This is a genomic window from Actinosynnema sp. NPDC023794 (assembly GCF_040639675.1).
Taxonomy (GTDB): Bacteria; Actinomycetota; Actinomycetes; order Mycobacteriales; family Pseudonocardiaceae; genus Actinosynnema; species Actinosynnema luteola.
This window is the reverse complement of record NZ_JBFAFR010000041.1, coordinates 1-57,671: the sequence shown is the minus strand read 5'-3', so window position 1 is coordinate 57,671 and position 57,671 is coordinate 1. Positions and strand designations below refer to the sequence as shown.

Below are 57,671 nucleotides of genomic sequence, written 5' to 3'. Positions count from 1 at the left end.
CGTACAGCGCGGTGGTGACGAGCCGCTGCCGGGAGCGCGCGACCTCGAGGGCCTGCCGTGACGCCACAGCCTCCAACCGCAACGCCTCGACGGCGATGCCCACCGAGTTGAGTGCCGCCGTCACCACCGGATCGGACTCCCGCCACACGTCGTGCAGACGGATGAGCGCCACCCGCCGTCCCTGCCAGCGCACGGGCCGGTCGACCCGGCCCGGCTCCGGCGACGGCGCCACGACCGCACGTCCGTGGACATCCCGGCACACGTCGCCCTCGGTGAGGTAGAGCATCAGCTCGGGGTCGTCCAGCACCTGCCGCAACGTCGTCTGGAGCCCGGACAGGCTCGCCGTGCGCGGATCGCCGTCCGCGTCGACGTGGCCGGGTTCGGCTCGCGGGTCCCGGTCGGCGAGCAGACGCCGGATCACCCGCCACCCCTGCTGCCTCCTGAGCACGGGGATCACCAGCAACGCGATCAGCACCAGGTCGAGCGCGACCGCGGTGAACGCCAGCCGCCCGCTGGTCGGCAGCGGGCTGAACGACGAGACCGTGACGGTGAAGCCCAGCACGGCCGCGACGACGACGTAGGCCCAGATCGGCTGGGCGCCACGCCGGTGCGCCGGGCGGGTGCGCAACCACCGGAACAGCACGATCGCGAACATCCCGGCGATGAGCACGGCCAACGCCGTCGTACCGATCGCCTCGGCGGTGGTGCCCGGCCGACCGCCGGGTTCGTCCCACCAGGGCTGGCGCGGCGTCAGCCCGGGGTCCGCCCAGAGCCGCAGGCTCTGCGTGCCGACCGCGCCGAGGTAGCCCAGCACCACGAGCGCCCTTGATGTGCGTCGGCCGACGAACGGCTGCGCCCACGACATGGCGAGGTGGCCGAGCACGGCGACCCAGACGAACGACGTGCTGAACGCCGCCGCGTAGACCACCGGTGAGTCGACCGTGGTCAACACGCTGATGTAGTAGGCGATGCCCGCGACGACGACGAGTCGCCCGTGGCGGTGCAACCGCGGCCGACGGATCACCGCGAGGCCCAACGCGGTGGTCAAGACGCCCCACACCGACAGGGGCGCGGTCAGCCACCACGGCTTGGTGGACACGGCCCAGGACCACCCCGCCCCGGCGCCGGCCACCGCCAGCACGAGAGCCGAGCCGGCCAGGACGCCCGCCGTGCGGGCGTCGGGGATCACGTCGCGGAAAGTCACCCAGGAAGTGTCACCCGCCGCGCCGCGGGTCCACGCCACTACTGCGCAGGTACGTCAGCACCGCGAGCACCCGGACGTTGACCTCTGGCCGCTCGGGTTCGGACAACGACGGCAGCCCCAGCTTCTGGGTGATGGACGTGAGGTGCCGTTCGATCGCGCTGACGGTGATGCCCAGCGCCTGCGCGATGCCGAGGTTCGACCGGCCGTGCGCCACCAGTTCCAGCACTCGCCGTTCGTGCGCGGTGAGGTTCTCCAGCGGGTCGCGCGTGCGCTGCCGCGTCAGCAACCGGTCGATCAGCCACGGGTCGACGACGACCTCCCCGGCGGCCACCCGGCCCGCCGCCTCGATCAGGTACGACAGCCGACCGGTGCGCTCCTTCATGAGGTACCCGACGCCCCGCGACTCCTCCTCCAACGAGAGCAGCCGTTCGGCGATGCTCGGTGTTCCTTCCTGCGACATGAGCAGGATGCCCACGCCGGGATGCCGGCGCCGGACGGCGGCGGCGATCTGCATCCCCTCGTCGGAGTAGGTGGGAGGCAGTCGGATGTCGGCCAGCACCACGTCCGGAACGGTCTCGTCGATCACGGCCACGGCGCCGTCCACGTCACCCGCCCGCCCGACCACGTCCACGCCCCGGCCTTGCAGGGACTCGGCCAGGGTGTCGAGGAACAGGCCGCTGTCCTCCACGATCACGACCCGCACGGAACCTCCCGTGATCATCCGCGTTGCTCGTGAGGCTAACCGCTCACCGCACCCGGACCAGTGGGGTTTTCCGATGGTAGATGCGGCCGAGTCCACGCGACGTCGGCCGGCCCGGCATGGTGGCCGGACGTGCTGCTCCGACTGGCCTGTCTGGGTGTGGCCGACGCCGGCTGCGCGGCGTGGAGATCGGCTCGGGCTCGCTCGGTACATGCGTGGTGCGTGCCGCCGAAGCGGGTGACGATCGGGATCCACCCCGTCACGTACGCCTCGAACGCGACAGCCTGGCCGGGATCGATCTCGTAGCGCAGATGACAAGTGATCACGTGGGAGTTTCCTTCTGGCCCAGTGGGCGCCGGTCGCGGGCGGCACCGTCCCCAGCAGTCACTCCGGGGTGCTGACGCGGCTTGCCGACGCCGGGGCAAGGAGTCCGGCGAGGAGTGCGCCGAACTCCTCGGGCGCTTCCAGCACCACCATGTGGCCCGTGCGGGGAAGCTCGGTGTAACTGGCAGCGGCGGACAGGGCCCAGGCAGGCACGTCCCACCCCGCACGTGAGCGGGCCCCGGCGACCAGGTGGACCGGGACGCGCTCGAACACGTCCCGCAGCAGCTGCTGGTAGTCGGGTCCAGCGGTGTACTCGACGACAGCACGAGCCATGGCGTGGATGGTCGAAGCGGGCTGGTAGGCCAGGGCTTGTGTCGCAGAGCGGAGGTGCTCCCCGGTCGGCTCGATGCCTCCCGCGCGCAGCCACCGCCCGGGATCGGCACGGTCGGCTTGCACGATCTGCTCCACCTCGGTGGCGGTCTTGGCTGCCAGCTGCCGCGACCAGAAAGCGTCCGCGAGACTGAAGTTGCCCTCGACGCTGACCAGCGTTGCGGTCCGCTCCGGGAACCGGTGGGCGAACGCGGCGGCGATCACGCCGCCGACCGAATGCCCGACCAGGTGGACGCGACCGCCCGGCAGCGCCTGGTCAACGGCCGCACGCAGGTATTCCACCTGCATGTCGATGGTGATAGAGCCGGGCTCGGCCCGGGCATCGGCCCCGTAACCGTGCAAGTCGGGGCAGATGGTGGGCGCCGGATGGAGCGGCGCGAGGGCGCGTGGGTCGGCGAATGAGCCGATCAGGCCATGGATGAAGATCACTGGAAGCACGGGATGTCACCTTCTCACGGGCTGCCGGGGCTCGTCCACCACGGTCACCGGAGATGCCGTCTTCATGGTCGGAGGGCTGCCTGGCGGTGGTAGCGGCTTGCGCGGGCGTGGGCTCGGTGGCAGCGGCGCCGGGTCGACCCGTGCTGCCGGTGCGTCGAGGACAGGTCGGACGACGGATGTCGTGTCTGGGCGCTGGATCTCGTTGCGGTCAGCGGGATCAGCGCGCCAGTACCGCCGTCCGGCCACCCGCACCAGGGTGGCCAACGTGACCCAGGTGGGGCGAGAAGCAGCGGTGGAACGCCGACTCGCCGGTGCGGCGGTGGCGGCGGACCGACAGCCATCGAGCGTGTAACGCTTGCCGACGCCGGTGCGACCTCGGGTTGTCAGGCACCCGAGCCGGGCGCAGAGGGGATATGTGTGGAAGAGCTGGCGGGTCCGTTACGGTGGTGGTCGTCGGTGTCCCGGCGTGGACGGTACGTCCACATGGTGGTCGTCGGACCGCGCAAATCCGGCAAGTCGACGTTCTTCGGCCGCCGTGCCGCGCGTGGCGAGGTCGTGCTGTGGGACGTCCGGCGCGTGGCCCGGGCTCGGTCGCGGCAGGCGGTGTGGGCGGACCTGTTCTCCGCCTTGGGCATCGGGTCGATGGGCGAGCGGCCGGTCGAGGACCTGGCGGACCACTTGGACGGGCTCGACCGGGGACCGGTGCTGGTGGTCGACCACTGGGACGAGGCCGTCGACGGACGGCAGACGCAGGTGCCCGACCACTGCTACGAGGTGCTGGACGAGCTGAGCCGGTTCTGCCTCGGGCAGGCGATGACCCGGCAGCCCGGTGAGGCGTGCCTGGGCATGGTCCTGCTGACCTCGCTCCCGGCACCGTCCGATGTGGAGTACTTCACGCGAGCGGTGCAGAGGCCGACCTTCGAGCGACTGTCCAAGCTCATCACCAGGTTGTTCGTCACGGAGCCCTTCCCGCCGTTGGACAAGGACGACGCCGTGCGCGTGGTGGTCGCCGAAGGCGTTCCGGCCGCGTCGGCCGGTGAGGTCGCCGACGCGTGCGGCGGCTGGATGTGGTTGCTGTGCGAGTCGGCGGCCGCGGCGAAGGCCCATGGGGGTTGGACGGCCGCGGCGGTCGAGCACGTGCGCGCCAAGCGGTTGCCCGCGTTGTTGGCCGAGGGCGTGGTGAAGTGGCTGGCGGCGCGGCCGGAGGTGCTGGGTGAGCCGCTGGACTACCTGGCGCGGGAGTTGGCGGCGGGCCGTCCACCCGTCGAGCTGGGCGTGCCTCACGCGTTCGACGACGCGGCGCGGGTCGCTCCGCTGATCCGGCACCTGCTGACCAGGACGTTCCTCGTCGTCGACACCGAGAACGTGCGGATTCCGTTCCAGCGGCACGCCGAGGTCGAGCCGGGCGGCTACGCCGGCGGCGTCGACCACTTCCTCCAGCGCTGGGTCAGCGCCTGGCTGAGCGCGTTGCGCGACCGGCACGGGATCGACCCCGACGACGTGTGGCTGATCGGGCGCTCGCCCGAACGCATCGACTCCACCGTGGGCCCGGGCACGCCGGGACAGCGGATCGGGTTGTCCAAGCCTTTGCGGGACAAGGCGAAACGCGGTGACGGCAGCGACGACAACCTGTTGACCGCGAAGATCACCCAGATGGCGGCCCGCAACCCGATGTCGTCGTTCGTGCTGGCCACCGGGGACGCCGACGCGCCCTTCGTGCTCGACCTGCTCGGGCTGCTCGACCAAGTCGTGGTCTGCGCGCCCTGGCGTGCCTCGGACAAGTTGCGCCGGAGGATGTCCGACCCCGGCCGGTTGCGGGAGAACACGTTCCCGAGGCGCAGACCTCGCGAGGTCACCGAGCACGAGCTGCGCGCGGCGAGAGCGCGGCACGACCGGAGGCCGTGACGTGGTCGAGCGCGATCACCTGGCGGTCGTGCTGCCGGGCAGGATCTTCGGCGCCGTCCGACCGGTGACCGTCGTGGTCGGTCAGGCGGTGGCGATCGCCGCCGAGATGGAGGACTCGCGGCTGGTCGTGGTCAACGGGGCCCTCCCCGCGTTGCGACGGGCGTTCCCCGTCGGCGATCCCGCTGATCCGGCTCGTCTGCTGGACTGGGTGCGCGGTCTCCCGCGACCGACGTCGGTCGCGGGTCAGTGGACCGTGCGCTCGGCCACCCGCACGGTGACCGCACGGGTGCGCGCACCCGACGACCTCGTGCTGATCCCGGGCAGTTCGCCGTGGTCGGTCGAGGACCCACCCGACACCGTCGCCGTCACGGTCGACGGGGTGGCGGTCGAGTACCACTGCGCGACGGCCCGATCCCCGCGGGACGCGGTCCTCGACCTGGTCGACCTGCTGCTGCCGTTGGCCAGGCAGTCACCGCGGACGGTCGTGGTGGTGGACCGGCTCCTGGCCGGGCAGCCCCTGTCCAGGTTGGAGGGGGGCGCGACCGGGTACCGGTCCCACACCGTGAACCACAAGCGGGCCATGACGGCCGTGTCGCTGGACGACCGGGACGTGGTGCTGTGGGACCGCCACGCCGCAGGTGGCTCCGTGCACCTCGTCGACGCCGAGTCCGACCGGCTCGCGCACGCGGTCGTGCGCACGAAGGCGGACGCTGCGGTCGTCCCGATCGGCCAGGTCCTGCGGATGGCCGACGACCTCGCCGAGCCCGTGCCCGCGGACCCGTCGACACCGCTGGCCGTGCTCGGGCAGGACGGCCGGTGGTTCACGGTGCCCGCCACCGTCGGGCACGACGAGCACCGCTGGACGGTGACGGCCGACACCTCGACCGCGCCCGGTCGACCGGTGCGGCGGCTGGTCCTCCAGGCGGCCGGGCGGAGCCTGGTCTACGACGTCGGGCCGAACCTCGACCTGCGTGACGCCATCGAGCGGCTGCACCGCGTCACGGAGGGCCTGGGCGCCACGCGCCCGCAGGCGCCCACGGAACAACCAGGCCCCCGGTACCTGATCGTCGACTCGCTCGCGACAGCGGTCGAACGCACCCGGAACGGCGCGATCGAGTGGCTGGGCGAGAGCCGCGACCCGGTGGACCGCGACGCGGTCGACCACGTCATGCGCGAGGTGCTGCGGTCGCGTCCGGACTCGGCCCACGCGCCGACGCTGGTCGACGCGCTGAGCCGCGTCGGCGTCCGGGACCTGGAAGCCCGTCACTACGGCTCGCAGGCGGTGGCCCTGCTCGTCGTGGAGCGGGAGCTGGACAAGATGTTCACGGGGTCCAAGACGTTCAGCGTCGAGGTGTTCGCCCGTGCGCTGACCGCCTACCTGGTCGCGGTGAACAGCGCGTCGTTCGAAACTTGGCCGTGGACGTGGCAGCGCATCGTCCGGTACGTCCGGGAGTACCTGCTGGGCACGCGGCTCGCGGCGGGACGGGTGCACACCCTGCCGGCCAAGGAGATCGGCGGCCCGCGGAAGAAGCGCTGGGAGCAGCTGGCCAACCAGATCCCGTGGATCAGGTGGCTGGGCACCGAGGACCAGGACCCGCCGGGCGGGGTGCGGCTGCGGCCGGCGGACCTGGTCGACACGTTCGCGCTGCTGCGGCCACGCCAGGTGCCCGTGTTCGTGGGCAAAGAGCGCCGGTACTCGCCCGACACCGGCGTGCGGATCGCGCCCGTGCCGCGTCGCTTCCACCGGCTGTACTGCCGCGGCAGCGGCGTGGCGGAAGTGGCGCTGGACGCGTTGGCGGACACGCTGAGCACGCTGCTCAACGACAGCTCCCAGACGGCGCGCGCCGTCCAAGCGCTGGCACTGCCCGCCGAGCTGGCGGCCGAGATCCAGGCCAGGACCGACGCGGCGGCCGAGCGGCTGACCACACCGGACCGATTGCTGGCCATCCGCGTGGACGACAACGGGTCGGCGCGTGTCGTCGTGGTGAACCTGTCGGTCCACCACGCCTTGGAACTGCGACTCGACGACGTGCCGCTGCGGTTGCCCCCCTTCGCCGTGGAGCAACCGGGAGCGTTCGGCTACTGCACCCGGCCGCGCCGGATCGACCGCGGCAGCACGCTGGTCGTCGGTGACGTCCGAGTGCCCCTGGACGTCGAACGCGCGCCGTTGACCGAAGGCGCCAACGTCACCTTGGCCGCGCTGCCCGCGGACCTGTTCCGCGGGCGTGACGAGCAGCTGGCGAGGTTGCGGCGGGCGATCACCGGCGCCGGCCCGCGTGCCGGCAGCCTGATCCACGGGACCCGGCGGGCCGGGAAGTCGGCGCTGGCGTACCGGGTGGGCCAGGACCACCGGCTGCGCGGGTACCTGTGGATCGACCTGGGCAACGCCTCGGAGTCGGCGAGAACCGACTTCCGCGCGTGGAACCACGCGATGTGCCGGGAGATCGCGCGGCAGGCACGCCGACGTCTCGGCATCGACCTCGACGGCGACGGCACGGACTTCATCAACCTGCTCGCCGACCTGGACGAGCGGCTCGACGGCGGCGCCCCGGTTGTGGTGGTCCTGGACGAGCTGGACATGCTGCTGCTGCCGGAGCAGGGCAGCGCCGGCCGCCGTGCCGCGGGCCGACTCGGCAACCTCGCCTGGCAGAACCTGGTCCTGATCGGCACGGTCCAGCGCTTCCACCGGTCGGTCCACGAGTTCAAGAACTGGTCGTCCATCGAGTGCCCGGCCGACCTGTCGTGGTCGGACGGCGTCACGTACTTCTTCGGTCCTCTGACCGATCCCACCACCGGCCCGCGCGTGGAGTGGTTGCGGCGCGCGGGCGTCACGCCGGAGGAGTACACCAACCAGATCGTGCCGTTGATCGGGCTGCGGCCCTACTTCTGGGCACAGCTGCGGGACAGGCTGGAGGGTCACATCGGCGGTGATCGCGAGTCACGGCTCGTGGACGGGACCGCGTTGCGCACGCACCTCCAGGCCCTGGTCACCGGGGATCCGCACCTGAACGCGGTCATCGACCGCGGATCGGGCCTGGACGCGGACGAGCAACGTCGCCGGGACCTGTTCAGCGACGACGAACGGCGGATCCTGGTGAGGTTCGCGTCGATGCCGGTGAAGAGGTCGGACCTGGTGCTGTCCGAGGCGGTGGAGGCCGGTGGGGAGGACGCGGTCAAGGAACTCGTCGACCGTGCCTACCTCAGGCTCGTCGACAACGGCACGAGGCTCAGGGTGGCGGTGCCCGTCTACCACGCCTTCCTGCGGGCGAGGGTGTCGGACCTGCTGGCGGTTCTCGACGAACGCGGTCGTTGACGAGCAGCTCCCGACCGGCCACCTCGCTCCGGAGTGGTTGATGTCCAGGTAGGCGCACCGGATCACGCCGGTGCGGTTCCAGGCCGACGAGCCCCGGTCGTCGAGGCTGAAGTCGCGCAGGTCGGGGGACCGGCTCTGGAAGCGCGCCGTCCTGCCCTGTCCGTCGGCGCGCTCACGCGGGTGTCGTCCTCCAGCGGGGCCGGAGGCGACGTCGGGCCGAACGCCGTTCAGCTCAGCGCGGCTGCGGCGTACCGACCGGCCGGGCGCGGTAGGCCGTAGTGCTCGCGCAGCGTGCGGCCGGTGTACTCGGTGCGGAACAGCCCGCGGGCCCGCAGCAGCGGCACGACGTGGTCCACGAAGTCCTCCAGTCCCGACGGCAGCAGGGGCGCCATCACGTTGAAGCCGTCCGCCGCGCCCGTGGTGAACCACAGCTCGATGTGGTCGGCGATCTGCTCGGGCGTGCCGGCGACGACCTGGTGCCCGCGTCCGCCGCCGAGGCGGCCGAGGAGTCGGCGCAACGTGAGCCGCTCCCGCCGTGCCAGGTCGCGCACCAGCTCGAACCGGCTCTTCGCGCCGTTGACGCGGCTGACCGGAGGGAACTCCGGCAGCCGCTCGTCCAGCGGGTGGTCGGTCAGGTCCAGGCCGATCAGCTCGCCGAGCTGCCGGACCGCCCGCACCGGGATGATCAACCTGTCGAGCTCGTCGGCCAGTCCCCGCGCCTCGGCCTCGGTGCCGCCGAGCACCGGGACGATCCCGGGCAGCACCTTGACGCCGTCGGCGTCACGTCCCCGGGCCCTGGCGCGGCGCTTGAGGTCGGCGTAGAACGCGGTCGCGTCGCCGTGCGTCTGGTGGGCGGTGAACACCGCCTCCGCCCACGCCGACGCGAACGCCCGGCCGTCCTCGCTCGACCCGGCCTGCACCAGCAGCGGGTGCCCCTGCGGGCTGCGCACCGCGTTCAGCGGCCCGCGCACGGAGAAGAACCGGCCCTTGTGGTTGATCTCGTGCACCTTGGCGTCCTCGGCGAACACACCGGATTCCCGGTCCACGACCAGCGCGTCGTCCTCCCACGAGTCCCACAGCGCGGTGACCACGTCGAGGAACTCGTCGGCCCGCCGGTAGCGCTCGGCGTGCTCGGCGTTGACCTCGCGGTTGAAGTTCTGCGCCGACCGGTCGCCCGCCGTGGTCACGATGTTCCACCCGGCCCGCCCACCGCTGATGTGGTCGAGCGAGGAGAACAGCCGCGCCAGGTTGTACGGTTCGCTGAACCCGGTCGACGCGGTCGCGATCAGCCCGATGCGGTCGGTGGCCTGCGAGATCGCGGTCAGCAGCGTGATCGGCTCGAACCGGTTGGCGGCGGTGTGCCGCACGTCGCCCCAGATCTGCACGCCGTCGGCGAGGAACACCGAGTCGAACGTCCCGCGCTCGGCGGTCCGCGCCAGGTGCTGGAAGTGCGCCACGTCGTCGAGGGCGCGCGGGTCGGTGCGGGGGTGCCGCCAGGCGGCTTCGTGGTGGCCGACGCCCATGAGGAACGCGTTGAGGTGGAGCTCGCGTGCGGACAACTTCAGACTCCCAATCGGATCGGGTTGCGGAGGTCGAGCGGGTCGGCGTAGATCGCGTCGAGCTGGACGGCGCCGGCCGCCACGCCGAGGACGTCCAGGCCGAAGCTGCTCGGCAGCACGGCCGAGGGCGATGGGCACGCCCGCGAAGTCGCGGCCACCTCGGCGCGCAACGCGTCCGCGCACTCGGGCAGCCGGGTGACGCCCAGCTCGGTGACCACGACGACGTCGGGGTTCACGATGTCGAACAGCAGCGCCGCGGCGCGGGCGACGATCCTGGCGCGCTCGACCAGCAGTGCGGTGGCCGCGGCGTTCCGGGCCGCGGCGGCGTCACCCAGATCGGTGATCGACGGCCGGGGAATCACGCCCGCCCGGTAGGCGCGCCACGCCCACGCGCGGTCGGACACGGTGGCTTCCAGGCACCCGGTTCGGCCGCACGGGCACTCGATCGCCGGGTCGCCCAGCGCCAGGTGCGCGACACCGCCCGCCGCCGACCGCGCGCCGCGGTGCGTGCCGCCGCCGGTGATGATCGCCGCGTCCACCACGTTGCCGACGAACAGGTGCACCAGCGACTCGTGGTGACCTGCGGCGCCGAACAGCTGCTCGGCCCTGGCCAACGCCCGCGCGTGGCTGTCCACCAGCACCGGCAGCCCGGTGCGCGCCGCGAGCAGGTCGCGCACCGGCACGTCCCGCCAGCCCAGCGAGGCGTGCTCGACCAGCACACCGGCCTCGGTGTCGACCCACCCGCCGGCGGCCACACCCAGGCCGAGCGGCACCTGTCCCGGCAGGTGCTCGGCGTGCATCCGCACCAAGCGGTCGGCGGCGGTCTCCAGCACCTCCTCGTGGTCGTCGGGGTCGCGGTGCGGCACCCGCAGCCTGGCCCTGACACGGCCGCGCAGGTCCAGCAACGCCAGCGTGCAGAACTCGTGGGCGATGTGGATCCCCGCCACCAGGTGGCGACCGGTCTCCACGTCCACCGGCGTGTGCGGGCGGCCCACACCCCCGTACGGCAGGGAGCCCGCCACCTCGGTGAGCAGGCCGAGGCCGGCCAGCGCCGCGCAGTTGCGCGTCACCGCCGCCGGGCTCAGGCCGGTCAGCCGGGCGATCGTGGTGCGCGCGACCGGTCCGTGCCGCAGCACGGCGCCCAACAACGCCGACGCCGCCGTGCCGCGAGGGTTCACGAGATCAGCGGCGGGCCGGTCGGGGACAGCGCGGGGCCCACCGCCCGTGCCGCACCCGGGGTGCGCCCGTGACCCCACCCGATGTCACGGCGGTAGCTGCCCAGCAGCCCCGTCCGCCGCAGGTGCTCCTCGTCGTGGGCGAACGACTCCGCCGGCAACGGGTGGGTGTGCGGCGCCACGAACAACGCGTCGGTCGGGCAGTTCGCCTCGCACTGGAAGCAGGTCTGGCAGTCCTGCTGCCTGCTGATCACCGGGACGCCGTCCGCGCCCCGGTCGAACACGTTGGTGGGGCACACCGCGACGCACTTGTCGCAGGTGACGCACTGCGCGGCCGACACCAGCTCGATCACGCCGCCACCTCCTGCGGACGGGCCCACACCTCGTCCAAGCCACCCGAGGTGATCCGGAAGTGCTGGGCGGGGTCCAGTTCGGGGAAGTCGAGCCGCTTGGCCATGCCCCGGCTCTCGCTGCGCACCAGCGCCGAGCCGTACATCCACCGGGCGTGCGCGGCCATCGCTGCGGCCTGGCGCGCCCGCACCGCGTCCGGGCCTTCGGCGCGCAGACCGGAGCGCAGCGCCGACCACGTGGCGTCGAGCTGCCCCAACGCGGTGCGCAGCACGTCACCGTGCCGCAGGTAGTTCTTGTCGTACGGCAGCACCTCGGCCTGCACGGCGCTCACCACGTCGGCGGACGACACCGACGACGTCGTGCCGGTCGGGCGCAGCCCCGCACCACCGGCGGCGCGGACGCGGCGTCCCGAAGCGGACGTGCCGAGTGCACGGGCGAACCGTGCCGCCGCTCGCCCCGACCACGACCCGGACGAGATCGCCCACGCCGCGTTGTGGCTGCCGCCGCCGGTGAACCCGCCGCAGATCAGCTCCCGGGTCGCCGCGTCACCGGCCGCGTACAGGCCCGGCACGGTGGTCGCGCACCCGTCGTCCACGATCCGGATGCCGCCGGTGCCGCGCACCGTGCCCTCGGCCAGCAGGGTCACCGCGAACGGCTGGGTGAACGGATCGATGCCCAACCGGTCGAAGGTCAGGAAGAAGTTCGGCTGCGCCAGCCGCATCGCCCGGCGGGCGGTCTCGTCGGCGCGGTCCAGCTTGCAGAACACCTTCTCCGAGGCCAGCAGCGTCCGCGCGATCACCGAACGGCCGCGCTGGCTGCCCGCGCCGTCGAGCACCGAGCCGTCCGCCTGGTAGAACGTCGCGTAGTTGTAGAACGCGGTCTTGGTGACCGATGTGTGCTCGGGCGCGATGCCGTAGGCGTTGGAGAACTCCATGCCGGACAGCTCGGCGCCGACCTCGGCGGCGAACAGCGCGCCGTCACCGGTGTTGACGTTGCACCCCAACGCCTTGCTGAGGAACGCGCAGCCGCCCGTCGCCAGCACCACCGCGCCGGCCCGCACCCGGAACGCCCGGTCGGCCTGCCGCTGGTAGCCCGCCGCACCCGCCACCGCGCCGTCGTCCGTGGTGAGCAGCTCGGTGACGGGGCTGTGGTCGAGGACCCGGACCCCGGCCCGGCGCACGCGGATGCGCTGCCGCCGCATGTACTCCGGCCCTTGGAGGCCGTTGCGCAGCGGCTGCCCGTCCGGGCCGACCGGGAACGGGTAGCGCGCCACCTCGGCCAGCTCGTTGATCCGGTCGTAGGTCTCGTCCAGGACCCGGGCCATCCAGCGGCGGTCGGCCAGGTACCCGCCCAGCGCCTCCCGGCTCGCCATGGCCCGCTCTCGCGCTCCGGGCTCCGGCGGCACGTACCACACGCCGGTGCCGCCGGACGCCGTCGCGCCGCTGGTGCCGCAATACCCCTTGTCTGCCAGCACCACCGCGGCGCCCTCCTCGGCCGCCTTGAGCGCGGCCCACGTCGCGGCGGGCCCACCGCCGACGACCAGCACGTCCGCGTCGAGTTCGAGCGTCATGCGAAGCTCCTTTCCGTACTCCAGGGGATCAGGAACCGACGGGAACACGCCAGGACGTGAACCGGCGCTCCAGCGCTACCAGCAACTGGTTGAACACCACGCCGATGGCCGAGATCGTGATGATGCCCGCGTACATCCGGGGGATGGCGAAGTTGAACTGCGAGGCGTTGATCAGGTAGCCGAGCCCGGCCTTGGCGCCCACCATCTCAGCGGCCACCAGCACCAGGATCGACACCGCGCCGGCCAACCGGATGCCGGTGAACACCGTGGGCACCGCGGCGGGCAGGATCACCTTCTGGAAGAGCCGGAACCCGGAGAGGTCCACCGACCGGGCCAGCCGCAGCAGGGTCGGGTCGACACCGCGCACCGCGCTGATCGTGTTGAGCAGGATCGGCCAGGTGCACGCGTAGAACACGATGGCGATCTTCGACGTCTCGCCGATGCCGAGCAGCAGCACGAACACGGGCAGCAAGGCCAGCGCCGCCGTGTTGCGGAAGACCTCCAGCAGCGGCCCGAGCAGCGACGCCACCGACTTGTACCAGCCGATCAACAGGCCCAGCGGCACGGCCACCGCCACCGCGAGGCCGAACCCGGACAGCGACCGGGCCAGGCTCGCCCCGGTGTTGTCCAGCAGTTGCCCGTCCGCGGCCAGGCGCCACCACGCGTCGAGCACGGTGGAGAACGGCGGCAGGAACGTGTCGTCGACCAGGCCCAGCCGGGGCGCGGTCTCCCACACCGCGAGCAGCAGCGCGATCGCCACGACCTTGCCGGCCGACGTCACCAGGGCGTCGACCACCCGGCGCGGGATCGACGGCCCGCTCACCCCGTCCCGGCCGGCCGGCCCCTCCTCGTCCGCGGACGGTCGTGACTCCAGCAGCGCGGTCATACCGCCGCCACCTCCTTCTCCTGTTGCTGTGCGCGGAAGACCTCGTCGTGCAGCAGCTCCCAGATCCGGTGCCGGTAGCGCGTGAACCCGGTGCTGGAGCGCAGGTCGGCCTGGTCGGTGCGGTCACCGAGCTCGATCGGGACCACCTCCTTGACCCGGCCGGGCCGCGAGGTCAGCACCGCGACCCGCTGGCCCAGGTAGACCGCCTCGTCGATGGAGTGCGTGATGAACACGACCGTCTTGCCGGTGCGCCGCCAGATGCGCAGCAGCTCGTCCTGCAGGGACTCGCGGGTCTGCGCGTCCAGGGCCGCGAACGGCTCGTCCATCAGCAGCACGGTCGGGTCGTAGGCCAGGCTGCGGGCGATCGCGACGCGCTGCCGCATACCGCCCGAGAGCTGGTGCGGGTGCCGGTCCTCGAAACCCCCCAGCCCCACCAGGTCCAGGAACTCGCGAGCTCGTCCGGACCGCTCCCGGCGTGGCACACCGGCCGCCTCCAGCCCGAACTCGACGTTGCCCTGCGCGGTGCGCCAGGGCAGCAGCGCGTACTGCTGGAACACCACGCCCCGGTCCAGGCCGGGCCCGGTGATCGGGGCGCCCTCCAGCAGCACCTGGCCCTCGCTCGGCTCGGTCAGCCCACCGAGCAGGTCCAGCAACGTGGACTTGCCGCAGCCGCTCGGCCCGACCAGGACCAGGAACTCGCCGCGCTCCACGTCCAGGTCGACACCCCGCACGGCGGTGAACTCGGTGCGCCGCCGGGTCGCGCGGTCGCGGACCACGAACCGCTTGCTCACGTCGCGGAAGCTGATGTGGGTGCTCATGCCGCCAACCCGTTGAACTCGTTGGTGTAGAGGTCGGCGAGCGCGACCTGGTCCTTGGTGATCTCGCCGCGATCGGCGAGCCAGTCGACCCAGAGCGTCAGCTCCTTGTCCACGATCCGGCCGCCCCTCTCGGCGACACCGGTGGACTTCCAGTACCGCAGCGCGGCCGGGTCCTCGTTGCGCCCGCGCTTGGTGAGGATGTCGACCTTGCGCGCCACCACCTCGTCGCGCGGCGTCGTGCGGCTCCACTCGATGGCCTTCGCGACGCCGCTGACGAAGGTCCGCACGGTGTTCGGGTTGTCCCTCAGGAACTTCTCGGTGAACACGTACGTGCCCGCGGTGAACGCGCCCAGTAGGTCGAAGTCGGAGAACAGCTTGCGCAGACCGCCCTTCTCCAACGCCTTGTCGCGCAGGATGCCGCCCAGCACGCCGACCTCGATCTGGTCCTGCCGCACGGACTGCTCGATGTTGACCGGCGGCACCGCGATCGGCTCCACCTTCTTGATCTCGTCGGGCGACAGGCCGTTGCGCTTGAGGTAGATGCCGAGCATGGCCTCGTGGTGCGCGCCCAGGGTGTTCATCCCGACCTTCTTGCCGATCAGGTCGCGTGCGGAGGAGATCGGGCTGTCCTCCAGCACGTAGAAGCCGCTGAAGGCCGCCTCGTCGGAGCCGTAGTAGCCGATCACCGACTTGATCGGGGCGCCGGCGGCCTTGAGCTTGACCACCGCGCCGTTGAACGCGCCGCCGAAGTCGACCTGGCCGGTGGCGGCGGACTGGATGTCCTGCGGGCCGCTGGTGGTGTTGCCGACCCACTCCAGCGTCACGTCGCCGAGGTGACCGAGGTCGGCGGCGAGTTCGGGCAGGGTCACGTCACCCGCCCAGCCCTGGTAGCGCAGCGTCTTGGTCTCGACGCCGCCACCGGCGCCCGCGGTGGAGCAGCCGACCGCGGCCGCCGTCAGGCCGAGGAGGGTGAGGCCGAGGAAGTTCCGTCGCGTGCTGATCACGGCGAATCCTTTGTCGGAGAAAACGGGCAGGCCGAATCACCGGGCATCGGCGCCCGTGGGGTGGAAAAGGAAGGGGGGTCAGCGACCGGCGCGACAGAGGGCACCGGCTTGCCGTCGGAGATCGACGTGCCGGCGAGAGGTGAGGTTGACGGCTTGGCTCACGTGCCAGAGCCTCACACCGAGGTCAGGTGGGGTCAACGGGCTCGGCGACCGTCCCACATCATGGATGTCGGCCGTCCGCCGAGCTGGACATCGGCCACTTTCTTGCGCAGCGCAAGGAAGTGCCGAGCCGGTCGCCGACGTCAACCGCGTCCGCGTGCTGGGACGACTTAATTCACCACCGTGCAATGTTGTGCCCGCTCCGCCCGGCTGTCCATCGTGAAGTGCGAACGCATTCCCACGAGAGGACATCGACGATGACCGCACAGCTTTCCGACACGATCACCGTCCACCAGCTCGGCGCGGGCATCGGCGCGCGGGTCGACGGCGTCCGGCTGGGCGGCGACCTGTCCGAGGGCGACGTCGCGACCGTCCGGGACGCGCTGCTGGCGAACAAGGTGGTGTTCTTCCGCGGCCAGGAGCACTTGGACGACGCCGGCCAGCTCGCCTTCGCCCGGCTGCTCGGCGAGCCGACGCTGGCCCACCCGACCGTCAAGGGCCGCGAGCACACCAACGTGCTGCCGATCGACTCCGACTACGGCAAGGCCAACAGCTGGCACACCGACGTCACGTTCGTCGACCGCGTGCCCGCGATCAGCATCCTGCGCGCGGTCGAGCTGCCACCGTACGGTGGCAACACGGTGTGGGCCAACACCGCGCGCGCCTACGAGGAGCTGCCGCCGGCGCTGAAGGCGTTGGCGGACCGGCTGTGGGCGGTGCACAGCAACGTCTACGACTACGCCGGGCACGTGGACTCGACCCGCATCGGCGGGGTGGACGTGAAGGAGGAGTCCTACCGCGAGGAGTTCCAGTCCCAGCGCTACGAGACCGAGCACCCCGTGGTGCGCGTGCACCCGGAGACCGGCGAGCGGGCACTGCTGCTCGGCCACTTCGTCAAGCGGGTCGTGGGTCTGACGAGCGCCGAGTCGCACACCGTCTACCGCCTGTTCCAGGACCGGGTGACCCGGCTGGAGAACACCGTGCGCTGGCAGTGGGCCGACGGCGACGTGGCGATCTGGGACAACCGCGCCACCCAGCACTACGGCGTCGCCGACTACGACGACGCACGTCGTCGCCTGCACCGCGTCACCATCGCAGGCGACGTCCCCGTCAGCGTGGACGGCGGCACGAGCACCACGGTCGTCGGCGACGCAGCCCACTTCTCCGCGCTCTGACCCGGCCGTCCCCCGTGGTGGGGGGAGATGCGTCACCGTGGAGAAGCAGTTCCGACCACCTGGGTCACCCGGTGGTCGTCCGCACGTCCGCACGTCCGCACGTCCGCGCGGAGGTCGTCGGGGACGACCACCGCGACCGCGACGCCCCACCGGCGTGCGGGTGCGGATCGCGACGGCGCACCGGTGCGGTGGTCGGGTCGTTGTGCGCTGGACCTGGACGGGCAGCGGGCGGCCGACCGGGATGCCCACCACCTGGGTGGCGACCCGACCGACCGGGTCGGCCAGGCGGACGGTGACGCGGACCGGGTCCGAGACGGCTGGTCGACGGAACCGCAGCGCCGGCGGCGTGGTCCCGCCCGCGGGCGCGCCGCGGACGAACAGCGGCACCGGGCCGGCGGGCGGAGCGTGCACGTCCCCTTCCACCGCGGTGTGCAAAGTGGACTCCACCCGCGCGGCAGGCGTCGTCGCGGAGTAGTCGGCAACGGCCCGGTCGCGGGCTCTTGGCACGTCGGCCCGCATTACCAGCGACAGCCGCGTTCCCGACAGCTTCAGGATGACGATGCCCTTCTGCGCATTGGTCGGTTCCTGCTACCGGGGTCCGTCGTTTGCTCGGGTTCGGTGACGGCGTGCAGCAGGCGTTGGATGCGTGCGGCCTCGTTCGCACGGTGTTGGTTCCGGTAGAGGCGAAGTGCCTGATCCCAGGCGTGCCGGGCTTGGTCGCGGTTGCCGAGGGAGGCGTGGGTCTGACCGAGGTAGTCGAGGGTGCCGGCTTCGTAGTAGGTGTGGCCGATGGTGCGGCACAGGACGAGGGCTTGTTGGTAGTAGTCCAAGGCGTCGTCGAGGTGACCCGTGAGGTGGGCGAGGTAGCCGAGGCTGTCCAACGTATCGGCCTCGGCCTCGCGGTGGTTGTGCCGGCGGCACAGCGCCAGCGCCGCTTCGCAGTAAGCACGGGCTTCGTCGTAGTGGCCCAGCCGGGTCGAGTACCGGCCCATCATGTTCAGCGTGATGGCCTCCCCGATGGGTTGGTCGAGGGCTCGATAGAGGCGCAAGGCGCCGGCGGCGTGCTCGAAGGCTCGTTGGTCTTTCCCCTGCCGTTCCGATGCCCGCGCGAGGGCCCGTTGGGCGTGTGCTTGAGATCGCACGTCGGCGGCGTCCTGGGCCATCCGCAGAGCGAGGGAGAGGTGGCCGAGTGCGTCGGCGTGCCGGCCCACGCGGGAGCATGCCTCACCGAGGAGCACTCGTATCAGGAGAAGGACTGCCGGATCGTCCTGGTGCTGTGCGGCAGCCAGCCCGACCTGCCACGCGGCGACGTCGTCGTGCGCGTGCCCCCGTTGGAAGTGGAAGCTCGTCAGCGTCCAGGCCAGTTGCCAGGCCGCCTTGTGCCGGCCTTGGGCGGCCGCCAGTTGTTGGACGGCCAGCACACACGGGTGCTCGGTTTCGAACCAAGCCAGTGCTGCCGCGCGGTTGGACGGGGAGCGCGGAAGGCAGTCGGGGTGAGGAGGGGCGACGTCAATCGGAGGACGGTGTGGGTTGAGGAGTTGTTCGGCGGCATGGGCGGTGTGCAGGTAGAAGTCGATCAGCCTTCGCAGCGCCGTCTCCAGGTCGTCGGGGGACTGGTCGCGGGTGGCGTGGGCCCTGGCGGACAGGCGGATCAGGTCGTGCAGCCGGTAGCGCCCGGGCACTGGTTGGGTCACCAGGTGCGAGGTCTCCAACTCCCGCAACAGCCCTCGTGTTCTGGCCGGCGGCAGTCCGATCAGCGAGGCGGTGGCGTGCAGGCTGATGTCGGGTCCCGGCGCCAGGCCCAGCAGTCCGAACACGGTGGCCGCGTCGACCGGCAGAGCTTCGTAGGACCAGGAGAACACCGCCCGTAGGTCCAGCGAGATCTCGCCTGCTTCCAGACCGTCCAGTCGGGTCGCGCTGTCACGCAGCTCCTCGGCCAGCACCGCCAAGGGGAAGTGGGGGTGCATGGTGGCACGGGCCGCGACGATGCCCAGCGCCAGTGGCAGCCCTGCGCAACACCGCATCAACTCGGCCACCGCGTCCGGCTCGGCCGCCACCCGATCGGCACCGAGGCAGTCGACCAGCAACTGGTGGGCTTCGGCCTCGGGAAGCATGGCCAAGTCCAGTGACCACGCACCGTGTGCGGTGCTCAAGCCGGCCAGGTGACGGCGGCTTGTCACCAGCACGGTGCACGTGGAGCTCCCCGGGAGCAGCGAGACGACCTGGGCGGTGTCGCGGGCGTTGTCCAGCACGATCAACATCCGCCGGCCCGCGACCAGACTGCGGTACAACCCGACCTGGGCGTTCAGGTCGACCGGGATTCCGGCTGGGTCGACACCGAGCGCGTCCAGGAAGCCTCGCACGGCCTCGGCAGGCCGCATCGGCTCCGCAGAAGGGGTGAATCCGCGTAGATCCACGAACAGCTGTCCGTCAGGAAACCGGTCGGCATGCTGATGGGCCCAGTGCAAGGCCAACCAGGTCTTCCCGATGCCTCCGACGCCACCGAGTGCCGATATCACCATCGTCGCACCAGTCTCGACCGCGTCGTCCAGGGCGGCGGTGAGCAGGTTCAACTCCTCAACCCGGCCGGTGAACCGTCTCGGCGCGGCTGGGAGCTGTCGAGGAACCGGGGTGGCGTGGAGCGGAGCGTGCAGGTGGACGTCACCGACGACGGTGCCGGTTTGCAGCACATGGCCGCCGACATCTCCGGTGATCGCGTTGTGGACCGTCGACTGCGCGGGTTGCGGATCGTGGTTGCCGGGCGAGTGGTCCATTGCGATCTTCCTCATCTCGGCCAGGTCGTATAGCACACGGTAGTAAGGCGATCACTCCTTGCACAGAGGGAGGGCGGGTGGCGGCGGTCGAGGCAGTGGCCGGGACCGGGCAGCACGAGCGTGCCTCGGACACCTGGCCGAGCCCGACGTCGGGCGGACCCTGCGCGAACAGCCCGATGCCGTTGGCCGATCAGCAGGTGCCGCTGGAGCCCTGGTGCCTGTCCGACACCGACTCGCGGCCTCCGCACCCCGGCTGTCGTGGTCGACAGGGGCCGTGAGGCGTCATCGGCGGTCGACGACCAGGGCTTCCACCACCGGGACGATGCGCAGCGTGTCGTTGGCGGGCACCGCAGTCTGACGGGTCTCACCGCCCACGACCCAGTCCACCACCAGGGAGAAGCGGCAGTCGCACGTCTTCGCGCGGAAGTTGACCGCGAAGTGCTCCGGCTCGCCCTTCCTCACCTGGTACGGGAAGTCGGGCGCCGGTGGCGCAGGGGCGCCTTCCACACGTGGTGCGAGTTCGGCCGGCAGGTGGACCACCTCGGGGTCGGGCGCGTCCAGGTCCACCTCCAAGCCGCGTGCCTCGACGCGGGACGGCAAGCAGCCGACCGTGACGAACTCGCCGGAGGTCGGCGCGGGCAGGCGATCGTGCACCTCGACGCGCACACCCGTGATGACGACCTCCTGCTCGCTCTCGTTCTGCGCGGTCATGGACAGCACGACGCCGGGGCTGTGACCCTGGACGCCACCGTCCCGGACGTACTGGTAGTAGCACTTGCCGCCCATTCGCCACGAAACCGTCAGCGATGCCGGCGGGGCCTGGGGCGTCGACGGCTGTTCTTGCTGCCACAGCAGCATGCCGGCCAGCACCACGACGACGCCGACGATCGCTCCGACCACTGTCGCCCTTCCGGCGGCGTGGACGCGCACGCCGCCGACGATGGTGCCCGCCTGGACCACCGGTCCACCGGCGTGCCCGCTGAGCTCGTTGTGGCCGCCGGCCGTGCCGCCGCCGTCAGCCGGATCGGGTGCCGGATCGTCGGACATGCGGACGATTTTGCCGAGCCGCTGTGAGCGCGGAGGACGGCAGGACCGCACGTCGCCCGATCGGGGTAAGGCACGTGGTCAGGTGGTTCGAGCGCTTTGAGGACGGCGAACGCTGCTGATCGTCGGGCGCGAGGCGGTACGCGATGCGCGGTCCACCCGCTCCGGACTGGTCAGCGGGTGGGCCGGTGTGGCGCTTGCGCTGCACCGCACCACCGCGGACGATCGGCTGTTCGCACGCGGTATGCGGCTGCTGGGCGGGGAACTCGCCTACGCCGTGCCCCTGCCGGGCGGCGGCGTGGGCTCCCGCGTCGCCCGCGACGACCGGCGCGTCCACCCCGCGGAGTCCCCACGCCCGTCGACGTCGACCTCACCGCCACCGAGGTGCTGTCGCGGTGCCCGGACGCGTGCACGGCCCGGTTCACGGTGTGTTCCCAGGGCCGGCAGGCCTTGTGACGACACTGGCCGACGTCGGCAGGCGGCTCGCCGGCCCGGCCTCGTGGACGCCGCGCTGACCAGCGCCCGCGGCCTGTTCCGGTACGCGGTGCCGCGCGGAAGCGGAGCGGGCCGGCTGGGCGAGCCGGGTCAGCGGATCTCCACCGACCTGTGGTCGGGCGGAGCCGGCCTCCTGAATCCACTGACCGCCACGTCCCGTCGGGGTCAGGTGCCTTCCTGGTTCGTGGTCAGGAGGCGGGCGAGCCAGTCGGTGCGGGTTCGGCGGGCAGTGGTCGAGATGCGTGCTTGCGGGTAGAGGGCGTCGAAGCCGTGGAAGCCGCCTGACCAGACGTGGAGTTCGGCTTGGCCGCCGGCGGTCCAGATGCGGGTGGCGTAGTCGGTGGCCTCGTCGCGGAAGACCTCCGCGGAGCCGGTGTCGACGTAGGTGGGCGGGAGGCCCGAGAGGTCGTCGGCAAGTGCGGGTGAGACGTAAGCGGGCACCTCGTCGCCGCTGAGGTCACCGAGGAGGGCGCGCCAGCCGAACGCGTTCATCTCGCCGGTCCACACGCCGGGCACGCCGGAGTACTGGCGGCTGGAGGTGCTGGTGTTGCGGTGGTCGAGCATGGGGCAGATCAACACCTGCGCGGCGATCGCCGCGGTGCCGAGGTCGCGTGCCAGCAAGGTGAGGCCGGCGGCCAGGCCGCCACCCGCGCTGGCGCCGGCGACGATGATCCGGGCGGGGTCGACGCCGAGTTCGGCGGCGTGCTCGGCGACCCAGAGCAGTCCCTGGTGGCAGTCGCCGACGGGGGTGGTGCCGGTGGCCTCCGGTGCGAGCCGGTACTCCGCGGAGACGACGACCGCGCCGAACTCGTCGAGCCACTCCAGCGGGATGTCGATCTGCGAGAAGCGGTCGCCCATGACCATTCCGCCACCGTGCATCCAGTACACGCAGGGGGCGTCGGGGGCGCGGTGCGCGGGGCTGAAGATCGACAGGTGGATCGGGGTGCCGTCCTCGGCCGGCACGGTGGTCTCGCGCCGGTCGACCTGCCGGTGGGCGAGGAGCGGTTCGAGGGGTGTCGAGGGGGCCTGGCGCAGGTGCGCCAGGACTTCCCGGTCGAGCCGGGGCACCAGGGGCATGCCGGTCAGCAGTTCGCGCAGCTCGGGGTCCAGGGCGGGGCGGGCGGTCGTCATGTCGTCGCCTTTCGTGGCTGTTGCCGGAGGGGTGGACGGGAAGCGGGCCGCATCACCGGGGTAGGAAGGCGGCCTTGCCGCGGACCGGGACCTGGTCGGCGTACTCGGGCTCCCCGGCAAGCAGTCCGCCGATCCGGGCCACGATCGCCTGGGCGGTCTCGCCGGCGAAGACCCGGTGGTGGTCCTCCTCGCTGGTCCAGCCCTCGATGACGTGGACGACGTCGGGATCGGACGCGGAGCGGGAGACCAGGTAGACGACGCAGTGCTCGCTCGCGCCGGGGCTCCCCTCGTCCAAGCCGGTCAGCAGGAGGTCGACCAGCTGGTCACCCAGGCCGGGTGCGGCGGTCAGGGTGGCGCTGAAGCCGTAGGTGGCGATCATCATCTTCCTCTCGAGCGGGGGAGTGGTGTGCCACCATTCAACCCCGCCTGATCTGCGTAAACGTAGAATTATCCTCTCCATGACTTGCACGATCCTCCCGACTTCGGAAGCTGTGAGCTGGAGGGTGCTGCAATGGGCTCATGTGCCTCGAAGAGCTCCGCGCCCTGCTGGCCCGCCACGCCGGACCCGACTGGACCACCGCCATCGACGGCGTCCTCATCTCGAAGGTCGACCGGCCCGACCCGCCGGCGCCCTCGATGTCCGGCACGGTCCTCGCGGTCATCGCCCAGGGCGCGAAACGCCTCGCCCTGGGCGACCGGATCTACGAGTACGGCCCCGGGCAGTACCTGGTCGCCTCCGTGGACCTGCCCGTCACCGGGCAGTTCACCCGCGCGGACCCCGAGGAGCCGGCGCTCGGCTTCGGCCTCGTGCTGGAACCCTCCGCCGTCGCCGAACTGCTGCTGCAGGCCGGCCCCGGGGACCTCCCGCGCGCCGGTGAGGGCATCCCGTCGGGGATCGCCGTCAGCGACGCTTCCGCCGAGCTGATCGACGCGGTGGTGCGGATGCTGCGCCTGCTCGACGAGCCCTGCGACCGGGCCGTGCTGGCGCCGCTGGTCAAACGCGAGATCCTGTGGCGCCTGATCACCGGCGAGCAGGGGGCGACGGTTCGCCAGCTCGGGCTGGCCGACAGCGGCCTCAGCCACATCTCACGGGCCGTGCGCTGGATCCGCCAGCACTACGCGCAGCCCTTCCGGGTCGAGGACGTGGCGCGCATGTCCGGTATGAGCACCTCCGCGTTCTACCGCAACTTCCAGGCGGTGACCGCGATGAGCCCCATCCAGTTCCAGAAGCAGATCCGGTTGCAGGAGGCCCGGCTGTTGCTCGCCACCCACCCGGGCGATGTCACGGCGGTCGGCCGGCGGGTCGGCTACGACAACCCGTCGCAGTTCAGCCGGGAGTACCGCCGCCGGTTCGGCGAGCCCCCGAGCCGGGACGCGGCCCGCCTGCGGGAGGTCGGGCGCACTCCGGCGGGCGTGCCGGCCTGATCGAGGCGGAACCGGAACCAGTGGAGGATCGTGCAAGACGAAGGGACGATAGTTCTATCGTTTCAGCAGGTCAGGCCGGTTGAATGGGATCACTGCTTCTTCTTCGGCGAAGAAGGAGTCGGACTTGCCGAATCCCACCAGATCGCACGGAGCACCCCATGAAGACGGTCTTGATCACCGGCACCTCCTCCGGCTACGGGCGGGAGACCGCCCTCCACTTCCATGCGCGGGGGTGGAACGTCATCGCGACGATGCGCACCCCGCGTCCGGACGTCCTGCCCCGGTCGGACCGGCTCCGCGTCGTCGGGCTCGACGTGACCGAGCCCCGGAGCATCGCCGCCGCGTTCGACGCGGTGGGGCCCGTTGACGTCCTGGTCAACAACGCGGGCATCCCGTCGATCAGCGTGTTCGAGGGCACCCCCATGTCCCGCGTGCGGGAGGTGTTCGAGACCAACACGTTCGGCGTGATGGCGATGACCCAGGCGGTGCTGCCCCAGTTCCGCGAGCGCGGCTCCGGCGTGGTGGTCAACGTGACTTCCAGCGTGGTGCTGGGCCACATGCCGCTTTCCGCCGTCTACAAGGCGAGCAAGATGGCCGTCGAGGGGTTCACCGCGTCGCTCGCGCTCGAACTCGCGCCCTTCGGAGTGCGGGCGAAGGCGGTCGAGCCGGGCGCCTGCCTGACGACGAACTTCGCCGCCAGGGCGACGAACGGCGCCTCGCTGGACGAACTGGTCCCGGCGCCCTACGAGCCGTGGGCGAAGAAGGCCATGGCCGCCTTCACGAGCCAGGACATGTTCACTCAGGAGAGCGATGTCGCCGAGGCGGTGTGGCTGGCCGCGCACGACACGACCGGCCAACTGCGGTTCCCGGCCGGTCCCGACGCCCTCTGGCTCGCCCAGGCGAAGTGATCGTCCAGCGAGCGAGGTGACGCGGGAACGACCGATCACGGGGCGGCCGGACCCCGCCACCCCCCGCCTCCACCGCCGTCCCAGTCGAGGCCGTGCCGGTTCCGGAACGACCCCACTCCGGGCAACATTCCGCCCGGAGTGGCACCGCAGAGAAACTGTCTCGACCGCCGGCGGGCGAGCCGTCCGATCGAGGGTTCCGCTGCTTGGGCGCCCGACCCACGCGGTACGGCGTTTTCAGCCGTTGTAGACCGTGATCTATCCGCTGATGAACGTCGTGCGGGTCGGTCCTCGCCGACCGTGAAGGTCACTGTCTCGTACCGCTGAGCCACAAGCCGCATTCGTGCGGACGGGTTGCGCCCTGATCGAGATCGAATGCGCGCATGGACGTGAGCGTGGCCGATGCGCCCCACTTGTCGCAGATCGCCGTGGCGATCAACTCGGTGGTGGTGCAGGCAGGCGGCGACGTGACCGTGCAGGCTCCCGTCCCCGACATGGCAGCTGTGCCGCCAAGGGCGGACGTGTCTCACGTGCCCGTGGTGACCGGCGCTCTCGTCGGCCGGGTCGACGAGTTGGAGCTCCTGGACGCGGCGGTGTTCGGGGCGGAACGGGCGGTGGTCGGGGTTCACGGTCTGGGCGGGGTGGGCAAGAGCACGCTGGTCGCCCGGTACGTCCAGGACAACCTCGGTCGGTTCCCCTTCGTGTGGTGGATGACGGCGGACTCGCCCGCCGCGATCGAGGTCGGGCTCGCGGAGCTGGCCTGCGTGTTGGCGCCCGAGGTCCACCACCTGCCCCTGGTGCAGCGGACGGAGCTGGGGCTGCGATGGCTGGCGACCCACCCGGACTGGCTGCTCGTGCTCGACAACCTCTCCGGTCCGCGTGACCTGGTGGACCTGTTGGCGAAGGTGCGGACGGGAAGGGTGATCGCCACGAGCAGGCGCGCCGGCGGGTGGTCCGTGCTGACCGGGGGAGTCGACGTGGAGGTGCTGGGCACGAGGGCCGCCACCGACCTGCTGACCAGGACCGCGCGGGCCGGTGGACCGGACGCGGACCTGACCGGCGCCGAGCGGCTGTGCGAGGAGCTCGGCCGGCTGCCACTGGCGATCGAGCAGGCCGGGGCCTACATCGCCCAGACCCGCATCACACCCGACGCTTACCTCGGTCTGCTCGCCCGCTCACCGGCGCGCATGTTCACCAGGACCGGCGAGGACGGCGACCCGCGGCGCACGATGGCGCGGGTCTGGCACATCACGCTCGACCAGCTCGCCGACACACCGCTGGCCGGTGCGCTGTTGCGGCAGTTGGCCTGGTACGCGCCGGACGCCATCCCCGAAGGGCTGTGCGCCCTCGCGGGGGAGGAACCGGACGTGCTGGAGGCGTTGGGCCGCCTGGGCGCGTACAGCATGATCACCCGCCGCGACCACACCATCGGGGTCCACCGCCTCGTCCAGGCCGTGACCCGCACACCCGACTCGGCCGACCCGCACCGTCGCCCTGACGACATCGCCGCCGCCCGCGATGCCGCCACCGGCGCACTCGCCGCGGCGGTCCTCAACCGGTCACCCGACGCACCGGCAGACCACCCGGTGTTCGAGGCCGTACGACCCCACGCCCAGGTCTTGCTCGACCACACGACACCCGATACCGACAGCGGTGCCACGGTGCTGGTGCTCAACCAGCTGGGCCTCTACCTCCGGGACCAGGGCAAGGCCGCCACCGCGGTCGACCAGCTCGCCAGGGCCGCGCGGAGCAGCGAACGACTCCACGGCGCCACCCGGCCCACCATGATCGCCCGCAACAACCTGGCGACCGCGTACGTCTCCGCGGGCAGGTTCGACGAGGCGATCTCGTTGCACGAGCAGACCTTGAAGGACAGGGAAGAGGTGCTCGGGCCCGATCACCCCGACACGCTGGGCAGCCGCAGCAACCTCGCCATGACCTACCAGTTCGCCGGGGACACTCGACGTGCGATCCCGCTGCACGAGCAGACGCTCACCGACCGCGAACGAATCCTGGGCCTGGATCACCCGGACACTCTGCTGGTGCGGGGAAACCTGGCCAGTGCGTACCACGAACTGGGTGACCTCGGACGGGCGATCCCGTTGTTCGAGGCGGTCGCCGCCGACCACGAGCGGGTGTCGGGCCCGGATCACCGGAACACCTTGGACGCGCGCAACAACCTGGCCAGCGCCTACGACGCCGCCGGCGACACCGCCCGCGCAATCCCCCTCTACGCGGCGACCCTCGCCGGGCTGGAGGGACTGCTGGGCGCCGAACACCCGGACTCCCTGCGGCTGCGGAACAACCTGGCCCTGGCACACGAGACGGTCGGCGACTTCGACCGCGCGATCCGGCTGTTGGCGAGCGTGCTGGAGGATCGCGTCCGGGTACTGGGGGCGGACCACTACGACACGCTCATGGCGCGCAACAACCTCGCGAAGGCCTACGGGAACGCCGATGACGTCGACCAGGCGATCCGACTCTACGAAGCCGCGTTGGTCGACTTCGAGCGGGTCCTCGGGCCGGACAGCCCGGACACGTTGATCGTGCGCGGCAACCTCGCCAACGCGTACCGGAACGCGGGCGACTTCGACCGCGCGGTCGCACTCAACGAGACGACCCTCGCCGACCGCGTGCGCCGACTCGGTCCCGACCACCCGGACACGCTGATGTCCCGCAACAACCTGGGCAGCGCCTACCAGGACTCGGGCGACGTCGACCACGCGCGGCAGATCTACGAGGGGGCGCTGGACGACTTCGTGCGCGTGTTGGGCCCCGACCACCCGGACACGCTCACGTTGCGGAACAACCTGGCGAGCGCCCACTGGTTCACCGGAGCTCGCGACCAGGCGTGGGCGCAGTTCGACGCCGTCTTCGCAGCGCGGGAACGACTGCTGGGCCCCGACCACCCGGACACGCTGATGTCGAAGCACAACCTCGCCAGGGCTCACGAGTGGCGGGGAGACCTCGACCGGGCGCTCTCGCTGTTCGAAGCGACGTTCGCCGCGCAGGAACGCGTTCTCGGCCCCGACCACAGCGCCACGCTGAGGACCCGATTCCGCTTGGCCGGAGCACTGGAATCCGCTGGTGACCTGGAACGGGCCCGGTCGCTGTACGAAGCCGTGCTGCGCGATTGCCGGCGCGCGCTCGGCCAGGACCACGCTCTCACCACCCTGGTCCAGGCGAGCCTGGCCACCGCACGCGGACTCTTGAGTTGACCGGGCCGCACGGGAACCACTTCGAGGGAGACAACTCCGGGTTCCTCATCCAAGCCCACGACGTGGACGGCGGGATCCACGTCCACCCTCCGCGCCTCGGGCCGGTCGCCGTGGTCAGGGCAGTCGCACGGACGGGTACCGGGTTCGTCGGGCGGGACGATGAGATCGCCCACCTGCTCACCAGCCTCGCCCCTGGTGGAGTGTCGACTCCCATCGTCGTCACCGCGGTGGCCGGCATGGGTGGCGTGGGGAAGACCGCCCTGGCGATGCACGTCGCGGCGACCGCGCACCAGTGGGACCGGTTCTCCGGCGGCGCGTTCGTGGTCGACCTTCAGGGATACCGCCCTGACGGAGGAGTGAGGCCGGAGGCGGTGTTCGGGCCGCTGCTGCGCCACCTGGGTGTGCCGTCGGACGAACTGCCGGTGGACCCGGGCGAGCAGGCAGCTGTCTACGACCAGGTCATGCGTGACTTGGACCGGCGTGGCAAGTCCGTGCTCCTCGTGCTGGACAACGCCTCCAGCGCGGAGCAGTTGCGCGGGTTGCTGCCCACCGGCGTCCACCGCGCGATCGTGACGACTCGCGACACACTCGACCTGCCTGGCGCACGACACCTCGAACTCGACGTCATGTCCGAGACCGACGCGATCGCGTTGCTGGCCGAGGTCGTGGCCGAGCACAGTCCTGGAGACACTCGGACCACTGCCTCCGACGGCGCCGCACGGCTGGTGCGGGTGTGCGGACGACTGCCGCTGGCAGTGCGGATCGCGGCCGGCCTCCTGTCGGACGAACCAGGTCTCACCTGTGATCACTTGGCCGACCAACTGCACCAGGCCACGATCGAGGCGTTCGCCCGCGGTGAAACGACCGTGGCCGCGGTGTTCGCCTTGTCCGTGGACCGGATGCGCGTCCGCGCACCGCAAGCGGTGCACCTGCTCTACCTGCTGGCCATCAGCCCCGGCCTGGACATCGGAACCGAGGCAGCCGCCGCCCTGGAGGACGCCTCGACGGCGCAGGTGCTCGTGCGGCTGCGGACACTGCGCCAGGCCCACCTGCTCGGCCACGCCGACGGCCGGTGGCGCCTGCACGACCTCATCCGCCGATATGCCACGACGGTGGACGTTGTGCCGGACGACCCGACGGCCGCACTCCTGCGCCTCGGCAAGTACTACGTCGACCACGCGTTCGCTGCGGCGACTCGACTGGGGCCCGTCGAACGTCGCCGAGGCGATGGCCCGTTCGCTGACGACGCTGAGGCGACGGCGTGGCTGGATGTGGAACACGGCAACCTCGTCGCCACCGTGACCATGCACGCCGACTACGGTTTTCATGCGCTGACCTACGGCATGGCCGGCGTCATCCTGCACCAGCTCGGGATCGGTCACCAGGTTCCCAGGCGCGTTGCGGTCGCCGATCGGGTCGCGGTCGCCCGCCTTGCCCGCGGGGCGGCGGACCACCTGGATGACCCACTGCTGATCCCTCACGCGTGCTTGAACCTGGGCGAGGCACTGCGCGATGCGCGGCGGTTCGACGAGGCAGAGGCTGTGTACCGGGAGGCGGTCGACCGGTACCGCCGCGCAGGTGTCCGTGACAACGAGGCCGAGGCTTGGCATGGTCTGGGCAAGAACCTGTACGAGGCACGCCGGTTCACCGAGGCCGAGAACGCCTATCAACGGGCTCTCAAACTGTACGACAAGCGTGGCCGACGGCTGTTCGCCAAGCGCGACCCGGAAGCGAGGGCACTGAGCGACTCACAGCTGGCCAACGTGTTGTACAGCCTCGGCTCCGTACAACACGACTTGCAGCAGACGGACAGGGCGATCGCCACCTTGCGACGGTCGATCACGCTCTACCGGGAGCTCGGAAGCAGACAGGCCGAGGGCGGCAGTTGGAGCGCGCTCGGGTTGGCACTGTGCGACCTGGGCCAGTTCGACGAGGCGCTGGCCGCCCACGAACAGGCCCGGATCCTGCTCGACGGTGCTCCCGACCGTGAACGCGAGGCCGCGGCCTGGAACAACCTGGGATCGGCCTTGCAGACGGCCGGGCGCCCCGCTGACGCGGTCATCGCCCACCAACGGGCCGCCGACCTGTACCGCGACACCGGGAATCCGGTGCGCAAGGCCATGGCGTGGGACAACCTGGGGCTTGCGCTCCAGGGCGTCGGCCGGTACGCCGAGGCCATCACCGTGCACCGAGTAGCCCGCGACCTCTTCGCGGAAGGCGACGACGAGTTCCGACAAGCGATGGCCTGCACCCACCTGGGCTCCGCCTTCGATGACGCCGGTTTGGCGGACGATGCCGTCGATTCCTACCAGGACGCGGCGACCCTCTACCGCCGCAGCGGCGACAGGGCCAAGGAAGGGGAGACGCTGGTCGGGCTCGCGTACGCGTTGCGGAACGCGGGTGATGCCAAGAAGGCCGACGAGTGCTTGGAGGTCGCGTTGACAGACTTCGCCGACAGCTTGGACCAGAGGGCTTGGGCCTTTGCCGTGTACCTCCGGGACTTCGCACCCGGGCGTCCACGCGCAGCCGAACGAGAGAAGTACCAGCGTCCTTGACGGCCGGGCCGTGCCGGGAACGGCTGACAGGGATCTCGGCCACGCCGATCCGGCCTGCTTGCGCGGGTTGCGGACGCGGTGGCGGGCGTAGTCGTAGTCCAGACTGTGCGGGTGCAGCATGGGGCGGCCAGGGTGAGGACGGTGGCGACCGTCTTGCCCGCGATCCGTCCGGGTACGGCGGCGGAGCTGCCGAAGGCGTTGGACGCCTTCTCGCGCAAGGCGGTCGGGAGGTCGATCGACAGTCGCCAGGACGCCGCTCCGGCGACCAACGCGGCCGGGCTCGTGGTCGACAGCTCGCTGGTCGTACCGCCGGCGTCGGAAGTCCTTGTACACCAGCGCGTTCTCCGGCTACCGCGGTGGGCACACCTCCAGGAACGCCACTCCGGGCAGGTGGCGCGCCCATTCGTCGGCGGTGAGGGTGCGTCGAGCGGTGGCGCATAGTGCCGCGGGGACGTCCTTGGCGGTGCGGACCTCCCAGAACCGGGTGGCCGCGTCCTCGCCGGCGCTGGCCAGGGTCGTGCCGTCCGGGCTGAACGCCACCGCGCGGACGGGCTGCCGGTGTCGGACGTGCGGTCCGTTGACCTGCTTGCGCGCCGCCACGTTCCACAGCCGGACCGAGTTGTCCCCGCCGCCGCTGGCCAGCGTCCGGCCGTCCGGGTGGAACGCCAGGGAGTACACCGCGCCGGAGTGCCCCACCATCGGATCGCCGGCCGCCCGCCGGCCGGCGACGTCCCACACCCGGATCGCGCCGTCGTCGCCGGCGCTGGCCAGGGTCGTGCCGTCCGGGCTGAACGTCAGGGCCCCGACCGGGCCGGTGTGGCCCTTGAGCACGTCACCGACCGGGCTTCTCGTGCCGGTGTCCCAGAGCCGGACCTCGCCCTGGCGGTTGCCCGTGGCGAGGAGCAACCCGTCGGGGCTGAACGCCACCGCGTACGTGGTGTGCCCGGTGTCGACGGCGCCGAGCCGCGTGCGGTCCTTGGGGTCCCAGAACGTGACCTGAGTCCGGCTGTCGTCCTCGTCGACCTTGCCCGTTGCCAACCGGCCCTCTCCTGCTGTGACGAGCAGGTGGCCGTCCGGGCTGAACGCCGCGGCGCGGACCAGCGACAGGTCGGCGGCCAGCGGCTCCGCGCGCGGGACGCGGTTGGCGTGGTCCCACAGCACGGTGCCGGCGAGCCCATCGCCCATGCCGCCGGCGGCCACGGTGGCACCGTCGGGGCTGAACGCCACCGCCAGCACCGGTGTGCGGTCGGGGGTCGGCAGGTCGGTCAGGGCCCGCCGTTGAGCCACGTCCCAGAGCATGAGCGTGCGGGGCGGCCCGGGCGGTGGCAGTCGCGTGCCGAGCGGGTAGTAGAACTGCACCGCCTGGCCGCCGCCGATCACGACGAACCGACCGCGGTCGACGTAGCACACCCCCCAGCCGCTGTGGCCGCACGCTTCCATGCTCCCGTGGTCGCCTGCGGTCTCGCCGTTGTCGCCGCCGGTCACCAGGGTCTTGCCGTCCGGGCTGAACGCGAGCGCGTACAGCATGCCGGAGTGCTCGATCGCCGGGTGGCCGAGTTGGAGGAGCTCGGCCACGTTCCACAGCCGCGTCGTGCCGTCCCGGGCGCCGCTGGCGAGCGTCCGGCCGTCCGGGCTGAACGCCACCGACGTGACGGCGCGGGTGTGACCGTTCAGCGGCTCGCCGAGCGGGTTGCGGCTGCGGACGTCCCAGAGGCGAACGGTGCCGTCCTCGCTGCCGGCCGCGAACACGCGCCCGTCGGCGCTGAAGGCGAACGACTGCGCCAGGGACGTGCGGTCGGGTCTGGTGTGTCCGGTCAGGGACGCGCCGATCGGCCGGCGGGTCGCGGTGTCCCAGAACCGGATCGTGCCGTCCGCGCCTCCGGTGGCGAAGAGGGCCCCGTCCGGACTGAAGACGATCACAGGGCCGACCAGGCTCGCCTTGTCGCCGGGGTGGGCGGGTAGTGGTTCCCCGAGCGCGGTGCCGGTCGCGGTGTCCCAGGACCGCACCGCGCCGTCCGAGCCGAGCGCCGCGAACGAGCCACCGCTGGGGTGGAAGGCGACCGACGGCCGCACCGAGTTGCGCTGGTAGGGGTCGATCTGCGGCACTCCGACGGTGTGGACCGCCTTCTCGCTCGCGATGTCCCACACCGTCACCTCGTGGCCGGGATCACCGAGCACGAGTCGCGTGCCGTCCGGGCTGAACGCCGCACTGACCGAGCCGTTCGACCACGGTGAGGTCGTGTCGTCCTGACGGGGCTCGGCCAGCAGCGCACCGGTTCCGAGGTCCCACAACCGCGCGGACGGTCCGGGGCCCGCCGTGAGCAACGTCCTGCCGTCCGGACTCACCTGCACGACCTGCGTGGCGCCCTCGTCGTCGGTGGCGGTCCCGCCGACCTGCCGCAGTGTGGAGGTGTCCCACACCCGGACGTGTTCGCCGCCGGTCACCAGGCGCTTGCCGTCCGGGCTGAACGCGACAGCCTCGACGGGTCCGCCGGCAGCGACCCTCCCCACACCGGGACGTGCGGCCGCCTGCACCATCGCCGCTTCCGCCTCCGGGGTCCCGGCTACCCGCCACGCGGCCAGTGCGAGCAGCCGCGACAGCTCCGGATCGCTGTCCTCCATCAGCTCGCTCTTCGCCGCCACGGCCCGCGACAACGCCTGTCGTCCCTGCTCGATCGCCTCCTGCTGCTGGAGGATGGTCCGTGCGCCCAGCCCGAGCACAGCCACGAGCAGCACCGTCAGCGCAGCTGCGACCCCGCGGCGCACCCACGTCGCGACCCGGTGACGCCGCACGTCCTCGCTGTCCAACTCCTCCTTGGCCTTGCCGTGCACCGCGGCCGCCAACGTCGCGACGTCGACCCGGAACCGGCTGTGCCGCAATGACAACTCCGGTTCGTCCCGGGCCCAGGAGAGGTCGACCCACAGCGGCTCGGCGGAGAACCACCCCCGCAACGCCTCCGGCAACGCCGTGGTCCGGTCCCAGTCGAAGTCCCCGGCGGAGTCGTCCCACACGATCTCCCCGCCGGTCAGCGCGATGAGGAATGTGCCCTGCTCGCGCTCCGCACGCCAGTACTCGACCTCACGCCCCACCCACGGTGACCTCGCGGCCTCGGGCGAGGCCAGCAGGATGAAGAACCGGGACTCGCGCAGCGCCTTGTCGATGGTGTCCCACAGGTCCGGGTTGGCGGCGAGGCTCTCCTGGTCCCGGAAGACCCGCAGGGCCCATACCTGGTTCCACCGCCGCGCCAACCGGTGCAGCCCTCGACGCAGGAACGGAGCGATCCGCTGGTCCGCCGCGTGGCTGTAGGACATGAACGCGTCGTAACGCATGCCGGATCATCCCCCCGCTTTCGCGCCCTTGGCCCACGCTAGCGAGCGCACTCGTCCTGCGGATCCCCTCTTCGGGTATGCCTGTGGCGCAGCGGGGATGACATCTCCGACAAGCGGAAACCGGAAACGGCGACCTGTTTTCCGCAGAAGGGCGGACGCCTCACCTGAACTCCCACCGGTGGTTCGGAGGCTTCCGGGCGTGGCCCGACAGGGCCGGGACGTCCGCGGCACCACCGAAGAACCGGCGGGCCGTACCGGTGGCCGTCACCGGCACACGCGTGGCGTTCTCGCGGCGTGTGCCGGTGACGGCCGTCCCTCGCGATCAGAAGTTCTTCTTGGCCACCGTCCAAGGCACCCTGGACGCCAGTCCGGACGGTTGCAGGATGTAGTCGCGGGCGATCTGGTTGCCGTTCAGGACCATGTCGAGGAACTGCACGACCGCGGTCACCGCGTCGGCCATCTGGTTACCGGTGATGAAGCCGCCGTGCCCTGCTTGGGGGTTCTCGGCCAAGACGGTGGGGACGGTGGTCAGGTTGTAGTTGGCCCTGGTGTTCTCGTAGGCGATGTCGGAGGGACCCCCGTCCATGTACAGCACCGGAGCGTGCAGCTTGGTCAGCTCGGAGCGCGGGTAGCCGAACGAGCCGTCGGCGAAGAGCCCGCTGTTCACCGAGACGGTCGCGTCGACCCGGCGGTCCTGGGCGGCGATCAGGGCCTCCAGGCCGCCGCACGAATGGCCCGCGGTGGCCATCCTGGTCAGGTCGAGCCGCTGTGACAACGCCGCGCCGGAGCGGTTCTGCTCGCGTTCGGCCCAGGTCAGGGCGTCGGTCAGCAGCGAGGGAATGGGGGAACCGCTGGGCAGGCCGTTGGGCGAGCCGTTGGCGGAACCGATGTCCACCACGGCGAAGCCCTTCGCCGCGATGGCGGTCAGCAGCCGCGTGACCTCGCTGTTGTTGGTGTGCGCGCAGGCGCCGTTGCCGAAGGCCAGCACGGGGAGGGGACGGCCGACGGCCTGCGGGTCGGAGGGTCGGAACACGGTGAAGCGGTTGTCGCCGTACGCGCCCTCACGGGTGACCTGGAAGTTGTTCTCGACCATGGGACGTCCCGGCTGGGGCGTCGTGGTGGTGGTGGTCGTCGGGTCGGTCCCGCCGATCCGGACGAGTTGCCACTGCTGGTTGGCGCCGCCCCAGTCGCTGTACTGCACGACGTTGCCGCCGTCGGCGGTGGACGCGCCCTGGACCTCGACCGCCTTGTTGCTGTTGCGGTTGATCAGGCGGATGTGGCCGCCGTCGGAGTCGGCCAGGCGGAACTGCTGGTTGGAGCTGTTGTTGTCGGCCCACTGCACGATGGCGCCGCCGTCCGCGGTGGAGTAGTTGTGGACGTCCAGGACCTTGCCCGACAGCCGGGACTTCACCCGGTAGTAGCCGTTGCCCGAATCCACGAACTGCCACTGCTGGTTGGTGCCGTCGCTGCGGGTCCACTGGGTGATGCGGGCGCCGTCGCCGGTGGCGAAGTTGTAGACGTCCAAAGCCTTGCCGCTGTTGCGGTTGACCAACGCGTACCACGCGGTCGTGTCGACGGTGGCGGCCGACGCGGGCGCGGCGCCGAGCGCCGTGACCAGTCCGCCGACCAGCACGGCGACGACAGCGGTCACGCCGGCCAGGCGACGTCCGGGTGCTCGTGGGACAGCGGTGGGCGGGTGGCCCGATCCGGCCATGGGTGTGCTCCTCTTCATCGAGGTCGGGGCAGGGTTGGCCGCGGCGCGGGCAGCGTCCACCGAGGACCGCGTGCGCCGGGTGTTCCGTCGCGCTCGCCGCGCGAACGACGATTACGTCAGCGTGGGTGATACGAGGGCCGAGAACAGGCGCACGGGCTGAAGCGCCGCTGTCGCGGGTGCCGGTCGCATTCATCAGACTGTGGAGGACGTCTCGCAGGCGGTCAAGATGCGCCGAAAATGTTTCGACTGGTCAACGGGTCGATGGTCGGCCGAATTGTCGAATGCTAAAAGCGCTGCGAATTCTTCAGCTCGCACGAGCGCCTGCGCGGCGGCCCGGGTCGCGCTGCGAGGCGAGCCACGCGCCGGCCGGGTGGGCCTTGGCCGCCGCCGGCGACCGGGAGGAGGCCGCGGCGATGCCGAAGCGGGAGCGTGCCGAGTCCGACGAGCACGGTGCGGTGCGGCTGTGCGACGAGACCGCGCATGGGCTGCTCGACCTCGGCGTGTACGCGCTCGGGACGTCGATCAGACGAGGTCGACGTCCTCGTCGTCGACCTCGTTGTCCCGGTCCGGCAGCACGGTGGCGAGGTAGGAGCGCAGCGCGGCGGTGGTGCCGACGTCGCGGCCCGCGTTCTCGGACAGGAACCAGCGGTGGACCAGGACCTCGTGGAACAGCTCCGCCGGGGCCAGCACGCCGAGCAGGTCGGGCGGCACGGCGGCGACCACCGGGTCGTAGACCTCGTTGCGCCACAGGTGGCCTGCGGTCGTCTCGGGGACGGGCGCGCCGTCGCGCTGCTCCAGGTAGGCGCGGAACGAGCGCAGGTCGTTGAGCAGGCGCCTGGCCTGGCCCTCCTGCACCTCCAGGCCGGTGAGCTTGAACAGCTCGCGGCGGCTCTGGCCGATCTCGGCGACCCGGATGTCCACCCGCAGCCGCGCGCCGCTGTCCGAGGTGACCAGTTCGACCTCGTCGACGTCGAAGCCGAGGTCGTTGAGCCGGCGGAGGCGTTCGGCGACCCGGTAGCGCTGCTCGTCGAGCTGGAAGAACTCCTCGCGGGTCACCTCCTCCCACAGCGCGGCGTACCGCCGGGGCACGCTGTCGGCGACCTCGATCGGGTCGATGTCGGAGGGCAGCAGGCCGCCGGCTTCGAGGTCCATCAGCTCGCCGCCGATGCGCTCACGGGCCAGGTCCACGTCGTAGGTCCGCTGGCCGGCGGACAGCTGCGGGTGGCGCTCGACGGTCTCGGCGTCGACCAGGTAGGCGGCCAGGTTGCCCGCGTCCAGCCGGAACAGCGTGTTCGACAGCGAGCAGTCGCCCCAGAACGTGCCGGACAGGTGCAGCCGGACCAGCAGTCCGACCAGCACGTCCACGAGGCGGTCCGCCGAGTGCTCGACGCGCGGGCTGGAGAACAGGTAGCGGTAGGACATGGAGTGGTCGAGGTAGCGGGTGACCAGGATGGCCTGCTGGTCGTCCGGGCGGTCGACGCACAGCCCGAGCACCGACACCGAGGGCATGCCTTCCCGCTCCAGGTCGCCGAGTATCGAGTACTCGTGCCGGGCCAGCGGTTCGGCGATCTCCTTGAGCGCGTACACGCGGCCCTCGCTGGCGACGAACCGCACCACGTGCCGCGAGATGCCGCGTTGGGGAACGGTCAGCAGCAGCTTCTCGTCCCACTCCTCCAGGGGCTGGGCCCAGGGCAGCGAGAGCAGTCCACCGGCCTCGCTGGCGGGTGGGCGGAAGAGGAATCGCATGTGCTCCCCGGGGCTGGTGCGCGGACGACGCTGAAACTACCTCGTCACGGCGCCGTCGAGCCACGCGATGTGTCCTGGTCGTCACGATCAAGAACGCACCTGGCGGCTCGGCGTCCGGTGGGGCGGATACTGCCGGGTGTGGAGGCTGCCGGGGTGGAACCGATCGACGGACGGACGCGGGTCGGGTTGGTGGGGGTCGGCACCATCGCCCGGACGCACCTGGAGGTGCTGGCGGAACGGCCCGACGTGGACTTGGTGTTCACCGTCGACCCGCACGCCGAGCCGCCGGTGTTCCGGGGCGTGACCCCCGGGCACTACCGGGACCTCGACGACGCGCTGGCGGCGCACCGACCGCACCTGGTGGTGATCGCCACGCCGGCGGACTCGCACGCCGACCTCGCCACGTCGGTGTTGACCGGCTCCGACGCACGGGTGCTGGTGGAGAAGCCGCTGGTGCCGGACCTGGCGTCGGTGGACCGGCTGGGCGGCGTGGACGGCTCGCACGACCGGCTGTTCACCGCGCACCACTTCGCGTTCTCGCCCGAGGTGGAGTGGGCGGCGGACCTGGTGGCCGCGCACCCGGAGTGGGGGCCGGTCACCGCGATCACCTCCGCGTTCAACGACCCGTACGTGCTCAAGGGCGAGCAGGCGTTCACGTCCTACCTCTCGGCGTGGACGGACTCGGGCATCAACCAGCTCACCGTGCTGGCCCGGTTGGTGCAGGTCACGGCGGTGACGTCGCTCCGGGACGAGCGCACGAGCTGCTGGGCCGCGGCCTCGTTCCGGTCCCGTGGCGCGGTCGGCACGGCCCGGTTGCACACCAGCTGGCGCACCGGCGCGAGCAGCAAGTCCACCGCGTTCACCTGCGGTGACGTGGAGGTGTGGCTGGACCACACGGCGATGACCGCGTTCGCGTACCGGGGCGGGGAGCTGCTGGCCGAGCACGGCGGTGACGGCCGGACGCCGCGCAAGATCGCGCACTACCGCCCGTTGTACGCGAGCCTGCTGTCCGAGCGGCCGGACCCGATCCTCGGTTTCACCGCCGCCACCACCCTGACCAGCCTGCACGCCACCGCCGGCCGCCTCGGACCGGGGACGTCCGCCTGACCGCGCGGCGCGTCGTGATCCGAGGGCGCCGGCGCCGGCGCCGCGGCGGACCGACGGTGGCGCGTGGTCCGCGATGAGATCCGGCCGGCCACGCTCGGGGACCACGACTTCGAGTGACCGCCTGCCGTCTACATTGGCCCGCATGATCTTCGGGATCGCGGCGCTCGTGCCCGCCCTGTTCTTCGTGATCGGCGTGATCCGGGACCGGCGGCGGCTCGGCAACGCCGTGTGGCTCGGCGTGACGCTGGTGTTCCTGCTGCTGTGGCTGGTGTTCCGGGCCTCGGCGAACGGCGGCTGGTCGGCCGTCGTCGTGGGGTACGCGTTCGTGGTCGTGCTGCTGGGGCTGGGGTTCGTGCTGCCGACCGCGTTGGTCGCGAACGGCGTGCTGATGCTGCGCCGCGAGGGTTTCGGCTTGGCGAACCTGCTCTCGCTGCTCGCCGGGCTCGCGATCTTCGGCCTGGTGGCGGCGTTCGGCTTCGCCACGGCGCACACCGGACCGGCGGTCGACGCGGTGATCGGGTCGTTGCTGATCGTCGCGGCCTACGTCGCGTTCCTGTTCGTCAGCCTGCTGCTGTACTCGGTCGTGTACGGCAGCGTCGGCCGCCGCACGGGCTTCGATGCGGTGATCGTGCTCGGCGCGGGCCTGATCGGCGACCGCGTGCCGCCGCTGCTGGCCGCACGGCTGGACCGCGGCCTGCGCCTGTACCGCCGCGAGGTGGACGCGGGCCGCACGCCGCTGCTCGTCGTCTCGGGCGGGCAGGGGCCGGACGAGGCGGTGTCCGAGGCGGCGGCGATGCGCGACTACCTGCTGCGCCGCGGCGTGCCGGACGAGCTGATCGTGCTGGAGGACCGGGCGACGACGACCGAGCAGAACCTGCGGTACAGCGCGCGGCTGCTCGCCGAACGTTCCTGGACCGGCCGGGCGGTCGCGGTGACCAACAACTTCCACGTCTTCCGCGCCGCCGTGCTGGCCCGCAGGCTGCGGTTGCGCATGCAGATCATCGGCGCGCCGACGGCGTGGTACTTCCTGCCCAGCGCGTTCCTGCGGGAGTTCGCCGCGCTGCTGGCCCAGAACCCGCTCGTCCACAGCGTCACGTGCGGCCTGCTGGTCGGCCTGCACCTGCTGCTGACCCTGTCCTGATGCCGGGCCCGGACGACCCTCACACCCGGACGGCGAGCGAGGCCGTGCAGCCGGGAGGTGACGTCGCCGGTCACGTCGGCCAGTTGCTCGTCGTGGCCGTCGCGGAACACGGTGTCGTCGGCCAGGGAGGTGCGCACCAGGTCGCGCACGCTGAGCACGTTCGGGCCGTTGGACCCGTCGCCGGGGTACGGGCCGGCGGTTTCCTGCGGATCCCGTCGCCGCACTCGGCCGGCGCGGACGTTGTGGTGGTCGTGGTGCCGCCGGTGGCGCACGCGGTGAGCGAGGCGAGCCCCACGCCGCCGAACAGCGTGAGGGCCGCCTGCGGCTCAACGTGGCCAGGTCGAAGGCGAGGCCGCGGTCGTGGATGGGGGTCGTGCCGTCCACGATGAGCGCGGTTCCTGTGCTTCGTCCGTGAAGTTCCTGCGGGGTCCTCAGCGGAGGTGGTCGGCGAACCAGGAGACGATCAGCTCGATGGTGTCGGCGAGCCCGGCCCGGTCCCACTCGTGCCCGACGCCGGGGTGCAGCACGAGCCGCGCCGGTTTGCCCAGCTCACGCAGCCTGCGGTACATCCGCTCGGACTCCGCCGGGTCGACCCTGGTGTCGTTCTCGCCGTGCATGATCAGCACGGGCGCGGTGAGCCGGTCGGCGTGCTCGAGCGGGCTGCGCTCGGTGAGGACGGCCACGTCGGCCGGGTCGTCGGGGTCGCCGATCCAGTCCGCCGCCCGCCTGCGCCAGGTCGGCGGGAACGACCGGATGTCGTTGAGCAGGTCCGACGAGCCGCACTCGCTCACCCCGGCCCGCCACAGGTGCGGCAGCCTGGTCAGGCACGACAGGGCGGCGAACCCGCCGTACGACGCGCCGTGCACGCCCAGCCGCGTCGGGTCGGCCCACGGCACGTCGTCCAGCAGCCGCACCGACGCCTCCAGGTCGGCCAGGTCGCCGCCGCCCCAGTCGCGGTAGATCAGCCGCTGGTAGCGCATCCCGTAGCCGGACGAGCCGCGGATGTTGGGCGCGAGCACGCCGATCCCGCGTGCCAGCAGCGCCTGCACGAGCGGGTCGAACCCCGGCTTCGCCTGGAACTCCGGTCCACCGTGGACGGTCACCACCACCGGCGCCCGGTGCTCCGCTCCAGCCGATGCCGGTCGGTAGAGCAGGCACGGCACGGTTTCGCCGTCCGCGCTGGTCGCGTGGACGAGGGTCGGGGGCACGACCGCGTCCGGCAGCCGTGCGCCGCAGTCGGTGAGCTGCCTGGCCCCGCCCCGGTCGAGGTCCACCAGGAACAGGTCGGTCGCGCCGTCCGGCCGGCCGAGCTGCACCAGCAGGTCGCCGGACGCGGTGAACCGCGGCGCGAAGCCGTCGAAGCCGAACTCGGCGACCGCGACACCGCGTGGGAGCCCGGTGACGTCGGAGGGTGGTCCGCCGACCTGCGCCCACCGAAGCCGGGTGCAGCCGTTCTCGTTGACGCCCCACGCCAGCCGCGTGCCGTCCGGGGAGAGGGCGGCGCCCTCCACATCGGCCTCCGGGGTGTCGATCCAGGTCAGCCCGCCGTCCAGGGACAGCGTGGCGAGGCCGAGGAAGTCACGGCCCTGGGTCGTGCACAGGTAGAGGCCCGACGAGTCGGGCAGCCACGCGACCGGGTGGTACTTCGCCGGACCCTCGTGCGGGGTGAGCAGCCGGACCTCGTCGGTGGCCAGGTCGCACGCGAACAGGTCCTGCTCCGTGTTCTGGTGCAGCCGCACCACGAGCAGCAGCCGTGAGTCGGGGGAGAAGCCCATCGGCAGGTAGCGGTCGTCGCCGTGCAGCACGATCCGCTCGTCGCCGGTGCGCAGGTCGCGCACCAGCACGTCGAACACCTCGCGGTCACGCGCGTTGCTCGCGTAGGCGAGCAGCGCCCCGTCCGGGCTGTACGGCCGTCCGGTGCTGCCGTACGGCGTGCCGATCTCGCACCGCACGCCCTCCTCGGCGACCAGCCACTCCACCTCGCCCGTCGCGGGGTCGACCTCGGCCAGCCGGTGGTCCTCGCCGCCGTCCGGGTCGGTCAGCACCAGCAGCCGCGCGCCGTCCGGCCGCCAGGTGCACCGGCGGACCGACCCGGCCACCTCCACGTGACGCGGGGTGCCGCCGCCCAGCGGCGACACCCGGGGTTGCGGGCGGCCGGAGGCGTCGCTCACGTACACGACGGACTTGCCGTCCGGGCTCGGCTCCGCGCCGGCCAGCCACTCGAAGTCGGTCCAGGTCACCGTCCCACCTCCGCGATCGCGTGCTGCACGGTGGCGGCGGCGACGATTCCCCGCCGGAACCAGCGCAGGTCCAGGTTCTCGTTGGGCGCGTGGTTGGCCTCGTCCACGTTGGCCAGCGGCAGGCCGTAGCACGGCACGTCCCACGCGTCGGTGAACGCGGCGATCGGCAGGCTGCCGCCGAGCGCGGGCACGAGCAGCGGCGGTTCGCCCAACCCGGCCTCCGCGCCGGTCAGGACCGCGTTCGTCCACCGGGTCTCCGGCAGCGTCCGGGACGGTTGCATCGCGGCGCCCTCGACCAGTTCCACGTCCGGCGCGTGGACGGCCAGGTGTGCCCTGAGGGCGGCGAACACCGCTTCCGCCCGTTGCCCGCCGACGAGCCGCATGTCGCACCGCGCCACCGCCCGGTTCGGGATGACGGTGCGGTGTTCCGGGGTGTCCTCGCAGCTCAGCGAGTTGATCGTGAACGTGGGCGCGGCCAGTCGGCGGCTGAACCCGAGGTCGGCGGGCGGTTCCATCGCGGTGACGCCGATGCCCGCCAGGGTGGCGGGCACGTCGACCGGCAGCCGGTCCAGCGCGTCGCGTTCGCCGGGGGTCAGCGGGACGACGTCCTCGGTGACGCCTTCGACCAGGATCCGGCCGTCGGGTGACCGCATGGTCCCGAGGGCGTGCACCAGCCGCCACGCGGGGTTCGGCGCGACACCGCCCCAGTTGCCGGAGTGCAGCACGCCGGACGCGCCCGAGGTCCGCAACTCGAACGTGACGACGCCGCGCACGCCGAGCACCACCGCGGCGCGACCGGACTCGTGCACCGGGCCGTCGCTCCACACCACCAGGTCCGGCCGGTCGATCCTCCCCAGCACGGACGCCAGGTGCGGGCTGCCGATCTCCTCTTCACCGTCGAGCAGCACGGTCACCCGGCACGGCAGGCCGCCGGTCAGCTCCCGCAACGCCCGCAGGCCGAGCAGTTGGGCCAGGTGCTGGCCCTTGTTGTCGCCGGCGCCGCGGCCGTAGATCCGGCCGTCGCGGAAGTCGGGCGTGAACGGCGGGGTGACCCACTCGTGCGGCGGCCCGGGTGGCTGCACGTCGTAGTGGCCGTAGACCAGCACGTGGGGCGCGCCGGGCGGGCCGGGCGCGGTGCCCAGCAGGGCGGGCCAGCCGTCGGTCTCGCCGATCTCGGGCTGGAAGCCGTTGCGGCGCAACAGCTCCGCTCCGTGGACGGCCGCGTCCGCCATGCCTTCGCCCGTGCGGCTGATGCTCGGTCGGGCGACCCACTCGGCCAGCTCGGCCAGCAGTTCGCCGTCCCGTTCGCGCACCCACTCGCCGACTCGCCGCGCCAGTCCGTCCACGCCACCCCCTCAGTGATTTCACGAAGTGCAATCGATATCAGTGAACCAAACCACTGGCGGGCGCGGCAAGGACGGGTGGGTTAGCCTCTGCGGCGTGCCGGCCCCGCCTGATCACCCCGCCCGTGACGCGACGGTCGAGGAGCTGAAGGTGCTCGCGCACCCGTTGCGCTGGCGCATCCTGCGGTTGTGCTGGGACCGGGCGTTGACGAACAAGGAGCTGTCGGACCGGCTCGGCGTCGCGCCGGCGACCGTGCTGCGGCACGTGCGGGCGTTGGTGAAGCGGGACTTCCTGGCCGCCGACCCGGTGCGCAGCGGCGCGCGCGGCGCGTTGGAACGGCCGTACCGGTCGACCGGTCGGACGTGGCGGCTGGGGTTGGTCGACGTCGAGGGCGAGGGCTTGGTCCAGCGGGTGGACCTGGCGATGCTCGCCGCGCACCGGGCCGAGGTGCTGGAGGCCGGGCCGGACGCCAACCGGGACAGCGCGAGGGGTGTGCTGCGCCTGGGCGCGGCGTCCCAGGCGGAGCTCAACGCCCGGTTGGCCGCGTTGATCACCGAGTTCGTCGAGCGTGACGAAGAGGTCGGGGAGCCGTTGAGCTACCTGTGGTCGCTGGTGGCGCGTCCGGAGCGGTGAAACTCCACCTCCTCGACGTCGTCGCTCCCCACGCGGGACGGACCCGGCGCCGCGCTTCCCTGTGGCGCTCCGGCCCGCTGTCCGAGCAGCACGCCGGACAGCACGAGCAGCAGCCCCAGGACTTGGTGCCCGCCCAGCGACTCGGCCGCCGGCAGCAGACCGAGCACGACCCCGGTGACCGGGTTCAGCAGGCCGATCAACCCCACCGTGCCCGCGTCCAGGTGGCGCAGACCGGTGAACCAGGCGACGAACGCGACCGCCGTGGCGACCACGGACACGAACGCGAAGCCGAGCAGGGTGGCGCCGGTGAGCGGCGGGGGAGCGCCCTCGACCACGAACGCGGACACGACGAGCACCGCGCCGCCCGCGACGAGCTGCCACGACGTCACCAGCAGCACGTCCACGCCGGCGCCCCAGCGCTTCGTCAGGACGTGCCCGAACGCGGACAGCGCCATCGCGGCGACCGACACGACGACCCCGAGCGGGTCGGCGGCGTCCACGCCCGAGGCGAGCATGAGCACCACGCCGACGACGCCGGTGAGCGCGCCGAGCACGAGCGATCGCCACCACCACGGGCCACGAGGGCGTTTGCGGCACAAGAGGAGGAGCAGCACGCCGGCGGGGAGCACGCGCAGCACCGCTCCCCACAGCGGGTGGTCGGCGGGCAGGAAGTGGTGCGTGACGTAGTACGTCGAGCCCCACGCGACCGGTGCGATCGCGGTGACCAGGCCCCACCGGATAGTTTCCACGGAAGACAGTATAGCTTCCGTGGAAGCTATACTGGGTGTCGTGGAACTCGACCGCATCGCCCGGATCCAGGCCGAATGGGCCCGGGAACGGCCGGACCTCGACGTCGCGCCCCAGGGCGTCATCGGCAGGCTGCACCGCCTCGCGGCCGTGCTGGCCGAGCAGTTGGCCGTCGTGTACCGGCGGCACGGGCTCGGCGAGGGGGAGTTCGACGTGCTCGCCGCACTGCGCCGGGCGGGCGCGCCGTACGAGCGCGCGCCGGGAGAGCTGGCCCAGCACACGATGGTGACCACGGGCGCGATCACCAAGCGCATCGACCGGCTGGAGCGGGACGGCCTGGTGACGCGGAGGCCGGGGCAGGACGACGCCAGGCGGCGCGTGGTCGCGTTGACCGACGCGGGCAAGCGCGTGATCGACCAGGCGTTCACCGAGCACATGGCCAACGAGCGGCGGCTGCTCGACGCCCTCGACGACGACGACGCCGGGCGGTTGGAGCAGATCCTCACCACGTGGCTGGCCCGGTTCGAACCGCCGCGCTGACCCTCGCCGCGCTCGCCTGGTAGTGCTCGCAGTTGTTCGCCCGGTCGTTTGCCCGTACGCACGTCGGGTAGTCGGACGGAACCGAAGTGGTTTCCGCGAGGCAACGGGAGTCGACATGTCCAGACCCGGCACAGCGACGACACGCACACCGGTCCAACTGGCGGCGACGGTGGTGGGCGCGGTGTTCCTCGTGGTCGGGATCGCCGGGTTCATCCCCGGCATCACCACCGACTACGACACGATCCAGTTCGCGGGGCACGAGTCGCAGGCCAAGCTCTTCGGCGTGTTCGCCGTGTCGATCCTGCACAACGTCGTGCACCTGGCGTTCGGCGTCCTCGGCCTGGTGATGGCCAAGACGATGCGCAACGCGTTCCTGTACCTCGTCGCGGGTGGTGTCGTCTACCTGCTGCTGTGGTTGTACGGGCTCCTCGTCGACCACGACAGCTCGGCCAACTTCGTGCCGGTGAACACCGCCGACAACTGGCTGCACCTGTTGTTGGGCCTCGGCATGATCGCGCTCGGCTTCGCGTTGGGTCGCCCGGCTCGTCCGACCCGCGCCGCCGGGACCGGGTGACCCGGGGGACGTGGCGAGCGTGGCCGCGGAGTCCGAGTCAGGGTCTGGGTCCGAGTCCGGGGCCGAGGACACGCCGACCCGGGGCCTCCAGCGGTACGTGCGGGCCGTCGCGGTCGAGTTGGGGTTGGCGGGCGAGTGCTGGCGCGCCAACCCCGGCCCGCCCGCGACGGCGTGCCTGGAGGTGGACGGGAACCTGCCGTCGTTCCCGGACCGGGACTTCGCCCTGCTGTGGGACGAGGAGTACGGCTGGGCCGCCGCCGTCCGCGCCCGGCCGGCCGAGCCGCCCGTGGTGATCACCTACCGGGGCGGGGACGTGCTGCCGCCGGCGCCGGAGGTGGCCGCGTACGTGGCGGCGCTGAGGCGTGGCGACCACCCCGGCGACCCGAGGCCGATCCGACTGCGCGCGTACGGCACGCCGGACGACCTGACCGACCGCCTGCGCGCCTACCGGCCGTGACCTCGGGTGGCGGTGCGGGCAGGCGTCCGTCCTGGTGTGGGTGTGTGCAAGCGTTCGCTCCTGGTGGGGATCGGCGTGGCTAGCCGTCGGTGAGCGAGGACTCCAGCGTCTCCGGTCGGCCGGTGGCCTGGCGGTACACGCGGGCCGTCTCGGTGGCGATCCGGGTCGTGCTGTACCTGGCCTCGACGCGGTCGGTGGCGGCGATGCCGTAGGCGTCGCGGCGGGCGTCGTCGGAGAGCAGGGGGCGCAGCGCGCGGGCCAGCGCCCGCGGGTCGTCCGGTGGCACGAGGAGGCCCGTGACGCCGTCCACGACGATGTCCGTCGCCCCGCCGACGTTCGCGGCCACCACCGGCACGCCGCACGCCATCGCCTCGAGCGGCGTGACGGCGGCGCAGTCCGAACCGGCGCAGACCACCACGTCGGCGGACCGCAGCAACGCGGGCATCGCCACCTGCGGCACGCGGCCGACCAGCCGGACCCGGTCGCCGACGCCCGACGCGCGCGAGTGCTCGCGCAGCCTGCGCACCTCCTCCGGCCGACCGCCCACGACCACGAGTTCCGTGTCCCACACCGCCCGCAACGCCGTGATCACGTCCTCGGCACCGACCGCCGGCGAGACCAGCCGGTGCGACAACGGCCGGTTCAGCCGTGGCCCGTCCGGCTTGAACCGCTCGACGTCCACCCCCGGAGGCACGACGGCCAGCCGCGCTCGCGGCACGCCCATGTGCACCAAGTGCGTCTTCTCGTCCGTGCACAGGGCCATGACCCGGCTCGCCTCACGCCCGATCAGCCGCTCGGTGGACACCCGTGCCTCCGGCACGCCCTCGTCGCCCGCCTGCTGCGCCACCACGCCCAACGAGTGGAACGTCTGCACCACCGGCACGTCCAGACCGTTGGCGGCCAGCACCGACGCCACGCCCGACGTCCAGTAGTGGGCGTGCACGACGTCCGGCGGGTCGGCCCGCCACTGCGAGCGCAGGAACCGGGTGAACTCGTCCAGGTGAGGTAGCAACTCGTCCGGGTGAACCGGGCTCGGTGGCCCCGCCGTCACGTGCACCACGTCGTAACCGAGCCGGGTGCGCACCTCGTCGGGCGGTCGAGGGGAGTCACGCCGGGTGTGCACCGTGACCTCGTGCCCGTCCGCGACCAGTGCCGCCGACAGCTCGGCGACGTGGACGTCCTGACCGCCCTCCTCGGCGTCACCGAGCACGGGCAGCGGGCTCGCGTGCGCCGAGACGACCGCGATTCTCATGGGTTCCTCCAGCCGGCAGTGCGGCTCGCGCCAGACCAAGGCTGTCGTCTCAACCCGGATCGCACGCTACAAGCAACCCCCGACCCCTGCCACTCAGCGCGACCACGTCCGGGTGGTCGGTGGTGTTGTCGGGTGTGGTTGGCGGCGTGGTCGGCGGGTATGGCACAGGGCGACCGACCGACGAAGGAGGGGCCATGGCCACCGGGGAGACCGGATTCGACGACGTCAGCTACGACCTGATCTCCGTGCAGTACCACGCGCTCAAGGCGGGGCACGACTACGGCCAGTACGTCCGGGACGCGGAGAACGCGGGCAAGCAGGAGATCGCGGCCTTCTTCCGCCGCGTGATGGAAGAGGATTCGGCGCGCGCCAAGCAGTGCCACGAGTTCCTCAAGGAGTTGGCCACGAGCGGTGACGCGGGCCCGGCCCTGACTTGAGCCGAGCCCGCGGGTAGTAGGTTCCGCGCCATGCGGGTAGTCGTGCTGTCGGACACCCACGCGCCCCGGCGGTGGAAGTCGTGTCCTCCGGAAGTGGCGGAACACCTGCGCCGCGCGGACGTCATCCTGCACGCCGGTGACGTCTGCGTGGCGCCTGTGCTGGACGAGCTGGCGCAGTACGCGCCGGTGATCGCGGTGTGCGGCAACAACGACGGGCCGGACGTGGTCGAGTGGGGCGCGCCCGAGACCGTCGAAGTCGACCTCGCCGGGCTGCGCGTCGCGATGATCCACGACAGCGGCCAGGCGACCGGACGCGTCGCGCGGATGCGCCGCCGGTTCCCGGAGGCGGACCTGGTGGTGTTCGGCCACTCCCACATCCCGATGGACGTCACCGGTGAGGGGCTGGGTGGTGTGCGCGTGTTCAACCCGGGCTCACCCACCGACCGCCGCGGCCAGCCGCACGGCACTGTCGGGTTGCTCGACATCGAGGGCGGGGAGCTGCTGTCGGCGAGGATCGTGCCGGTGACGTGAGGTGGGAGGCGGTGGCGGGCCTCGGTGGGGTTGTTCCGGTTCGTTGTGGTGCGGCGGGGTCTGGTGGTCTCGGTGTCGGTGAGTGGTCTTCGTGCCTGGGGTGGGGGTGGTGGATCACTCGACTGGGCGAAGGGGGCGGATGCCGTAGCCGATGTGGCCGAAGGTCCGCACGTGCTCGTCAGGGGTCCTCGATCACGATCCGGTTCGGGCGATCAGCATTCCGCCCGGCACTTCGTCGTCGGGGCCGATGAGGACTTGCGCCTCGACGGTGAAGCCGGCGTCACGCAGCCAGCCGGCGACTCGCTCGACCGGGCGGCGGTGGACGCGGACCGACATCGGGTGGCCGCCGTAGCCCTCGGTCTTGAGGCGGTCGCGGTCGCCCACGTGGAAGCCGAGCATGACGACGCCGCCCGGCCGCAGCACGCGGTGGAAGTGGGTGAAGACCGCGGGGATCTCGTGGTCCGGGACGTGGATGATCGAGTAGAACGCCAGGACGCCGCCGACCGAGCCGTCGGCCAGGTCGAGGTCGGTCATGGAACCGACGTGGAAGCGCAGGTCGGGGTGGTGGTGGCCGGCGAGTTCGACCATCCGGGGTGAGAGGTCGATGCCGAAGGCGTCCAGGCCGAGGCCGTGGAGGTGGGACGTGATGAGGCCCGGTCCGCAGCCGATGTCGGCGACCGGTCCGCCGACCTCGCGGGCGGCCTCGGCGAACATCGCCAGGACGCCGCGCAGCAGTGGCGTCTTCGCCAACGCCTCACGCGTGATGTCGAGGTAGCTGTCGGCCACCGTGTCGTAGGAAATCCTGGTGTCGGTCAGCCAGCCGTCTGCGCTCACCGTGGTGAGGTTAACGGCGGCGGTGTGCGCGGTGGGTCAGGGGAGGAGCTTGAACGGGGGTTCCAGCCGGGGATCGCTCCACCGCAGCGCGGCGGCGCAGGTCGCGCCGTCCAGTCGGCGGACGGTCAGGGTGAGTTCGCGCAGTGGCTGCCGCACCTCGATGTCCAGGTCGGCGGTGGGGTTCTCGGCGGTCAACGTCCCGCTGGTGCGGTCGCCGGCGACGACGGTCCACTCGACGCGGCTGTCGGGGCAGTCGGTGTGCTCGTGGACGAGCGTGCCGGTGATGGTCCCGATGTCCTCACGGCCGGGTTCCCACGTCGTGGTGACGGCGCGTTCACCGGACAACCGCCACAGGTAGTACGACGTGTCGGAGCAGTTCTTCATCCCGGCTTCGTCGAAGGCGCACGGGTGCTCGAACGAGTCCTGCGCCGGGACGTCGCCGCCGACGTGGGTCATCGAGACTGGAGCGGTCCACATCGCTGTCGCGAGGCCCACCCACGCGAGCACCACCCAGGCAGCGAACTTCACCATGTCGCCTCCCCACGACCCGCGCCGTGGTCAGTGTCGGGCAGCGCAGCGCGACAGGGCAAGCGTCGCGGGGGTGGTTTGCCTGTGGTCAGTGGCTCGGTGAAGATTGGGCCGGTGCGAGTCGACCTTCACGTCTGGGAGCTGGCTGCGGTGGGTTGTCGGTCGGTCGATCGCGTGGACGCCTCGTGACCCGGGTCGGGTTGGGGACCATCGCCCGGGAGTGGGGGCGGATCGGGTGCGTCGGGTTCGGTGGGCCGCCCGCGCACATCGCGTTGTTGCGGGACCTGTGCGTGACCCGCCGGGGATGGCTGTCCGATCGCGAGTTCGAGGATGGCATCGCGGTCACCAACCTGTTGCCCGGGCCCGCTTCGACGCAGCTCGCGATCCTGTGCGCGTGGCGGTTGCGCGGCGCGGCGGGCGCGGTGATCGGTGGGGTTTGCTTCATCGTGCCGGGGTTGTTGTTGATCCTGGCGTTGGCCGTGCTGTTCCTGGCCGACGACGCCCCCGCGTGGGTGACGGGCGCGGCGGCGGGAGCGGGGGCGGCGGTGCCGGCGGTGGCGTTGCACGCGGCGTGGGGGTTGATCCCGGGCAGCTACCGGCGGGTCGGCACGGCGTGGGCGGCACGGGGGCGTTGGGCGTCCTACCTGGTGGTGGGTGCGGTGGCGGCGGCGGTGACCGGGCCGTGGTTGGTGCTCGTGCTGGTCGCGGCCGGGCTGGTGGAGGTCGCGGCCCGGACGCCGTCCGGTCGTGCCGCGAACTGGCCCGTGGTCCTGGCCCTGCCCGCCGCCGGGGGAGGGCTGGGCGCGTTGACGTGGGTGGCGGCCAAGGTCGGCGCGCTGTCGTACGGCGGCGGTTTCGTGATCATCCCGTTGATGCGGCAGGACGCCGTGCACACGTACGGGTGGATGACCGACGCGCAGTTCCTCAACGCGGTGGCGCTCGGGCAGATCACCCCGGGACCGGTCGTGCAGACGGTCGCGGTCGTCGGGTACGCCGCCGCCGGGCTCGGCGGCGGGCTGCTGGCCGCGTTCGTGGCGTTCGCGCCGTCGTTCGTGATGGTCATCGCGGGCGGTCCGAGGTTGCAGCGCCTGCGGGACGACGACCGGGCCCAGGCGTTCCTCACCGGCGCGGGCGCCGCCGCCATCGGCGCGATCGCGGGCTCCACCGTGCCGCTGGCCTGGTCGCTGCACGAGCCGTGGCAGTTCGTGCTGCTGGGTCTCGCCGTGCTGTGGCTGCTGGCCCTGCGCCGGGGCGTGGTGAGCGCCCTGGTCGCCGCCGGTGTGGTCGGCGCCCTGGTCCCGCTGTTCTGAAGCGGGACCAGGGCGCCGACGGCACTCAGTCCATCGCCGCGCGCAACGACGCCGGACGCATGTCGGTCCACACCTTGTCGACGTGCGCCGAGCACTCGTCCTTGGTGCCCCTGGTGCCCTCGAACCGCCACCCGGCGGGCACGTCGTGGTGCGCGGGCCACAACGAGTACTGGCCCTCGTCGTTGACCAGGACCTGGTAGGTGATGTCGTCCCTCATGCCTCGTTCTCCTCCTGTGCTCTCGCATACCCGCGCAGAGTCGGGCTGACCGTGACGAAAACCGTGATCAACAAAATGCCCGCCGCGCACACCACGACGGCGGCGCGGGCCGACAGCGCCTGGGTCAGCACACCGCCGACCAGCGGACCGGCCGCGCCCGCGCCGCCCACGACGACACCCATCACGCCGCTGAGCCGTCCGCGCAGCTCGTCGGGCGTGAGCAGCAGCTGGTGGGTGCTGATCGTGGTGTTGGCGGTCGGCGCCAGGAAGCTCATCAGGGCGAACAGCACCCCGATCAGGTAAGCCGACTCGACCGCCAACGCGCACGGCACCAGCAGGGTCAGCACCCAGAACACCGACGCGATCGACCGGTGCGGCCCGAGCACGCGGTGCAGCCACGGCGCGGCCAGGGCGCCGAGCACCCCGCCGACGCCGAGCATCGCCGCCATCACGCCGATCTCGCCGAACGACGCGCCCCGGCCCTCCACCAGCACGATGACGACCACGTAGAACGCGGTGAAGAACAGGTTCAGCACCACCGCGCACAACGCCGTCACCCGGATCTCGCGCCTGCCCCACACCCACCGCAGGCCCTCGCCGATCGACCGCAGCAGGTGCGGGTGCGACTCGACCGGCGCGGACGGCGGCACCCGCAGGAACAGCAGCGCCACGAACGCCACCACGTGCGTGACCAGGTCCACCAGGAACGGCAGCCACCGGGCGACGGCCAGCAGCACGCCGCCCAGCGCCGTGCCCGCCATCTGCCCCAACGACGACCGCGCGCTGTTCATCGCCACGGCCGTGGCCAGCTGCGAGTCCGGCACGAGCCGGGGCAGGCACGCGTCCTCGGCGGGTTCGAACAACGCCCGGCACACGCCGAGCACCGCGGCGACCGCCATGACGTGCGGGATCGTGACCGCGTCGGCCCAGATCGCCACCACGAGGCCGCCCAGGGCGACCACCTGGGCGGCTTCGCAGCACAGCATGATCCGGCGGCGGTCCCACCGGTCGACCAGCGCGCCCGCCGGCAGCCCGACCAGCAGCTGCGCGGTGGCGTCCACGGTCAGCACGAGCCCGGACAGCACCGGCGACTCGGTCAGGAACAGCACCAGCAGCGGCAGGGCCAGCATGGAGGCGCTGAACCCCACCTCGGCCAGCGCCTGACCGCCCCACAGCAGCGTGTAGTTCCGGTTGCGCGCCAACGACGTCGTCACAGCGCACCCCGGCAGTCCGCGGCGATCGCCCGCAACGCGGCGGCGAAGTCGGCGGCCACCGCCCCGATCTCCGCGCCCGAGTGCGCCGACGCGTGGTAGTACCAGGTGAAGCCCAGCGTCTTCCCGGCCTCGCCGACCACGTCGAGCACGTGGTCGGCCGTGTCGGACGGGTCGTGGTCCGCGCCGACCGACGGAAGCACCGCCCGGTACAGGCCGGCCGACTCGGCCGCGCCCCCGGAAGACTGGCCCGAGCCGAACTGGCCGAGGTAGTTGAACGACACCTCGGGCCGCCCTCCGTCGGGCACCAGGCCGTGCTGCCGCAGCGCCCCGTACCCGAACCCGTTGCCGGGCACGGCCCGCAGCTGCCGCCGCACGGCCTTCACCCGGTCGCGCCAGCTGCCGTCCGGCACCTCCAACACCACCGGGAACACCGCGGTGAACCAGCCGACGGTCCGCGAGAGGTCCACGTCGAGCACGTCCTCGCGCCCGTGGCCCTCCAGGTCCACCGCCACCCGCGACGATCCCGTCCACCGGGACAACGCCCACGCCAGCGCGGCCAGCAGCACGTCGTTGATCCGCGTCCGGTAGGCGGCGGGCGCGCCGCGCAGCAACGCGTCCGTGTCCTCCTCGGACAGCTCCACGGTCACCGCCTCGGGCGTCCCGGACGGCGTCGGGAACGGCGGGAACGACCGGGTCCAGTGCTCGACCTCGTCGTCCAGCCCGCCGCCGAGCACGTGGGCCTCCAGCCGCCGCGACCACTCCCGGTACGAGGTGGTCTTGGCGCCGAGGTCCTCGTCCCGGTAGGCGGTCTCCAGGTCGTCCAGCAGGATCCGCCACGACACCCCGTCGACCACCAGGTGGTGGGCGACCAGCAGCAACAGCGGCTGTTCGGCCTGGAACAGCACGGCCCTGAACAACGGCCCGGTGGCCAGGTCGAACGACGCGTGCACCTCGTCGGCGACCTCCTCCAGCCGCTCGACACCGTCCACGACGGTCAGCACGTCGACGTCACCCACGTCGTCGTTGTGCTGCCGCCACACCCCGTCGACCGACGTGAACCGCAGCCGCAACGCGTCGTGGTGCGCCACCAGCACGCCCAACGCCCGCCGCAACGCCGCCACGTCCACCGCCGGGGCCAGCTCCACCAGGTGCGACTGGTTGAAGTGGTGCGGGTTGCGCCGCCCGGAGGTCAGGAACCAGTGCTGGATCGGCGTCAACGGCACCTCGCCCACCACCGGCGCGGCGTCGGCCGACGAGGCGACCTCCACCGCGACGTGCGGGGCGAGGGCCGCCACGGTCTGGTGCACGAACAGGTCGCGGGTGGCGAACCGGTACCCGGCCTGCCGCGCCCGCGCCACCACCTGCATGCTCAGGATCGAGTCGCCGCCGAGGGTGAAGAAGTTGTCCTGCGCGCCGACCCGGGGCAGGTCGAGCACGTCCGCCCAGACCGCCGCCAGCGCCTCCTCGACCGGCCCGGACGGCGCGACGTACCCGGCGCCGAGGAGCGCGCCGAAGTCCGGCTCGGGCAGCTTCGCCCGGTCCACCTTGCCGTTGGGGCTGATCGGCAGCGCGTCCACCGGCACGAACGCCGACGGCACCAGGTAGTCCGGCAGCGACTCGCCCAGGTACTCCCGGAGCTTCGCCACCTCGCCCACGACGTACGCGACGAGCCGCTTGTGGCCCCGCGCGTCGGCCCGCGCCACCACGACCGCCTCACGCACGTCCGGGTGCGCCAGCAAGGCCGTCTCGATCTCGCCGAGCTCGATCCGGAACCCGCGGATCTTCACCTGCTCGTCGACCCGGCCGACGAACTCCAGCACGCCGTGCGCGTTCCACCGCACCACGTCGCCCGTGCGGTACATGCGGGACCCCGGCGGGCCGTACGGGTTCGCCAGGAACCGCGACGCGGTCAGCCCCGGCCGGTCCAGGTACCCGCGCGCCAACCCGACACCGGACACGTACAGCTCACCGGCCACCCCGACCGGCACGGGCTGCAACTCGCCGTCCAGCACGTGCGCCCGCGTGCCGGGGACCGGCCGGCCGATCGGCGGCACGCCGCCGGGCTCCAGCGGCTCGCTCCACGACGTGACCACGGTGGACTCGGTCGGCCCGTAGGCGTTGATCATGCGGCGGCCGGGGGCCCACTTCGCCACCAGGTCGGGCGGGCAGGCGTCACCACCGACGATCAGGGTGCGGAAGGTCGGCAGCTCGACGTCGGGCACGGTGGCCAGCGCGACCGGCGGGATCAGCGCGTGGGTCACGCCGAACGCCTGGACCACCTCGGCGAGCTGGTCGCCGAGCAGCGGCCCGGGCGGCGGCACGACCAGCGCCGCGCCGGCGGGCAGGGCCATGCACAGCTCCAGCACCGACGCGTCGAAGCTGGGCGAGGAGAACTCCAGCACCCGGTCGCCCGGCGTCACCTGGAAGTGCTCGATCTCGGCCGCCGCGAACGTGGCCAGACCGGCGTGCGACACCACCACGCCCTTCGGTCGCCCGGTCGACCCGGACGTGTAGATCACGTACGCCGGGTGCTCCGGCCGCACCGCCACACCGAGGTCGGTGTCGGGTTGACCGGACACGTCGACCGGACCGTCCAGCACGACCAGCGGCCGGGCGTCGTCGAGCATGAACGCGATCCGCTCGGCCGGGTACTCCGGGTCGACCGGCAGGAACGCGGCGCCGGCCTTGAGCACCGCCAGCTCCGCCACCAGCAGGTCGACCGAGCGGGGCAGCCGCAGCGCGACGATCCGCTCCGGGCCCGCGCCGAGCCCGACCAGGTGGTGCGCCAACCGGTTCGCGCGGGCGTTCAGCTCGGCGTAGGTCACGTCGGCCGCACCTGTCAGCGCCAGCGCGTCCGGTGTGCGCGCGACCTGCGCCTCGACCAGCTCGACGAAGCCGGGACCGTCGACGGCGGGACCGGTCGATCCCCACGCCGACAGCAGCTCCCGCTCGGCCTCCGGCAGCACCGGCAACGCCCACAGCGGACGGTCCGGGTCGGCCGCGATGCCGGCCAGCAGCACGCCGAGGTGCTCGACCAGCCTCTCGACCGTGCCCGCGTCGAACAGGTCGGTGTTGTACTCGACCGACCCGTGCAGCCCGCCGTCGTCGGCCTCGGTGAACTCCACCGTCACGTCGAAGCTGCTGCTCACCGTGGGCTGCTCGACGTCCTGCGCGTCCAGGCCGGGGAAGCCCGGCGCCTGCGGCGCGTTCTGCAACGCCACCACGGCCTGGAACAGCGGCGTGCGGCTGGTGTCGCGGTCGGGCTGCACCGCGTCGACCACGCGCTCGAACGGCACGTCCTGGTGCGCGAACGCGTCCAGCACGGTCTCCCGCGTGCGGGCCAGGAACTCCGGGAACGTCGCCGCCGGCTCGACCCGCGCCCGCAGCGTCACCGTGTTGACGAAGAACCCGACCAGGTCCTGCGTCTCCGGCCGGTCGCGACCGGACGCCACCGTGCCGACCGCGAAGTCGTCCTGCCCCGACCACCGGTGGAACAGCACCTCGCAGGCCGCCACCAGCGCCATGAACAACGTGCCGTCCACGGCCCGCGCCAGCTCGCGCAGCCGTGCCGCGACCGCCGCGGGCACCGCGAACCCGGTCTGCGCGCCCGCCGTGGTCTGCACGGGCGGCCGCGGCCGGTCCGTCGGCAGCTCCAAGGCGGGCACGCCGGCCAGCTGGTCGCGCCAGTAGTCCAGCTGCGCGTCCAGCGGCTGCGCCCGTTGCCAGGCCGCGAAATCGCCGTACCGGACGGGCAGCGGCGGCAGCTCCTCGCCGCCGTACAGCGCGGCCAGGTCGGACATCAGCACACCGCCGGACCAGCCGTCGGTGACGATGTGGTGCATCGTCAGCGCCAGCACGTGGTCGTCGGGTCCGCACCGCACCAGCGCCGGCCGGAACAACGGCCCCTCGGCCAGGTCGAACGGCTCCAGCGCGGGCATCTCGTCCACCACCGGCAGGCTGACGTCCGCCGGCCGCACCACGGCGATCGGCAGCCCATCCACCGCCGGGAACGTGGTCCGCAGCGACTCGTGCCGCTCGACGAGCGCCGTCAACGCCCGCTCCAGCCGCGGCACGTCCAGCGCACCGCGCAGCCGCACGGCCAGCGGCGTCACGTACTCGGTGCCGCCGGGCTGGAACTGGTCCAGGAACCACAACCGCTGCTGCGCGAACGACAGCGGCGCGTCACCGTCGACGCGCGTGATCTCGCGGCCGACCGGGGCGGACCCGGACAGCCGGGCCGCCAGCGCCGCCGCGGTCGGGTGGTCGAACAGGTCGCGCGGCGAGACGTCGAACGACGACCGCAGCCGCGACACCACCCGGATGCTGGAGATCGAGTCGCCGCCGAGGGTGAAGAAGTTGTCCTCCGCGCCCACTTCGGCCAGGCCGAGCACGTCGGCCCACACGTCCGCGACCAGGCGCTCGGCCTCGGTGCGCGGCGCGACGAACCCGCCCGCCGCCGACGCCTCCCGTTCCGGCGCGGGCAGCGCGGCCCGGTCCAGCTTGCCGTTGGCGTTGAGCGGCAACCGCTCCAGCGCCACGTACGCGGTCGGCACCATGTAGTCCGGCAACGACCGCTCGACGTGCTCGCGCAACCCGGCGGCCACCGCCGTGCCGGCGGGCACGTAGTAGGCGACCAGCCGGTCCTCCCGCACGATCACCGCGACCTGCGCCACGGCCTCGTGCGCCGCCAGCACCGCCTCGATCTCGCCCAGCTCGATGCGGAACCCGCGGATCTTCACCTGCTGGTCCGCGCGCCCGAAGTACTCCAGCCGGCCGTCGACCCACCGGGCCAGGTCGCCGGTGCGGTACATCCGCGTTCCCGGCGGGCCGAACGGGTCGGCCGGGAACCGCTGCGCGGTCAGGCCCGGCCGGTCGAGGTAGCCGCGCGCCACACCCGGACCGGCGACGAACATCTCGCCGACCACTCCGGGCGCGACGGGCTGCAACTCGTCGTCGAGCACGTAGACCCGCAGGTCGGGGATGGGCACGCCGATCGAGCCGTCGGCGGGCGTCCAGGTGACGTGGACGGTGGTCTCGGTGATCCCGTACATGTTGACCAACGCGCCGGACCCGCGCCACGCGGACACCTTGCGCATGTCCAGCGCCTCGCCGCCGAAGATCACGTACCGGACGTCGAGGTCGGGAGCCTCCTCCAGCAGCTGGTAGAACGCCGACGGCGTCTGGTTGAGCACCGTGACGCCTTCGTCGGCGACCAGCCGGGCGAAGTCGCGCGGCGATCGCGAGGTCTCGTAGGGCA

At 72.1% G+C, this 57,671-nt stretch carries 43 protein-coding genes and 1 pseudogene (1 of these 44 running past the window's edge); 16 read left to right on the top strand and 28 right to left on the bottom strand.

The genetic code is table 11. The annotated features are described in order from the left end of the window. The 3 genes from AB0H12_RS41180 to AB0H12_RS41170 all read right to left on the bottom strand — a co-directional run. Positions 1-1,204: the 5' portion of a sensor histidine kinase gene (locus tag AB0H12_RS41180; RefSeq protein WP_499630912.1), read on the bottom strand. The gene continues 581 nt to the left of window position 1, outside the view; only the first 1,204 of its 1,785 coding nucleotides appear in the window; it begins with the start codon at positions 1,202-1,204; its stop codon lies beyond the left edge, outside the window. Between the two features lie 10 nt (positions 1,205-1,214). Further along, on the bottom strand, positions 1,215-1,907 hold the full coding sequence (locus tag AB0H12_RS41175; RefSeq protein WP_499630909.1) for a response regulator transcription factor: 693 nt from the start codon (positions 1,905-1,907) through the stop codon (positions 1,215-1,217). 381 nt (positions 1,908-2,288) lie between these two features. After that, positions 2,289-3,056: an alpha/beta fold hydrolase gene (locus AB0H12_RS41170; protein ID WP_499630906.1), complete on the bottom strand. Its 768-nt coding sequence runs from the start codon at positions 3,054-3,056 to the stop codon at positions 2,289-2,291. A 456-nt stretch (positions 3,057-3,512) separates the two neighbouring features. Here AB0H12_RS41170 and AB0H12_RS41165 point away from each other — a divergent pair, with 456 nt between their 5' ends. Together AB0H12_RS41165 and AB0H12_RS41160 are read left to right on the top strand one after the other, a co-directional pair. Then, positions 3,513-4,961: a hypothetical protein gene (locus tag AB0H12_RS41165; RefSeq protein ID WP_499630903.1), complete on the top strand. Its 1,449-nt coding sequence runs from the start codon at positions 3,513-3,515 to the stop codon at positions 4,959-4,961. A gap of 1 nt (position 4,962) precedes the next feature. After that, a complete protein-coding gene (locus AB0H12_RS41160) occupies positions 4,963-8,274 on the top strand; it encodes a hypothetical protein (RefSeq protein ID WP_499630900.1) in 3,312 nt (1,103 codons plus the stop codon). A 36-nt stretch (positions 8,275-8,310) separates the two neighbouring features. Here the strand turns inward: AB0H12_RS41160 and AB0H12_RS41155 are convergent. The 9 genes and pseudogenes from AB0H12_RS41155 to AB0H12_RS41115 form a co-directional block, all read right to left on the bottom strand. Then, a pseudogene (locus tag AB0H12_RS41155) lies at positions 8,311-8,505 on the bottom strand (peptidase inhibitor family I36 protein); the annotation flags it as partial. Beyond that, positions 8,502-9,839, bottom strand: coding sequence for an LLM class flavin-dependent oxidoreductase (locus AB0H12_RS41150; protein WP_499630928.1), 1,338 nt, complete (start codon positions 9,837-9,839; stop codon positions 8,502-8,504). The gene AB0H12_RS41150 and the pseudogene AB0H12_RS41155, both read right to left, overlap by 4 nt. Further along, positions 9,836-11,011: an ROK family protein gene (locus tag AB0H12_RS41145; RefSeq protein ID WP_499630897.1), complete on the bottom strand. Its 1,176-nt coding sequence runs from the start codon at positions 11,009-11,011 to the stop codon at positions 9,836-9,838. The genes AB0H12_RS41150 and AB0H12_RS41145 overlap by 4 nt, the downstream gene beginning before the upstream one ends. Next, on the bottom strand, positions 11,008-11,361 hold the full coding sequence (locus AB0H12_RS41140; protein ID WP_499630895.1) for a 4Fe-4S dicluster domain-containing protein: 354 nt from the start codon (positions 11,359-11,361) through the stop codon (positions 11,008-11,010). The genes AB0H12_RS41145 and AB0H12_RS41140 overlap by 4 nt, the downstream gene beginning before the upstream one ends. Next, positions 11,358-12,929 carry an FAD-binding protein gene (locus AB0H12_RS41135; RefSeq protein WP_499630892.1) on the bottom strand — a complete coding sequence of 524 codons (1,572 nt, stop codon included), beginning with the start codon at positions 12,927-12,929 and terminating at the stop codon, positions 11,358-11,360. Before AB0H12_RS41135 ends, AB0H12_RS41140 begins: the two co-directional genes overlap by 4 nt. A gap of 28 nt (positions 12,930-12,957) precedes the next feature. Further along, the gene (locus tag AB0H12_RS41130; protein WP_499630889.1) at positions 12,958-13,815 is read right to left on the bottom strand and encodes an ABC transporter permease; all 858 of its coding nucleotides are present in this window, start codon (positions 13,813-13,815) and stop codon (positions 12,958-12,960) included. Next, positions 13,812-14,633, bottom strand: coding sequence for an ABC transporter ATP-binding protein (locus AB0H12_RS41125; RefSeq protein ID WP_499630886.1), 822 nt, complete (start codon positions 14,631-14,633; stop codon positions 13,812-13,814). The genes AB0H12_RS41130 and AB0H12_RS41125 overlap by 4 nt, the downstream gene beginning before the upstream one ends. Beyond that, on the bottom strand, positions 14,630-15,637 hold the full coding sequence (locus AB0H12_RS41120) for an ABC transporter substrate-binding protein (protein ID WP_499630883.1): 1,008 nt from the start codon (positions 15,635-15,637) through the stop codon (positions 14,630-14,632). Before AB0H12_RS41120 ends, AB0H12_RS41125 begins: the two co-directional genes overlap by 4 nt. A gap of 78 nt (positions 15,638-15,715) precedes the next feature. Continuing rightward, entirely contained in the window at positions 15,716-16,048 is a 333-nt protein-coding gene (locus tag AB0H12_RS41115; RefSeq protein ID WP_499630880.1) for a putative leader peptide, read from the bottom strand. A gap of 5 nt (positions 16,049-16,053) precedes the next feature. On the opposite strand from AB0H12_RS41115, the gene AB0H12_RS41110 reads away from it, so the two are divergent. Beyond that, complete coding sequence (locus tag AB0H12_RS41110) at positions 16,054-16,971, top strand: TauD/TfdA dioxygenase family protein (RefSeq protein WP_499630877.1); 918 nt, start codon at positions 16,054-16,056, stop codon at positions 16,969-16,971. 548 nt (positions 16,972-17,519) lie between these two features. On the opposite strand, the gene AB0H12_RS41105 is transcribed toward AB0H12_RS41110, so the two are convergent. From AB0H12_RS41105 to AB0H12_RS41090, 4 genes are all read right to left on the bottom strand, one after another. After that, positions 17,520-19,760 (bottom strand): ATP-binding protein, encoded by a 2,241-nt coding sequence (locus AB0H12_RS41105; protein ID WP_499630875.1) that lies wholly within the window; start codon positions 19,758-19,760, stop codon positions 17,520-17,522. 267 nt (positions 19,761-20,027) lie between these two features. Next, positions 20,028-20,792 (bottom strand): hypothetical protein, encoded by a 765-nt coding sequence (locus AB0H12_RS41100; protein WP_499630872.1) that lies wholly within the window; start codon positions 20,790-20,792, stop codon positions 20,028-20,030. Between the two features lie 657 nt (positions 20,793-21,449). Then, positions 21,450-22,415 carry an alpha/beta hydrolase gene (locus AB0H12_RS41095; RefSeq protein WP_499630869.1) on the bottom strand — a complete coding sequence of 322 codons (966 nt, stop codon included), beginning with the start codon at positions 22,413-22,415 and terminating at the stop codon, positions 21,450-21,452. Between the two features lie 52 nt (positions 22,416-22,467). Next, on the bottom strand, positions 22,468-22,797 hold the full coding sequence (locus AB0H12_RS41090) for a putative quinol monooxygenase (protein WP_499630866.1): 330 nt from the start codon (positions 22,795-22,797) through the stop codon (positions 22,468-22,470). 137 nt (positions 22,798-22,934) lie between these two features. Here AB0H12_RS41090 and AB0H12_RS41085 point away from each other — a divergent pair, with 137 nt between their 5' ends. From AB0H12_RS41085 to AB0H12_RS41070, 4 genes are all read left to right on the top strand, one after another. Then, positions 22,935-23,840 (top strand): AraC family transcriptional regulator, encoded by a 906-nt coding sequence (locus tag AB0H12_RS41085; RefSeq protein ID WP_499630864.1) that lies wholly within the window; start codon positions 22,935-22,937, stop codon positions 23,838-23,840. Positions 23,841-23,998: 158 nt separating this feature from the next. Continuing rightward, on the top strand, positions 23,999-24,748 hold the full coding sequence (locus AB0H12_RS41080; RefSeq protein WP_499630862.1) for an SDR family oxidoreductase: 750 nt from the start codon (positions 23,999-24,001) through the stop codon (positions 24,746-24,748). Between the two features lie 380 nt (positions 24,749-25,128). Then, positions 25,129-27,963 carry a tetratricopeptide repeat protein gene (locus AB0H12_RS41075; RefSeq protein WP_499630859.1) on the top strand — a complete coding sequence of 945 codons (2,835 nt, stop codon included), beginning with the start codon at positions 25,129-25,131 and terminating at the stop codon, positions 27,961-27,963. A gap of 62 nt (positions 27,964-28,025) precedes the next feature. Further along, positions 28,026-30,518, top strand: a complete 2,493-nt coding sequence (locus AB0H12_RS41070) for a tetratricopeptide repeat protein (protein ID WP_499630856.1) — start codon at positions 28,026-28,028, stop codon at positions 30,516-30,518. A gap of 348 nt (positions 30,519-30,866) precedes the next feature. Here AB0H12_RS41070 and AB0H12_RS41065 read toward each other — a convergent pair whose 3' ends face one another. The 3 genes from AB0H12_RS41065 to AB0H12_RS41055 form a co-directional block, all read right to left on the bottom strand. After that, the gene (locus tag AB0H12_RS41065; RefSeq protein ID WP_499630853.1) at positions 30,867-33,848 is read right to left on the bottom strand and encodes a TIR domain-containing protein; all 2,982 of its coding nucleotides are present in this window, start codon (positions 33,846-33,848) and stop codon (positions 30,867-30,869) included. Between the two features lie 322 nt (positions 33,849-34,170). Beyond that, on the bottom strand, positions 34,171-35,562 hold the full coding sequence (locus tag AB0H12_RS41060; RefSeq protein ID WP_499630850.1) for an RICIN domain-containing protein: 1,392 nt from the start codon (positions 35,560-35,562) through the stop codon (positions 34,171-34,173). Positions 35,563-36,084: 522 nt separating this feature from the next. Continuing rightward, positions 36,085-37,308, bottom strand: a complete 1,224-nt coding sequence (locus tag AB0H12_RS41055; protein ID WP_499630847.1) for a DUF4032 domain-containing protein — start codon at positions 37,306-37,308, stop codon at positions 36,085-36,087. Between the two features lie 153 nt (positions 37,309-37,461). On the opposite strand from AB0H12_RS41055, the gene AB0H12_RS41050 reads away from it, so the two are divergent. Both AB0H12_RS41050 and AB0H12_RS41045 read left to right on the top strand, forming a co-directional pair. After that, entirely contained in the window at positions 37,462-38,415 is a 954-nt protein-coding gene (locus AB0H12_RS41050) for a Gfo/Idh/MocA family protein (protein WP_499630844.1), read from the top strand. 142 nt (positions 38,416-38,557) lie between these two features. Next, positions 38,558-39,556 (top strand): YdcF family protein, encoded by a 999-nt coding sequence (locus AB0H12_RS41045; RefSeq protein WP_499630841.1) that lies wholly within the window; start codon positions 38,558-38,560, stop codon positions 39,554-39,556. 431 nt (positions 39,557-39,987) lie between these two features. Here AB0H12_RS41045 and AB0H12_RS41040 read toward each other — a convergent pair whose 3' ends face one another. Then, positions 39,988-41,796: a S9 family peptidase gene (locus AB0H12_RS41040; protein ID WP_499630838.1), complete on the bottom strand. Its 1,809-nt coding sequence runs from the start codon at positions 41,794-41,796 to the stop codon at positions 39,988-39,990. Then, entirely contained in the window at positions 41,793-43,142 is a 1,350-nt protein-coding gene (locus AB0H12_RS41035; protein WP_499630835.1) for a M20/M25/M40 family metallo-hydrolase, read from the bottom strand. Before AB0H12_RS41035 ends, AB0H12_RS41040 begins: the two co-directional genes overlap by 4 nt. Positions 43,143-43,236: 94 nt before the next feature. Between AB0H12_RS41035 and AB0H12_RS41030 the strand changes: the two genes are divergently transcribed. Then, positions 43,237-43,773, top strand: a complete 537-nt coding sequence (locus AB0H12_RS41030) for an ArsR/SmtB family transcription factor (RefSeq protein WP_499630832.1) — start codon at positions 43,237-43,239, stop codon at positions 43,771-43,773. Here AB0H12_RS41030 and AB0H12_RS41025 read toward each other — a convergent pair. Next, positions 43,737-44,522, bottom strand: a complete 786-nt coding sequence (locus AB0H12_RS41025; RefSeq protein ID WP_499630829.1) for a DMT family transporter — start codon at positions 44,520-44,522, stop codon at positions 43,737-43,739. The two genes, AB0H12_RS41030 and AB0H12_RS41025, sit on opposite strands and share 37 nt — an antisense overlap. Positions 44,523-44,562: 40 nt before the next feature. Between AB0H12_RS41025 and AB0H12_RS41020 the strand changes: the two genes are divergently transcribed. The 3 genes from AB0H12_RS41020 (at position 44,563) to AB0H12_RS41010 (ending at position 46,091) form a co-directional block, all read left to right on the top strand. Beyond that, complete coding sequence (locus tag AB0H12_RS41020) at positions 44,563-45,060, top strand: MarR family winged helix-turn-helix transcriptional regulator (protein ID WP_499630826.1); 498 nt, start codon at positions 44,563-44,565, stop codon at positions 45,058-45,060. A 115-nt stretch (positions 45,061-45,175) separates the two neighbouring features. Beyond that, positions 45,176-45,634: a DUF4383 domain-containing protein gene (locus tag AB0H12_RS41015; protein WP_499630824.1), complete on the top strand. Its 459-nt coding sequence runs from the start codon at positions 45,176-45,178 to the stop codon at positions 45,632-45,634. Positions 45,635-45,653: 19 nt separating this feature from the next. Then, a complete protein-coding gene (locus AB0H12_RS41010; protein WP_499630821.1) occupies positions 45,654-46,091 on the top strand; it encodes a DUF6292 family protein in 438 nt (145 codons plus the stop codon). A 79-nt stretch (positions 46,092-46,170) separates the two neighbouring features. Here the strand turns inward: AB0H12_RS41010 and AB0H12_RS41005 are convergent, their stop codons facing one another. After that, on the bottom strand, positions 46,171-47,343 hold the full coding sequence (locus tag AB0H12_RS41005; RefSeq protein WP_499630818.1) for a glycosyltransferase: 1,173 nt from the start codon (positions 47,341-47,343) through the stop codon (positions 46,171-46,173). A 194-nt stretch (positions 47,344-47,537) separates the two neighbouring features. Between AB0H12_RS41005 and AB0H12_RS41000 the strand changes: the two genes are divergently transcribed. Together AB0H12_RS41000 and AB0H12_RS40995 are read left to right on the top strand one after the other, a co-directional pair. Continuing rightward, positions 47,538-47,780 (top strand): acyl carrier protein, encoded by a 243-nt coding sequence (locus tag AB0H12_RS41000; RefSeq protein WP_499630815.1) that lies wholly within the window; start codon positions 47,538-47,540, stop codon positions 47,778-47,780. Between the two features lie 30 nt (positions 47,781-47,810). Further along, entirely contained in the window at positions 47,811-48,311 is a 501-nt protein-coding gene (locus AB0H12_RS40995) for a metallophosphoesterase family protein (protein WP_499630812.1), read from the top strand. 192 nt (positions 48,312-48,503) lie between these two features. Here AB0H12_RS40995 and AB0H12_RS40990 read toward each other — a convergent pair whose 3' ends face one another. Together AB0H12_RS40990 and AB0H12_RS40985 are read right to left on the bottom strand one after the other, a co-directional pair. Further along, positions 48,504-49,145, bottom strand: a complete 642-nt coding sequence (locus AB0H12_RS40990; RefSeq protein WP_499630809.1) for a class I SAM-dependent methyltransferase — start codon at positions 49,143-49,145, stop codon at positions 48,504-48,506. A gap of 36 nt (positions 49,146-49,181) precedes the next feature. Further along, complete coding sequence (locus tag AB0H12_RS40985; protein WP_499630806.1) at positions 49,182-49,676, bottom strand: hypothetical protein; 495 nt, start codon at positions 49,674-49,676, stop codon at positions 49,182-49,184. 182 nt (positions 49,677-49,858) lie between these two features. Between AB0H12_RS40985 and chrA the strand changes: the two genes are divergently transcribed. Further along, positions 49,859-50,983: a chromate efflux transporter gene (chrA, locus tag AB0H12_RS40980; protein ID WP_499630803.1), complete on the top strand. Its 1,125-nt coding sequence runs from the start codon at positions 49,859-49,861 to the stop codon at positions 50,981-50,983. A 25-nt stretch (positions 50,984-51,008) separates the two neighbouring features. Here the strand turns inward: chrA and AB0H12_RS40975 are convergent, their stop codons facing one another. From AB0H12_RS40975 to AB0H12_RS40965, 3 genes are all read right to left on the bottom strand, one after another. After that, the gene (locus AB0H12_RS40975) at positions 51,009-51,200 is read right to left on the bottom strand and encodes an MbtH family protein (protein ID WP_499630800.1); all 192 of its coding nucleotides are present in this window, start codon (positions 51,198-51,200) and stop codon (positions 51,009-51,011) included. Beyond that, positions 51,197-52,414, bottom strand: coding sequence for an MFS transporter (locus AB0H12_RS40970; protein ID WP_499630797.1), 1,218 nt, complete (start codon positions 52,412-52,414; stop codon positions 51,197-51,199). Before AB0H12_RS40970 ends, AB0H12_RS40975 begins: the two co-directional genes overlap by 4 nt. Beyond that, positions 52,411-57,671: amino acid adenylation domain-containing protein (locus tag AB0H12_RS40965; protein ID WP_499630794.1), on the bottom strand; the 5,261-nt coding region annotated here is incomplete at its 5' end. The genes AB0H12_RS40965 and AB0H12_RS40970, both read right to left, overlap by 4 nt.

Excerpts from the sequence above, each read along its gene's own strand:
- AB0H12_RS41135 (WP_499630892.1), bottom strand. The coding sequence starts at position 12,929 with ATGACGCTCGAACTCGACGCGGACGTGCTGGTCGTCGGCGGTGGGCCC.
- AB0H12_RS41130 (WP_499630889.1), bottom strand. The coding sequence starts at position 13,815 with ATGACCGCGCTGCTGGAGTCACGACCGTCCGCGGACGAGGAGGGGCCG.
- AB0H12_RS41125 (WP_499630886.1), bottom strand. The coding sequence starts at position 14,633 with ATGAGCACCCACATCAGCTTCCGCGACGTGAGCAAGCGGTTCGTGGTC.
- AB0H12_RS41115 (WP_499630880.1), bottom strand. The coding sequence starts at position 16,048 with ATGTCCTCTCGTGGGAATGCGTTCGCACTTCACGATGGACAGCCGGGC.
- AB0H12_RS41110 (WP_499630877.1), top strand. The coding sequence starts at position 16,054 with ATGACCGCACAGCTTTCCGACACGATCACCGTCCACCAGCTCGGCGCG.
- AB0H12_RS41105 (WP_499630875.1), bottom strand. The coding sequence starts at position 19,760 with ATGAGGAAGATCGCAATGGACCACTCGCCCGGCAACCACGATCCGCAA.
- AB0H12_RS41100 (WP_499630872.1), bottom strand. The coding sequence starts at position 20,792 with ATGTCCGACGATCCGGCACCCGATCCGGCTGACGGCGGCGGCACGGCC.
- AB0H12_RS41095 (WP_499630869.1), bottom strand. The coding sequence starts at position 22,415 with ATGACGACCGCCCGCCCCGCCCTGGACCCCGAGCTGCGCGAACTGCTG.
- AB0H12_RS41090 (WP_499630866.1), bottom strand. The coding sequence starts at position 22,797 with ATGATGATCGCCACCTACGGCTTCAGCGCCACCCTGACCGCCGCACCC.
- AB0H12_RS41085 (WP_499630864.1), top strand. The coding sequence starts at position 22,935 with ATGTGCCTCGAAGAGCTCCGCGCCCTGCTGGCCCGCCACGCCGGACCC.
- AB0H12_RS41080 (WP_499630862.1), top strand. The coding sequence starts at position 23,999 with ATGAAGACGGTCTTGATCACCGGCACCTCCTCCGGCTACGGGCGGGAG.
- AB0H12_RS41075 (WP_499630859.1), top strand. The coding sequence starts at position 25,129 with ATGGACGTGAGCGTGGCCGATGCGCCCCACTTGTCGCAGATCGCCGTG.
- AB0H12_RS41065 (WP_499630853.1), bottom strand. The coding sequence starts at position 33,848 with ATGCGTTACGACGCGTTCATGTCCTACAGCCACGCGGCGGACCAGCGG.
- AB0H12_RS41060 (WP_499630850.1), bottom strand. The coding sequence starts at position 35,562 with ATGGCCGGATCGGGCCACCCGCCCACCGCTGTCCCACGAGCACCCGGA.
- AB0H12_RS41055 (WP_499630847.1), bottom strand. The coding sequence starts at position 37,308 with ATGCGATTCCTCTTCCGCCCACCCGCCAGCGAGGCCGGTGGACTGCTC.
- AB0H12_RS41045 (WP_499630841.1), top strand. The coding sequence starts at position 38,558 with ATGATCTTCGGGATCGCGGCGCTCGTGCCCGCCCTGTTCTTCGTGATC.
- AB0H12_RS41015 (WP_499630824.1), top strand. The coding sequence starts at position 45,176 with ATGTCCAGACCCGGCACAGCGACGACACGCACACCGGTCCAACTGGCG.
- AB0H12_RS41005 (WP_499630818.1), bottom strand. The coding sequence starts at position 47,343 with ATGAGAATCGCGGTCGTCTCGGCGCACGCGAGCCCGCTGCCCGTGCTC.
- AB0H12_RS41000 (WP_499630815.1), top strand. The coding sequence starts at position 47,538 with ATGGCCACCGGGGAGACCGGATTCGACGACGTCAGCTACGACCTGATC.
- AB0H12_RS40995 (WP_499630812.1), top strand. The coding sequence starts at position 47,811 with ATGCGGGTAGTCGTGCTGTCGGACACCCACGCGCCCCGGCGGTGGAAG.
- AB0H12_RS40985 (WP_499630806.1), bottom strand. The coding sequence starts at position 49,676 with ATGGTGAAGTTCGCTGCCTGGGTGGTGCTCGCGTGGGTGGGCCTCGCG.
- AB0H12_RS40975 (WP_499630800.1), bottom strand. The coding sequence starts at position 51,200 with ATGAGGGACGACATCACCTACCAGGTCCTGGTCAACGACGAGGGCCAG.